The organism is Nocardioides immobilis, assembly GCF_003515065.1.
GTDB lineage: Bacteria > Actinomycetota > Actinomycetes > Propionibacteriales > Nocardioidaceae > Nocardioides > Nocardioides immobilis.
In genome coordinates, this window is record NZ_QXGH01000037.1 from 1 (window position 1) to 57,393 (window position 57,393).

The window sequence follows — 57,393 nt, forward strand, 5'->3', positions numbered from 1 at the left end:
GCCGCTGGCGCCCTGGCGGATCAGCTCGAAGTAGCGGCTCTTGGTGTCGGCCGGTGCCTTGTTCCATGCACGATGCGGCATTGCGATACCTCCCGGTCAGGATTCGCAACGCTCGTTAGAAGTCGCCACGTCTACAACCCGCTCCGCTTCCACGCCATGGCGACGGAGTGGGCCAGGATCGCTGTCGCCCACGGGCGGGCCGACGCCGACGTGCTCGCCTTCCTGGATCGGTTCGGCGGGTGACGGCGAACCCGGCTAAGGCAGGATGAGCCCATGGCCGGTGCGGCGAAGCGGGTCCTGCTCGAGGTGGTCGGCTGGGTGCTGCTGGTCGCCGGCATCGCGGCGCTGGTCCTGCCCGGGCCCGGGCTGCTGCTGATGTTCGCGGGCCTGGCGGTGCTGTCGCAGCAGTACGAGTGGGCGGAGCGGTGGGTCGAGCCGGTCCGCCTCCGGGCGCTGCGGGGCGCCGCCGAGAGCGTGGAGACCTGGCCGCGGATCGTGGCGTCCACGGTCTTCTCGCTCGGGCTGGCCGCCTGCGGCGTGCTGTGGATCGTCCAGCCGGACGTCCCGTCCTGGTGGCCGGTGTCGGACGGGTGGTGGTTGCCGGGCGGGGTCTGGACCGGCGTCACCCAGATCATCTCGGGCATCCTCGCCCTGGCGCTCATCGTCTACTCGTTCCGCCGTTTCTACGGGAAGCCGGATGCCGTCGCGATCCTCGAGGGCAAGATCGACGACGCCGACGAGGACGTCCGGGAGCACCGGCACCACCACGGGGAGGACGCGAGCGGGGGGTGACCCGTCGTGTCGGGCGTCAGGGCTAACCTCGGCGCGCAATGACCCTCCACCTCCACCGCGCGCCGCGCACCGACCAGCTCGCCGACCGGCTCGGCGAGCTGCTGGCGACCCCGCTGGCGGACCCGTTCGCGACCGAGGTGGTCGTGGTGCCGGCGAAGGGGGTCGAGCGCTGGCTGTCCCAGCGGCTCTCGCACCGGCTCGGCCACGGGCCCGGGCGCGACGACGGCGTCTGTGCGGGAGTCGACTTCCGGAGCCCGCGCTCGCTGTTCGCGGTGGTCTCCGGCCGGCCCGACGACGACCCCTGGGCCGCCGATGCGCTGACCTGGCCGCTCCTCCAGGTCATCGACGGCGCCCTCGACGAGCCGTGGGCCGCCACGCTCGCCCGGCACCTCGGCCACGGCGTCGCCGGCGACGACGGCGAGGTGCGCAGGGGACGGCGCTTCGCCACCGCGCGGAGGCTGGCGGGCCTGTTCGCGTCGTACTCCTCGCAGCGGCCCGCGCTCATCGCCGACTGGGCCGCCGGCCTCGACCGCGACGGCGCCGGCGAGCCGATCCCCGGCGACCTGACCTGGCAGCCCGAGCTGTGGCGCCGGCTCGCGGCGGTGGTCGACGGGCCCGATCCCGTGGGTCGTCAGGCCGAGGCGATCGCGCGGCTGCGCGCCGAGCCCGGGTCGGTGGACCTGCCGTCGCGGGTCAGCCTCTTCGGCCACACCCGGCTCGCGGCCAGTGATCTCGCCCTGCTCGACGCGCTGGCCGCCGACCGCGACGTCCACCTCTGGCTCCCGCACCCGTCGGCCGCGCTGTGGACGAGGCTCAGCGACCTGACCGGCGTGGTGCCGCGCGCTGCCGACCGCTCCCACCTCCAGGTCGGCCACCCGCTGCTCGCGACGCTCGGGCGCGACACCCGTGAGCTGCAGCGGACCCTGGGCACGGTGACGTACGTCGACGAGCCGGCGCCGCACCTCGAGGCCCCCGACGTTGGCGAGACGCTGCTCGGCTGGCTCCAGGCCGACGTCCGCGCCAACGCGCCGAGCCGGCCCGAGGCGCGCGCCCTCCGGCCGGACGACCGCTCGGTCCAGCTGCACGCGTGTCACGGACGGGCCCGGCAGGTCGAGGTCCTGCGCGAGGTCCTGCTCGGCCTGCTCGCCGACGACCCGTCGCTCGAACCCCGCGACGTGCTGGTGATGTGCCCCGACATCGAGAGCTACGCGCCGCTGCTGTCGGCGGCGTTCGGCCTCGCCGACGTGGTCGGACCCGACGGACATCCGGCCCACCGGCTCCGGGTGAGCCTGGCCGACCGGGCCCTCGACCAGACCAACCCGCTGCTGGCGGTGGTCGCCCGGCTGCTCGACCTCGCGGGCGGTCGCGCCGGGGTGGGAGCGGTGCTCGACTTCGCCCACGCGGACCCGGTCCGGCGCCGGTTCGGCTTCCGCGACGACGACCTCGACCTGCTGGCGACCTGGGTCCAGCAGGCGGGGGTGAAGTGGGGATTCGACGCCCCGCACCGCGCCGACTTCGGCCTGGCGGCGTACGACGACAACACCTGGCGGGCCGGCCTCGACCGGCTGCTCGCCGGCGTCGCCCTGTCCGACGACAGCGACCTGCTGCTCGGTGGCGTGCTGCCGCTCGACGACGTCGGCAGCGGCGACGTCGACCTGATCGGCCGGCTGGCGGAGCTCGTGTCCCGGCTGGCGGCGGTCACCGACCGGCTGGTCGGCACCCACCCGCTCGACCACTGGCTGGCGGCGATCGAGGACGGCGTCGGTGCCCTGACCTCGGTGCGCCCCGGCGACGCGTGGCAGCTCGGCCAGGTGCAGCGCGAGCTCGACGGGCTGCGCGCCGGGGCCGGTTCGACCGTGGAGCTGCGGCTGCCGGACGTGCGGGCGATGTTCTCCGACCGGCTCGCCGGCCGCCCGACCCGGGCCAACTTCCGCACCGGCGTGCTGACGGTGTCGACGCTGGTCCCGATGCGCTCGGTTCCGCACCGGGTGGTGTGCCTGCTCGGCCTCGACGACGGGATCTTCCCCCGGGTCGGGGTGACCGACGGTGACGACGTGCTCGCCCGACGACCGCTGACGGGGGAGCGCGACCCGCGCAGCGAGGACCGGCAGCTGCTGCTCGACGCGGTGCTGGCCGCGACCGACACCCTCGTCATCACCTACACCGGCGCCAACGAGTTCACCGGCCAGCCGCGGCCGCCGGCCGTGCCGGTGGGCGAGCTGCTCGACGCGCTCGACCTCACCGCGACCGCCGCCGCCGGGCCCGTCCGCGACCAGGTCACCGTGGCCCACCCGCTCCAGCCCTTCGACCGGCGCAACCTGGTGGCGGGCGAGCTGGTGCCGGGCCGGTCGTTCGCGTTCGACCGGTTCGCGCTGGCCGGCGCCCATGCCGTCGCCCGCGAACGACAGGAGCGGCCGCCGTTCCTCTCCGGGCCGCTGCCCCCGCCGGAGCCCGGCGACGTCGCCCTCGACGACCTCGTGGAGTTCTTCGGCGGCCCGGTCAAGGGCTTCCTCAAGCAGCGGCTGGGCATCGCGCTGCCGCGTGAGGACGAGCCGGTCGACGACCGCATCCCGATCACGCTCGACCCGCTGGAGGAGTGGGCCGTCGGCGACCGGATCCTCGGCGACCTGATCCGCGGCCACCACCCCGACACTGCGGTGGCACGCGAGCGGCGGCGCGGCGTCGTACCTCCGGGTGAGCTCGGCGACCGGATCGTGCAACGGGTCATCGGCCGCGTCGTACCGGTCGCCCGTGAGGCGCTCGCCCACACCGGGCCGGAGCCGCGGGCGGTCGACGTCGACGTCGATCTCGGCGGAGGGCGGCGCCTCCGCGGCACCGTGCCGGAGCTGTACGGCGACCTGCTGGTGCGGGTCAGCTACTCCCGGCTCGGCCCCAAGCACCGGCTCCACTCGTGGGTCAAGCTGCTCGCGCTCACCGCGAGCGACGAGGACAGGGCCTGGCGCAGCCTGGCGATCGGCCGCCCCGAGCGGGCGCGCACCGACGTCGAGGTGTCCCGGCTCGCGCCGCTCGACCACCGGGCGCTGGGCTGGCTGCGTGACCTGGTCGCGATCCGCGACGAGGGTCTGCTCGCGCCGCTCCCGCTGCCGCTCAAGACGTCGCTCAAGTACGCCCGCGCCCGCCGTACCCACACCGACGCCAGCGTCGCGATCGACCGGGTGGACTTCCAGTCGTGGCGCTACGACGGGAAGTTCGACGGCGAGCGCACCGACGCCGAGCACGTCCTGGTGTGGGGGGACAAGGCGCCGCTGCCGGGCACCGGCGAGCCCGGTGAGGACTCCGAGCCCACCCGGTTCGGCGCGCTCGCGATGCGGGTGTGGAGCCCGCTGCTCGAGAGCGAGGTGGGGAGCTGGTGACCGCCACCCACGCCGCCACCGACGCCGCCGAGCTGCCGACCTTCGACCTGGTCGGTCCGCTGCCGACCGGCACGACGCTGCTCGAGGCCAGCGCCGGCACCGGCAAGACGTTCACGGTCGGCGCGCTGGTCACCCGCTACGTCGCCGAGGGCGAGGCGACGCTCGACGAGATGCTCGTCATCACCTTCAGCCGGTCGGCCACCCAGGAGCTGCGGGCGCGGGTCCGGGAGCAGCTCACCAGCGCCGAGCGGGCCGTGTCCCGGCAGCTGGCCACCGGCGACGCCGATGCCCACAACGAGCTGCTGGTCCACCTGCTCGACGCCGACCCGGCCGAGCTGGCTCGGCGGCAGGAGCGGCTCCGCGATGCGCTCGCGGCCTTCGACAGCGCGACGATCGCGACCACCCACCAGTTCTGCCACGTCGTCCTCCGGTCGCTCGGCGTCGCCAGCGAGAGCGACACGTCCGCCACCCTCGTCGAGTCCCTCGACGAGCTGGTGCTCGAGGTGGTCGACGACCTCTACCTGGCCGACCACGGTCGCCGTACCTCCGCGCCCTTGATCGACCGCGCGACCGCCGCGGCGATCGGCCGCGAGGCGGTGACCCACCAGAACGTCGAGCTCGCTCCGGCCGACCTCGGGCACCCGGTGGCGGCGGCGCGCGCGGACTTCGCGCAGCGGGTCCGCGACGAGGTCGAGCGGCGCAAGCTCCGGCTCGGCATCCAGTCGTACGACGACCTGCTCGCCCGGCTCGCCAGGGCCCTCGAGGACGACGCCGCCCCGGCCCGGTCGCGGATGCGCAACCGGTGGCGGATCGTGCTGGTCGACGAGTTCCAAGACACCGACCCGGTGCAGTGGCAGGTGCTGGAGCGGGCCTTCCACGGTCACGGGACGTTGATCCTCATCGGCGACCCCAAGCAGGCGATCTACGGGTTCCGAGGCGGTGACGTCGACACCTACCTCAAGGCGGCCGCGCAGGCCGGCACCCGGGCGACGCTCGGCACCAACCGGCGTTCCGATGCGGCTCTGGTCGCGAAGTTCAACGCGACCCTCGGCAACGCCGGGCTCGGGTCGTCGGACATCGTGGTCCGCCCGGTCGAGTCGGCGCACGAGGCCTCCCGGCTGGCCGGAGCGCCCCACCCGGCGTCGTTCCGGGTCCGTCAGCTGACCCGGGACGACTTCAAGCTCAAGAACGGCCTGATCCCGTGGTGGAACGCCCGTCAGCGGATCGCCATCGACCTCGCCGGGGACGTCGTGGCGCTGCTCGACTCCGGTGCGACCTGGGACGGCGCGCAGGTCGAGGCCCATCACGTCGCGGTCCTGGTCGCCGATCGCTACCAGGGCGGGATGGTCGAGGCCGCCCTGCAGAGGCGCGGCGTCCCGGTCGTGCTCAACGGCGGCGGCGACGTGTTCCTCACGCCGGCGGCCGACGACTGGCTGGCGCTGCTCAAGGCGCTCGACGCCCCGCACCGGGCGCCGCTGGTGCGGTCGGCCGCGCTCACCTGCTTCTTCGGGCACGACGTGGCGTCGATCGTGGCGGGCGGCGACGCGCTCACCGGCGAGGTCGCCGACGAGCTGCGCGACGGCGCGATCCTGGTCCGCACCCGCGGCGTCGCGGCGCTGGTCGAGTCGCTCGAGGAGCGCGGCCTGAGCAGCCGGATCCTCGGCCAGGTCGGGGGCGAGCGGCTGCTGACCGACCTGCGCCACCTCGGCCAGCTGCTGCACCAGCAGGCCGTCAGCCAGCGGCTGGGCCTCACGGCGCTGCTCGAGTGGTTCCGCGACGAGCGGCTCCGGGTGGCCGCCGGTGAGCGCCCGCGGCGGCTCGACTCCGACGCCCGGGCGGTCCAGATCGTCACCATCCACGGCAGCAAGGGCCTGGAGTACCCGATCGTCTACCTGCCCTACGTCTACGCCGGCTACGAGCGGGACCTGCAGACGGCGCTCTTCCACGACCGCTCAGACCCCGCCCGGTTGCGCCGGCTGATCGACGTCGCCGGCAGCGGTCGGCAGTGGGCCGCCAGCGTCGACGCGCACCGGGCCGAGGATGCCGGCGAGGAGCTGCGCAAGCTCTACGTCGCGCTCACCCGCGCCCAGTCGCAGGTCGTCACCTGGTGGGCTCCCGACGAGGGCACCGAGAAGGGCGCCCTGCACCGGATGCTCTTCGGGCGCCGGCCCGGCACCCGCGACGTGCTGCGGGTCGCTCCCGTGCAGACCGACGAGCGGGCGCGGGAGATCCTGCAGACCATCGAGCGCGACTACGGCGGGCCGGCTGCCGAGCTGGCCACCACCAGTCGGGTGGAGCTGTCCGTGCCCGACCGCGACGACCAGCCACTGGCTGCGCGGGTCTTCGACCGGCACGTCGACACCGAGTGGCGGCGTACGTCGTACTCCGGGCTGATCCGGGTCGAGGAGCAGGCGATCGCCTCCAGTGAGCCGGAGCTGCCGGGCAAGGACGACGAGTCGGGGGAGGACGACGCCCCGCCGGTGGTCGAGCTCGTCGAGACCCCGGCACCGGTCGGCGGCGTCGACGAGGCTGCCGACCTGGCGTCGCCGATGGCGGACCTGCCGGCCGGCGCCGGCTTCGGCTCGCTCGTCCACGCGATCCTCGAGCACGCCGACCCCGACGCGTCCGACCTCCGCCTCGAGCTGCGGGCGCGGGCCGAGGAGCAGCTGCGGTGGTGGCCGGCGGAGGCCACGGCCGACGAGCTGGCCGACGCGCTGCTGCCCTTGCACGCGACCTCCCTCGGGCCGCTGGCCGACGGGCTGACGCTCGGACAGATCCCGCTGCGCGACCGGCTGCGCGAGCTCGACTTCGAGATCCCCCTCGCGGGGGGCGACCTGGCGCGGGACCGACGGGCGGGTGACGCCGAGGTGCGGTTGCGCGACCTCGCCCCGGCGCTGCGGACCCATCTTCCTGCCGACGACCCGATGGTCGCCTACGCCGACCGGCTCGCGCAGCCGCCGCTGGCCGACCAGACGCTGCGCGGCTACCTCTCCGGCAGCATCGACGCCGTCCTCCGGCTGCCCACCTCGACAGGCTCGGCGCAAGACGGACGGTTCCTCGTGGTCGACTACAAGACCAATCGGCTGGGCGAGATCGGCCGGCCGATGACCGCCGCCGACTATGCGCCCGTGCGGCTCGCGGAGGCGATGCTGCACTCGCACTACCCGCTGCAGGCGCTGCTCTACTCGGTGGTGGTGCATCGCTACCTGCGGTGGCGGCTCCCCGGCTACGACCCCGCCACCCACCTCGGTGGTGTGCTCTACCTCTACGTCCGCGGCATGTGCGGCCCCGACACCCCGGAGGTCGACGGGGTGCCGTGCGGGGTGTTCAGCTGGCAGCCGCCCGCGGCGCTGGTGCTGGCGCTGTCCGACCTGCTGGACGGGGAGGTGCGATGACCGAGCTGTTCGAGGTCGAGGACCGCCACGACCACCGGATCGCGGTCGGCGCGACCGGCCTGCTCGCGACGTTCAACCAGGGTGGCCTGCTGAGCGCAGCTGACGTGCACGCCGCATCGCGGATCTGCGCGCTGTCGGGCGAGAGCGACCCGGAGGTCGCGCTCGCGGTGGCGGTCACCGTCCGCGCTGCCCGCCACGGCTCGGTGTGTGTCGACCTAGCCGGGCTGGCCGGGCTGGCGGGCGCCGAGGACCTGCCCTGGCCCGAGACCGCCGACTGGGAGGACCGCATCGCGGCGAGCCCGCTGATGACCGCCGGAGTGCTGCGCCGCGAGGGCGGGCTGCTCTACCTCGACCGGTTCTGGCGCGAGGAGGGGCAGGTGCGCGACGACCTGCTGGCCCGGATCGGCGCACCGGCGCCGCCCGTCGACGAGGCCGCGCTGGCGGCGACGGTCGACCGGCTCTTCCCGGAGGGGTACGACGAGCAGCGCGCGGCCGCGCTCGCCGCCGCCCGCCAGTGGACCACCGTGCTCACCGGCGGGCCCGGCACCGGCAAGACCACCACCGTGGCGGGCCTGCTCGCGCTGCTCACCCAGCAGGCCGACCGACCGCTCCGGATCGCGCTCACCGCGCCGACCGGCAAGGCGTCCGCGCGTCTGCAGCAGGCGGTCGAGGAGGCGCAGGCCGAGGACCGCTTCAGCGACGCCGACCGCGCCCGGCTGTCCGGGCTCGCCGCGTCCACGTTGCACCGGCTGCTGGGCTGGTCGCCGGGCTCGCGCAACCGGTTCCGCCACCACCGCCGCAACAAGCTGCCGCACGACGTCGTCGTGGTCGACGAGACCTCGATGGTGTCGCTCACGATGATGGCGCGGCTGCTCGAGGCGGTGCGTCCCGACGCCCGGCTGGTGCTCGTGGGCGACGCCGATCAGCTAGCCAGCGTCGAGGCCGGTGCCGTGCTCGCCGACCTGGTGCAGGGGCTCGCCGGCCGGGCGCCGAGCGCCGTGACCGGGCTGCGCACGACCCACCGCTTCGGCGAGAGCATCGGCGCGCTGGCCGAGTCACTGCGTCAGGGCGACGCCGACCGGGCTCTCGACCTGCTGACCGGCGGCGACGAGCGGATCAGCCTCGTCGACCCCGCCGAGCACGCCGAGGTGCTCCGCGCCCGGCTGCTCGAGCACGCGCTCGCCGTACGCTCCGCGGCGCTGGCGGGTGACGCCGACGGCGCCCTCGCCGCCATGGACGCGCACCGCCTGCTCTGCGCGCACCGCGACGGCCCCTACGGCGTCGCGCACTGGAACCGGCTCACCGAGCGGCTCCTGTCCGACAGTGTTCTCGGGGACCAGTCGGTCTGGCAGGAGTGGTACGCCGGGCGCCCGCTCCTCGTCACCGCCAACGACTACGGGCTCGGCCTCTTCAACGGCGACACCGGCGTGGTCGTGCGCGAGGGCGACCGGCTGCGCGGCGTGATCGCCGGGGCGGGCACCCACCAGCGGCTGGCGACCGCCCGGCTCGGCGCGGTCGACACGCTGCACGCGATGACGATCCACAAGAGCCAGGGCAGCCAGGTGGGCGAGGTGACCCTGCTGCTCCCGCCGGAGGACTCGCCGCTGCTCACCCGCGAGCTCTTCTACACCGCCGTCACCCGCGCCAAGGAGCGGGTGCACGTGGTCGGCACCCCGGAGTCGGTGATCGCTGCGGTCGAGCGCCGCGCGCAACGCGCGACCGGTCTCGCCCAGCGCCTGACCAGCGACTGAGACGCCGCACCGGCCCGGAAACGACCGCGCAACCTGGGGCGGCTAGCCTCGCAGTCATGCCGTTCCTCCTGCGCGTTGAGCTGCCCGACGTCCCTGGGTCGTTGGGCAGGGTCGCGACCGCGATCGGTATGGCGGGCGGCGACATCGAGGCGATCGAGATCGTCGAGAAGCGTGCCGACGGCACCGCGCTCGACGATGTGCTGCTCGAGGCCGTCGATGGCACCATGCCCGACTCGATCGTGTCGGCGTGCAACACCATCGACGGCGTGCGCGTCCTCTGGATCAGCCGGTACCCGGCGGGCGGCAACCTGACCCTCGACCTCGAGGCGGTCGAGGAGCTGACTGCTGCGCCGGAGAAGGCGCTCGACCAGCTGATCGAGCTGCTGCCCCGAACCTTCCGGACCGACTGGGCGGCCAGGGTCCACCGCGCGAAGGGCGTCGTGCACGGCACCAGTGCGGCGCCGGCCGAGTTCGAGTTCGTCGACATCGAGGGGCCGAGCCGGCTCGAGGCGGAGTCCGACGGCGACTCCACCCTCTACGCCGCGGCCCGGCTCGACGGCAACCAGATCGTCGTGATCGGGCGCTGGGGCGGGCCGGAGTTCGTCGACTCCGAGATCGCCCGGCTCGGGCACCTCGCCGCGCTCGCGGTCACCATCGCCGGCGCCTGAAGGCGGCGGGGAGACCCCGGTCGACCGGCCAGGGAATGCCCGCCCGGCATCGGGCATTGCCACAGGCATGACTGATCTCATCGAAGGCGAGTACGAGCCCAGCCCGACCCAGTGGGTGCGGGACCAGGTCGCGACGTACGAGGCGACCGGCGGCCGTGAGGCCAACGTCCTCCGCGACAACCCGGACTGGCCGATCGTCGTCATCACGTCGCGCGGCGCCAAGTCGGGCAAGCTCCGCAAGAACCCGGTGATGCGGGTCGAGAAGGACGGGAAGTACGTCGCCATCGCGTCCAAGGGCGGCGCGCCGGACAACCCGACCTGGTACGCCAACTTCCTGGCCGACCCCGTCGTCCAGCTCCAGGACGGGCCGGAGCCCGCGCTCTACCGTGCGCGCCTGGTCGAGGGCGACGAGCGGCAGGAGTGGTGGGACCTCGCGGTCGCCACCTGGCCGACCTACGCGTCGTACCAGGAGAAGACGGACCGCCAGATCCCGGTGTTCGTGCTGGAGCCCCTCGCCTGAACTGAGTTGGGCGGGTGAGAGCGACCTCCAGATCACTCTCACCCACCCAACTCGATAGCCTCGCCGCCATGAGTGCGATCGAGGGTGTGTCGGAGACGTTCGACCCGGAGGCGTGGGACGAGGTGCCCGGCTTCGAGGACCTGACCGACCTCACCTACCACCGGGCCAAGGCGCACGGCACGGTGCGGATCGCGTTCGACCGGCCGGACGTGCTCAACGCGTTCCGGCCGCACACGGTCGACGAGCTGCTCCGCACCCTGGAGCACGCGCGCACGTCGGCCGACGTCGGCTGCGTGATCCTCACCGGCAACGGGCCCTCGCCGAAGAACGGCAAGCGCAGCTTCTGCACCGGCGGAGACCAGCGGATCCGGGGCAAGGCGGGCTACCAGTACGAGGCGGTCGACGCCGGCAGCGGCGACACCGGCGCCGAGGAGCCGAGCCCGATCGACAAGGCCAAGCTCGCGCGGCTGCACATCCTCGAGTGCCAGCGGCTGATCCGGTTCATGCCGAAGGTCGTCCTGTGCGTCGTCCCCGGCTGGACGGCCGGCGGCGGCCACTCGCTGCACGTGGTCGCCGACCTGACCCTCGCGAGCGCCGAGCACGCGCGCTTCAAGCAGACCGATGCCGACGTCGGCTCGTTCGACGGCGGCTACGGATCGGCGTACCTCGCCCGCCAGGTCGGCCAGAAGTACGCCCGCGAGATCTTCTTCCTCGCCGAGGAGTACGACGCCGCCGACGGCATGCGGATGGGCACGGTCAACCGCGCGGTCCCGCACGCCGACCTCGAGGCCACCGCGCTCGAGTGGGGCCGGATCATCAACGGCAAGAGCCCCACCGCGATGCGGATGCTCAAGTACGCGTTCAACCTCCCCGACGACGGCCTCGTGGGCCAGCAGCTCTTCGCCGGCGAGACCACCCGCCTCGCCTACATGACCGACGAGGCGCAGGAGGGTCGCGACCAGTTCCTCGAGAAGCGCGAGCCGGACTGGTCGCCCTACCCCTGGTACTACTGAATCAACCTGTTTCCGCAGGTCAGAGGCCTGCTGGGCCCCCATGCGTGGCAGATGCGTGGCAAGAATCGCGATCGACGCGTGGCTGCAGGCGCATCGGAGCTTCGCTCGGCACCGTCGTCGGCAGCCCGTAGACTGCTGTCATGACGTTGAGCCCATCGGAGTTCTACGAGGCGGGGCTCGCCCTGCCTCCTTCGGTGCGCAAGGACGTCGCCCTACGGCTCCTGGAGTCGATCGAGGTCGCCGATCAGGAGTCGGTCGACGAAGCGTGGACCGACGAGATTTCCACGCGAGTGGACGACATCCTCAGCGGCAAGGTCGAGACCATCCCGGGTGAGCAGGTCTTCGCTGAGCTGGCAGCTCGGCGGGCTGCTCGACAGGCCGCGCGCAACGCATGACACTCGGCTTCGACTTCCATCCGGAAGCCAGAGCCGAGCTGGTGGCCGACGTTGACTGGCACGACGACCGCGAGGTCGGCGTCGGCCTGCGGTTCGAGGTCGCCGTGCGGGCCGCGATCGGCGCGGCGGTCGATGCGCCGGAGTCGTGGGCGGTCTGGCCCGGGTGGGATCGTCAGCCGGTCGTGCGCTCCAAGGGTGTCAGTGACTTCCCCTACCGCGTCGTCTACTTCGTCCAGGGTGACGTGCTGATGATCGTGGCAGTGGCTCATGCAAAGCGTCGACCGGGCTATTGGCGCGACCGGGTGACCTCGACCTGAGCTGGCAGACGCGCGGCTAGCACGGCGGCTGCCATCTCGGCGGCTGCTGCGCGGGTCTTGTCCTCGGCCGTCGGCCAGAGATGGGCGTAGGTGCTCAGCGTCGTTGTCGCCGACGCGTGGCCCATCGCGCGTTGCACGGTGACCACGTCGCACCCTGAGGCGATCAAGCCGCTCGCGAAGTAGTGCCGAAGGTCGTGCAGCTTGGCCGTGAGCCCGGCGTCGGTGCGGGTCGAGCGCCAGCGGTAGTCGACGAGATTGTCGTGCCAGGGCTTACCTCCCTCGTCGAACAGCCACCGGGACGGCTCGCCGTCCGGCGTGTGCTGGCGAACGTGCTCGGACAGGACCGCGACGAGCTCGTCGGGCAGGTAGATGGTGCGCTCGGACTCGTACTTCGGCGGGCGGACGACAACGGCGATGTCACCTGCGGCTTTGACGAGGTTCTTCCCGGCCTCGACGTCGGCTGGCTTGGCGCGCTGCAGCTGACGGGTGACGCGGAGCGTCCGGCCCAGGAAGTCGATGTCGCCGACCTGCACCCCAAGCGCTTCGCCGCGGCGCAGGCCGGCGAACGCGCACAGGGCGACGTACGCCGTGAACCCCGGCCGCGACATCGGCCGGTCGGGTGGTTCGGCCGCGTCGAGGAGCGTGGCCACGTCGGAGTTGGTGGGGATGCTCATCGCCGCCTCGGCCTTGCGCTTGCGAGGCAGTACGACGCCGACCGTCGGGTCGCTGGCGATCAGTCGGTCCGCGACAGCGGCGCGGAAGACGCCGCGCACGATCGTGAAACGGGTGTCGATCGTCGTTGGCGCGAGCCTCGCCGCCATGTTCTTGACCCACGTCTCGATGTGAGAACGCCGGATCGACCGCAGCTGCATGTCGCCGAACACCACCCCCGCTGTGGCCAGGTCGGCGTTCTCCCGGGTGGACGACAGCCAGACCTGGCGTGGCGCCCAGTCGGCGTAGAAGGCCGCGAAGGTCACCTTCCCGGCGGCGGGGTCGATCCAGTCGCCGCGGACGACCTTCGACTCTTCGGTGGCGACCCATCGTTTGGCGTCGACCTGCCTCTTGAACGACTTGGTGTGCTGCTTCCCGGCTTCGTCGCGGTACGACCCGCGCCAGGATTGGCGTTCCTTCCATACCCAGCCCATGGCTGTCACCCCTTCCGAGATGTCTTCATCATGCGCCCGCGCGCCGACAGGCTCGTCGATCTCAGCGGTGCTGCGGTCGGTTGGTCTGTTCGGTGAGCCAGAGGATGAGGTCGGTGCGCCAGTAGCGGACGTGGCGGCCGACCTTGAAGCTGCGGGGTCCGCAGCCGAGGTGGCGCCAGTAGCGCAGGGTGCCTTCGGGGACCCGGAGGAAGGCGCAGGCCTCGTGGAGGGTGAGCATTTCGTCACCGGGGTTGCGGCGCGGGCTCGGGTTCGCGGGTTGTGCGGTCATCGGGTGACTCCTATCGGTGGTTGCGAGAGGTGTGGTGCGGAAGCGGGAAGTCCCTGCCTCGGGAGGCAGGTGCGCAAGGCTTGCCAGGGACGTGACGGAATATCGCTGACTGGCGATAATCGGGATGTGGAGCGACCGACGATCATCGAGCTGGCACGGCGCGGGGCTGGTTTGACGCAGGCCGAGTTGGCGCGCCGCGCGGGGACGACGCAGTCGGCGGTGTCGATGTACGAGCGGCGTCGGAAGGTCCCGATGCTCGATGTCGCGGAAAGGCTGATGCAGGCCGCCGGTGCTGACTTGGGGATGGTGACGACGGTGGTGTGGGAGGTCGACTTCCGGCCGGGGTTGAAGACGTTCTGGTATCCGAACCGGCTGTGGCGGGTCGAGGTGCCGGGGTGCTTCGACACCGTGCGGATGCCGGACCTGGTCGGCCACAGCGAGCAGGACGAGTGGGATCTGCGGGACCGGACGGATCGTCGGCGCCTGTATGAGAACCTGCTGACCGAGGGCGACCAGCACATGATCATGCGCTGGGTCGACGGCGCCCTGTTGGTGGATGCCTGGTCCGAGCTCGTGCTGCCGGAGAAGATCCGCGCGGCCTGGGAGCCCGCAGTCGCGGCGGCATCGACCGGCCGGAGCCATGGCGTGTTCGACGCTTGAGAACGCGCGGTCCACGGTCAGTACCGGATCGTGGCGACCGGCACCCGCAGCTGGGCGGCGGAGTTCTCGATGCGGGCCCTCTCATCGTCGCCGCGGTTGCAGTCGTGGCTGTTGTTGTCGTCGTCGTGATTTGGTGCGGTGCTCATCTGCTTCTCCTTGCTGGTTGTGGGTGAACCTTTAAGCCCGACTGCGGTGCCGAAGGGACAGTGCCTGTTGTTGACCTAAGGGCGTGAGGGGGCTCACCTGGCGATTACCGGCGCCCACAAAGCTGCGCCGGGTGTGCGGTTGTCCATGACTTGAAAGGCAACGGCGTGCGGACCGGATCGGACATCGTTTGAGGGCGCTGGTCGGTGAGGGGAGTTTCAGCGGCCGATGCCCCACCCGCGGTCGGGCGTGCTCCGGGTCGGAGGAGGCGGTTCGATCCACCGTCTCTCCTGCCGGTTCTGCCGACGCTGCCGTGCCTCACGTGCAGCCGTTTCGTGTCGAGCCACGCGGTCGGCCGCCCACCGCCGCCGTTCGACGACGAGTTCTCCGTCCGGGAGCGTCCGAACGCTCGGCTCGCTCTCGAGGGCGTTGAGGCGGGTGGAGACGGTGCGCAGCTCACGTTCAACGCCTGCCAGTTCGTCGGCGACGGCGGCGAGCCGACCGGCGGCATCGCGGGCAAATCCTGCGCGCCCGTATGGGCGCAGCGCTGCGTACCTCGCCTCATCGAGCTGGTTTCGCGCCCGCTCGGCCCGCTCGTACGCCGCGGAGGCGTCGCGCTCGGCCAGACGGATCTGGTCCGCGTCCGAGTGGGCGTCGGAAACCTGACGGGCGACGTAGGCGTTGATCGGGTCTTCGACGTGGCGGCCGTGCAGCCACCTGACCTGCTCTGCGAGCTCTGCAGGGTCGGTGGGCAGGTCGGGCACGGCGGGGCGCCAGCGTTGGGCGAAGGCGGTCAGGTCGGCCTGGGCGTCGCGGACCTGCCGGCGGCGTTGGCCGAGTCGCCCGGGTCCGTCGCGGACGATCTCGGCGGCGTCCCGCGCCTGTGCGAGGTCCTGGCGCCACGTGGCCCAGACCCGCGTCTGGAGGTCCTCGATCTCGGCCTTTTGGGCGGCGTCGAGGTCGTCGACGTGTTGGCGGGCCTGGAGCCAGCTGCGTCTCGCGTCGACCTCGACGCCCTTCAGGCGGTCTCGGTCGGGTGTGTAGCGGGCATGGATCGCGACCACCTGCTGCAGGGCGTCGCGTTCGCCGGCCAGCCGCTGGTGGTGGTCGTGGAGGTCGGCCTGCTGGGTCCAGGCGGTCCATAGGTTGCCGAGCACTTGGTTGAGGGGTCGGGTGGGTTGCTGGGTTCCGTAGCGCTCGATGTCCTCGGCGGCCTGCGCGGCTGCGACGGTGGGGCCGAGGTCGGCGCGGTCGCGGGCGAAGGCCTGCTCCCATTGGCGGCGGGCGTCGGTCTCGTTCTCGGCGACGAGGTGGGCGATGTTGTTGTGCCGGCCGCGGGTCATCGCGACGTAGGCGGAGGCTGCTGAGGTGTGCTCACCCAACGCGAGGTGTCCGGTTTGGGTGGTTTCGCCTTGGGCGCCGTAGACGGTGGTGGCGTAGGCGAGCTCGGTGTGCTTGCGGGCGTAGGTGGCGGGGAGGGTGCGCAGGTCGGTGGCCTTTCGGCCTCTGAGGGCGAGGCTGCCGTCGGGGCCGATGGCGGTGATGGTCCAGGTGTCGCGGTTGGTCACGCCGAGGTCGCGGTCGTTGCGGCGGGTCGCGATCCGGTCCCCGACGCCGAGCCGTTCGCCGGCGTCGGTGGCGACCGCGTGGGTGTCGTCGACTCGGCCGGCGGCGACGAGCCGGTCGCGGATCGCGCCGTTGAGAGCGGCAGCCTGTTCGCGGGTGTCGGCCAGCATCAACATCTGGCGCGCGCGCCGATCTCTGCTCACGATGCCGTCGGCGGCAAGCTGGGCGAGCGCCTGGGTGCGTTCGGTCTCGCTGGGGTAGATCCGGACCTGGTCGCGGCGCCACAGCGCTGCCCACACCTGCCGGGTCGGCTCACCAACCGGCTCACCAACCGGCTCACTGTCTGCTTGGCATGGGGCTGGCGGTGGGAGGGTGTAGGTGGAGGACCCGGTGCGCAGGGCGAGGCTGATCGCGGCGTACTCGGGGTCGGCGAACCGGTGGGCGATGTCGAGGTCGACGTGTGCTTGGTGTGGGACCCAGCGGGCGCCGAGGTCGAGGACGCCGCCGCGGCCGACGGCGGGGAGTTGATGCCGGTCACCGACGAGGGCGAGGCGGGCGCCCATCTCGTCGGCGAGGGTGAGGAGCGCGCGGGCGGTGTCTTGGTCGAGCATCCCGGCTTCGTCGACCAGCAGCAGGTCACCTTGACCCAGTACTGCCTCGGACGCTGGCTCAGCGGGGACGCGGGTCCACCGGCCGTCGGTGTCCCACCGGTAGCCGTGTTGGTGGACCAGCCAGGCGACCGAGCCCGCGGTGCCGACCTCGCGGGCTGCGACCTGGGCTGCTTTCCGGGTCGGGGTGACCACGAGCATCCGACGGCCCTGCTCACCGAGCAGGGTCTGGGTGGCGGCGAGGGTGGTGGTCTTCCCCGCCCCGGCCGCGCCCTCGATGACCACCAGCTCCGCGGTCCCGGACAGAACCCCGACTGCGGTGCGTTGGGGCTCATCCAGTCCGGTCCCCGCGGCGGGCGACAGCACCGTCGGCGTCACGGCGACGCTGGCGCGGTCGGCGAGCCGGGCCACGATGTCGGCCTCGACATCCAGCACGTGGCGTGAGGACAGCGACCGGATGTGCTCGGGCACACCCGGGTGGCGCAGCAGCGGCACGCACGCCTCGATGGCGCGGGCGGTGATGTCCTCGGCCAGCTCGATGCGCACACCTGGGTCGAGGACGAGCCCGGCTCCGGCGATCGCTTTCTCGGCGTGGCCGCGGATGTCGGCGGCGTTCCACGCCGACCGCCGGGCACCGAGCCGGACCAGGATGGTCTCCACGGCCGCGTCGCGGTCGAACTCACCCATCCGCGGTGCCTCGACGATGATCGGCAGCCCGGGCTGCGGCGCGGGGTCCTGGTAGCCGAGGTCGGTCAGCTGCTGGTTCCAGGCCGCCACCAGTTCGGCGCCGTCTTTGGGTGCGACCTTGTCGGGGCGTGCGTCCTTCCATGCCCGTCGGTCCCAGGACCGACGGATCGCCGGGCCGGGCTCCTGACCAGGGTTCGCCCTGCGCCATTCGGCCTCGTAGCGGTCGATGTTCCGGCCGATCTGCGCGGCCCGCTCACTGAACGCCCCGACGTAGGGCGCCAGCTCGGCGACCTCCCCAGACGCGGGGTCGAGGGTGAACCCGGCGCCGGCCAGTGCGGCGCGGAAGTCGGGGTCGCACATGACCGCGGCGTGGCCGATGCCGTTGAGGGCCTCGATGTAGTCCCGGAACCCGACCGTGTGCAGTCCCCGCCACTGTCCGACGGCGAACACCCGCGCGTTGACCTGGAGGTGCAGATGGCGGTGCGGATCACCGGCGCGAGAGGTGTAGTGCCGCACCGTCACCGCCTCCAGGTTCTCGACCGGCACCTGCACCTGACGGTCGCGCGGCCCGGCCCGGGTGGTGGCGTGCTCGGCCACCCAGCCGATGACCTGCTCCGCGGCCCGGTCCTGCGCGGCGTCGTAGGCGGCCGAGACCTCCGGGTTCAGTGCCGCGGCCAGGGACCAGGTCTTCGGCCCGTTGACCGTGATCTCCACGAACCGCACCGGATTGCCGTTCTCGCGGCGCCGATCCCGCGCCTGACCGGACACCGGATCGAAGCCGGCAACCCACTGCTCATACCCTTCGCCGTCCAGCACCCCCAGATCGATCACACCCTCGCCGTCGGGCATGGCGCCGAACCGTCGGGCGATACCGGTGCCCTCGGCTAGGTAGTAGTCATCGACCCGGGACCGGTCGGCCTCGACGTACGCGCGCGCAGCGGCGGGTGATCGGTTGTAGATCTTGACGCCACCATGCATGACCAATCACGTCCAACATGTCGCCCGAAAATGACTCGTGGGCCACCCGAGTCGGGCGGCCCATCTACGAACCTTCGTAGCATGCGTGCCGACGGTTTGAAGGGTGTGTGAACGGGGTGTCAGGGGTGGCTGGGACGAAAGTTGAGCAGTCAGTAGTAGTCAACGGTGTCCAGTGATTCGGGAAGGGCAGGCGGCGCTGGGGAGGCTCGGGGAGTGAGACGGAGTAGGACCTTCGATATTTCGATACGCCCCAGCCGCCGCTGGGCGCTGGCTCCTCTTGCTGCCCTGCGCGCAGTGCGACCCGCGCCAGCGGCTCCCGGTATGTCCTGCCAGTCCCCGCGAGCCGACACAGCAGCGGGAGCCGTAGAGGTTCGCGTTCGAACACCTACTGGCCGGCAGATGTGACCTATGGCGGTCAGCGACACCACAGCGGTCGAAGCACCCGGTCAGCGCCCGCCAGGCGGGTGCACCTCGGTCAACGCCGGGCCGCCGGGGACTAGGGCCAGGCCTGCGTTCTGTGCGTCCTCGAGTGGGTCGTGGGTCGGCTGGTCGCGGACGTCGGGCATGAAGGCGGCGGCCGCCGCGGCCAACGTCATCGCCGCAGCGAGAACCGCGAAGCCGACGACGTAACCGCTCTCGGCGGGAGCGCCGGTCGGACCCAAGCGTGCCGTGACCACGCCCGCCATCACCGCCGAGCCGACCGAGCCGCCGATGGTCCGGATGTTCGCGTTCATCCCGCTTGCCACACCGGTCTGGTCCGACGGTACGGCCGCGATCACCGCGCCCGCGAGACTGGAAAAGACCAGGCCGGTACCGATGCCCTGGAAGGTGGTCGCCACGAACAGCTGCCAGGTTGCGTCGTGCCAGACGGCGATCGAGGCGAAGGCGGCGGCGCTGGCCAGCGTCCCGGACATGATGACGACGCGGGTGCCGAGCCGCTTCACCAGCCTCGCCGTCAGGAATCCCATCAGGAAGCTGGCCACGGCAGAGGGCAGCAGCAGGTGACCCGATTCGGTCAGCGTGGCATCGAAGCCGTAGCCGGCCTCGGCCGGAGTCTGCAGGAACTGCGGCAGGAAGCCGAAGGAGGCGTAGACACCGAAGCCCACGAAGCCGGCAACCGCGTTGGCGGTCCACACGCCCCGGCGGCGCATCATCCTCATGTCGATCAGCGGGACCGGCACCCGGGTCTCGACGACGATCCACGCCGCGGCGAGGATCGCGGCGCCGACGAGCAGCGCCACTACGCGGCTGGACTCCCATCCCCATCGATTCCCCTGGCTGACCCCGATGAGCAGGACGAGCAGCCAAGCCGAGAGCAGCAACGCCGGCACGAGCGGAATGCGCCCTGGCGTGCGCACCGGTGACTCGGGCACGAGGGTCGCCGCCGCGAGAGCGGTGAGAGCGGTGGTGACCATCGGGATCCAGAAGAGCCAGTGGTAGCTCAGCAGCTCCACGATCGGTCCCGCGGCCACGATCCCGATCCCGAACCCGACGGCAGCCAGGGAGGCGACCACACTCAGCCCGTTGTTGACCTTGTCGTGCGGGAACTCGTCTCGGATGATGCCGAACGACAGGGGGATGACGCCGCCACCGACCCCTTGGACCGTGCGAGCGACGATCAACCACCCGATGCTCTCGGAGAGAGCCGCCATGAGCGAGCCCACCGAGAGCGCCGCCAGCGTGAGGACCAGCATCCGCTTCTTGCCGACGACGTCCCCGAGCCGGCCCAACAGCGGGGTGGACACGGACGCGGAGAGCAGGTACGCCGTGAGCACCCAGGTCACCGTGGTCTGGTTGGTGTCGAGCTCCCGCTCCAGCTGTCCCAGGACGGGCACCACGAGCGACTGCAGGAGCGCGAACGACCCGACGGCGACCATCAGCACCGCGAACGTGATTTGGTGACGCCCTCGGGTGATCAGCACGGAACGGCTCGGATCAGGCCGTCGGCCGGGTCGAACCGTTTGCATCCACGCGCTCGCCGGCTGCGGGCCGGGACCGGAGGTCCCGGATGTCGGCGAGATGCGCCGCGTGGCTGTGGGAGCCCCCGTCGACGTTGATGATCTGTCCCGTGATGAAGCCGGCGTCGGGCGAGCAGAGGAACGTCACCATCGCCGCGATGTCGGCGGGAGTGCCCAACCTCGGGGTGAGGTGGTGGCGGAGCATCATCTCGCCGAGGGGCCCGGCGTAGTTGTCGGCCGACGCCGGCGTGACGACGAGACCGGGGGCGACGGCATTGCACCGGACCCCCGCCTTGCCGTACTGCGCCGCCGTGTTGAGGGTGAGCGCGTTGATCGCGGCCTTCGACACGGCGTACGCCGTGTGGCCGAGGTCGCCCGCAAGGCTGGCGCCACTTGACGTATTCACGATGCTGCCTCCACCGCCGGCAATCAGGTGCGGCAGTGCGAACTTGGTCGCCAGCATCGTGCCCTTCAGGTTGATGCGCATCGTCTCGTCCCAGACGTCGGGGTCCATGTCGCCGACGTCGAGGTCGCGCGTGGCAGCCAGGTGGGTGGCAGCTGCGTTGTTGTGCAGGATGTCCAGCCGGCCGAACCGGTCGACGGTCTGCTGGACCATCGCTTCCACCGACTCCGCGTCCCCGAGATCGACTCGCACGCCGTGGGCCAGCCCGCCGCGTTCGGCGGTCTCGTCCGCGACCTTCACCGCTCCGTCCGCGGAGAGGTCGGCAACAACGACGGATGCTCCTTCGGTCCCGAGGGCGATGGCGCACGCGCGCCCGATGCCCGATGCCGACCCGGTCACTATCGCGACCATTCCTTGCAGGCGACCAGCCATGGTTCCTCCCTGAGCGAGCTTCGGAATCCGATGTTACAGTACAATCATCTAGATCATTCGGCTGTCCCTGACCCACGAATGGAGTCGCGAACGTGCGCGTCGGACTGTACTTCGACCTCCGGAACCCGCAGCGCTGGCGCCAGGACCCGGCCCGCCTGCACGCGTTCACCCTCGAGCTGTGCGAGGAGGCCGACCGCCTCGGCATCGACTCGTTGTGGTTCACCGAGCACCACCAGTTCGACGACGGCTACCTCACCCAGCCCCTTACCTTCGCAGCGGCGGTCGCCGCACGCACGACCCGGGCGCGCCTCGGCACTGCTGTGCTGGTCGCCCCTCTCCATCACCCGGTCCGTCTCGCAGAGGAGGCGACCCTGGTCGACCTGATCTCGAACGGCAGGCTTGACCTCGGCCTGGGCGCCGGCTACCGCAAGCCCGAGTACGACCTGTACGGCGTACCCCAGGAGAGGCGGTACGGACGGACCGATGCCCAGGTCGGGGCGCTCCGCGCGCTGTGGGCGGCGGGCGGAGTGACGCCGCGGCCGGTGCAGGACCCCGTCCCGTTGTGGCTGGGCTACCTCGGCCCGCAGGGCGCCGGGCGTGCCGGCCGCCTCGGGACCGGCTTGCTGACCGCCAACGCGGAGATGTGGCCGCACTACCGCGACGCGCTGGTCGGCGCCGGGTACGACGCCTCCGCGGGCAGGATGGCCGGCGGCATCCAGGGGTTCGTCTCCGACGATCCGGAGCGGGACTGGGCGTGGGTCTCCGAGCACCTGGAGTACCAGGTCGACTCCTACCGGAGGCACATGGTCGAGGGGACCGACCAGCCGGTTCCGCGGCCCGTGGACGCCGCCAAGCTGCGTAGTCGTGAGCCGCGCACGAGCATCGACTACTTCTTCCTCGAGCCGCCCGACCGGATGGCCGAGCGGGTGCGCGCGTACACCGCCGGCGCACCCGTCGAGACGGTCTACTTCTGGGCCTCTATCGGCGGGATGTCCGAGGAGCGAGCCAGGGACCACGTGCAGCTGGTGTGCAACAACCTCGCGCCGCTCCTCGCGGAGCAGCGCCCAGGATCGGAGGACGAGAAGTGACGGGTCGTCTGGAGGGCCGGGTGGCGCTCGTGACCGGAGCGGGTCAGGGCATCGGCCGAGGGACCGCGCTGGCGCTCGCGAAGGAGGGCGCGTCGGTCGCGCTCGTCGGTCGCACGCTCTCGAAGTGCGAGGCCGTCGCCGCGGAGATCGCCGACCTCGGCGGGACGGCCGTGGCCTTCGCCTGTGACGTCGGCGTGCGCGAACAGGTCGACGCGGCCGTCGACGCCACCGTGCGCGCGCTCGGTGGGATCGACATCCTGGTCAACAACGCCCAGTCCTCGGTGCAGGCCAAGCTGGAGGACACGACCGACGAGGACGTCGAGCTGGCCTGGCGGTCCGGCGCCCTGGCGACGCTCTACGCGATGCAGGCCGCCCTGCCGCACCTCAAGGCCAGTGGTCGCGGATCGATCGTGAACTTCGGGTCGAGCACCGCCATCGAGGGCAACGTGGCGTTCGGCGCCTACGCGATGGCGAAGGAGGCGATCCGCGGACTCTCGCGGGTGGCGTCCAGGGAGTGGGGAAGGTTCGGCATCAGGGTCAACGTGATCGTCCCGAACGCCCTGTCGCCTTCCTCGCAGGACTTCCGCGAGGCCCATCCCGACCGCTTCGCCAGGATGGAGGCCCGGGTCCCGCTCGGCCGTGTGGGAGACCCCGAGGCGGACATCGGCCGGGCAGTGGTGGCACTCGCGGCCGACGACCTCACCTACCTCTCCGGCCAGACCCTGATGCTCACTGGTGGCTCGTGATGGTGGACCACGCTCTTGCCGGGAGGATCGTTCGGATCGAGGACCGATTGGACATCGAGCAGCTGCCGATCCGCTACGCCATCGCAGTCGACGAGCGCGACGTCGACGCGTGGGTGGCGCTGTTCACCCCGGACATCCGGCTCGGCCGGCACGGACAGGGACGCGAGGAGCTGCGCCGCCAGATCACCCCGCAGCTGCGCTGGTTCTACCGCTCCGTGCACCAGATCGTCGGACACCGGGTCGAGCTCCTCGGACCGGAGACCGCGCGCGGGCAGGTGTACTGCCGCGCCGAGCACGAGGTGGGCGACCGCTGGATCGTGATGGCGATCCGTTACGACGACGAGTACCAGAAGGTCGACGGCGAGTGGCTGTTCTCGCGGCGCCGGGAACGCCACTGGTACGCCGCCGACGTGACCGAGCGGCCCCAGGCGGTGGGCTTCGACAGCTGGGGTACGACGCCGGGCGGCCCCGGGCTGCCGCACGGCTTCCCGACCTGGGTCGACTTCTGGGCGCCGTACGACGCCTGCGACGTGACCTCGCAGCCCGTGGGAGCGACGCCATGACGAACCTGGTCCCACCTCTCGTCCAGCTCGACGCGGACAGCAAGAGCCTCCGGGACGACGTACGCAGCTTCCTGGCTGCGGAGCTGGCGGCCGGCCGGTTCGTCCCGCGCGTGGACTCGTGGATCTCGGGCTGGGACGAGGAGTTCAGCCGCCGGCTCGGCGCATGCGGTTGGCTCGGCATGACCATCCCCAAGGAGTACGGCGGGCACGGCCGGTCCCACCTCGACCGCTACGTCGTGACCGAGGAGCTCCTGGCGTCGGGGGCTCCGGTGGCGGCGCACTGGGTCGCCGACCGCCAGGTCGGCCCCGCCCTGATGCGTCACGGGACCGACCACCAGCGGCGGCGGTACCTCCCGGGGATCGCCCGCGGCGAGACCTACTTCGCCATCGGCATGAGCGAGCCCGAGTCGGGGTCGGACCTGGCGAGCGTCCGGACCCGAGCGGTCAAGGTGCCCGGAGGCTGGGAGCTCACCGGCACCAAGGTGTGGACCTCGGGAGCGCAGCACTGCCGGGCGTTCTTCGTGCTCGCACGCAGTGAGCCCCTGGACCCGGACCACCGCCACGACGGGCTGAGCCAGTTCATCGTCGAGCTCGACTCGCCGGGCATCGAGATCCGCCCGATCCTGCTGCTGACCGGGCAGCACCACTTCAACGAGGTCGTGCTCGAGAAGGTCTTCGTACCTGACGAGCTGGTGCTCGGCCGGCCGGGCGACGGTTGGGCACAGGTCACCTCCGAGCTTGCCGTCGAGCGCAGCGGCCCGGAGCGCATCCTGTCGTCGTTGCCGCTCCTGACGTCGTACGTCGAGAAGCTCGTGGAGCAACCCGGTGCCGAGGAGGTCCGGATGGTCGGCGGCCTCGTCGCCCGCCTGCTCACGTTGCGCCAGCTGTCGCTGTCGATCGCAGGCGGTCTGACCGACGACACCTCCGTCGACGTGCCAGCGGCCGTGGTCAAGGATCTCGGCACCCGGTTCGAGCGGCAGGTGGTGGAGACCGTCGCGGAGCACACCGCGACGGCCCCGGACCCCGACGCCGTCGACAACCTCTCCCGCCTGCTCGCCGAAGGCGTCCTGCACGCACCGGGATTCACACTGCGCGGCGGGACCTCAGAGATCCTGCGCGGCGTCATGGCGAGAGGACTGGGACTGCGATGACAGTGGACCAAGCAACGGCGATGCCCGATGCGGAAGACCTCCGGGACCTGCGGCAGCTCGCGTGCTCGATCCTCGACAAGTACGCCGCTGACGCCCTGACCGCGCCCCGGCAGGCGCTCCCGTTCGACGACTCGTTGTGGCAGACCCTGGCCGCCTCCGGCCTCACCCTCCTCAGCACCCCGATGCCGGCGGGCGGGAGCGGCGCGGGCATCGCCGAGGCGGCTGCGCTGATCTCGGCGACGGCGGAGTACGCCGCACCGGGCCCGATCGCCGAGACTGACCTGCTGGCGGCATGGCTGCTGACAGTCGCGCAGCTCGCCGTACCGGACGGCCCGCTGACCTCGGGGACGTGCGAGGTGGCTGTCTCAGAGGCCGACGGGGGAATGGTGCGGGTCGCGGGCACGGCGGACCGGGTGCCCTGGGCGAGGGACTGCGACACCTTCGTGGTGCTCGGCTCGACCGTCGCCGGAGAGGTCGTCATCCGGCTCCCTGCGGACCGCTGCAGCATCGTGCCGGGTCACAACGTGGCGCACGAACCTCGCGACGCCGTCCGGTTCGACCTCGATCTGCCCCGCGAGTCCGTCGTACCGGTGAACAGCGGCCTCGCCCGCGAGTGGTTGCTGCGCGGGGCGCTGGCCAGATCGGTGCAGACCTGCGGAGCAATGGAGAGTGCCCTGGGGCTGACGATCGAGCACGCGTCGCAACGCATCCAGTTCGGGCGGCCGCTCGGCAGGTTCCAGGCGGTGCAGCACCTGGTCGCGGAGGCTGCCGGCGAAGTCACCGCCGCGCGGGCCGCGTGCGAGGTGGCCGTGCGGACCGCCGTACAGGACGGCATCGCGAGCCCTGCCGGTGAGCTTGCCGTGGCCGTCGCCAAGTCCCAGTCCGCCCGCGCGGCGGACGTGGTCAGCCGCGTGTCGCACCAGGTCCACGGTGCCATCGGCTTCACCCTTGACCACCGGCTGCGTCACTTCACCCTGCGGATGCTGGCGTGGCGCGGCGAGTTCGGCGGCGCCAGGGACTGGGAGCGACGCGTCGGTGCCTTCGCGCTGGCCGCGGGAGGGGACCTCTGGCCTCTCGTCACCTCGGGTCGGCCCGACCCGGCGTCGTAGAGCGGCGTCAGCCGCGACCGACGCCGACGCCCTTGATCATCAGGAACTCGTCCAGCCCGGCCTTGCCGCCTTCGCGTCCGAAGCCGCTCAGCCCGATCCCGCCGAACGGCCGGCCCGGCTGAGTGATGGGGTTCGGACCCTGGTTGACGAACACGGTGCCGGCGCGCAGCCGCGGGACCAGCCGGTTGACCCGGCGTACGTCGCGGGTCTGGACGTATGCCGAGAGCCCGTACGCCGTGTCGTTGGCAAGCTCGACAGCGTGCTCCTCGTCCCGGAAGCGCGTGATCGCGAGCACGGGTCCGAACACCTCCTGCTGTGCGAGATCGTTGTCGTTGTCGACGTCGGCGAACACGGTGGGTTCGACGAAGAACCCGGCGGTGTCCATGGCCGAACCGCCGGTGCGAAGCTCGCCGGCTCCTCCGGCCACGGCGGCGTCGATCATGCCGACCACCCGCTCGCGGGCGGCTGCGTTGACCAGTGGCCCGAAGTACGACGCCGGGTCCATCGGGTCACCCACCGGCAGCGCCTCGATCGTGGCAACCACCGACTCGACGACCTGGTCGTAGATGCTCTCCTCGACCAGCAGCCGCGTGGGCAGCGCGCAGCCCTGGCCGACGCAGGACATCGCGAACGCAGCCGAGTAGGGGACGGAGGCGTCGAGGTCGGCGTCGGCGAACAGCAGGTTCGGCGACTTGCCGCCGAGCTCGAACAGGACCGGCTTGAGCGACTCGGCCGCCGTGGCCATGATCCGCTTCGCCGTGCCCGGACCGCCGGTGAAGGACACCTTCCCGACCCCGGGGTGGCGCACCAGCGCCTCGCCCGCGGACCCGTCTCCCTGGACCACGTTGACCACGCCGTCCGGGAGCCCCGCCTCGCGAGCGAGCTCGGCGAAGAGCAGGGCGGTGAACGGGGTGAACTCGGCCGGCTTGATGACGACGGTGTTCCCCGCGGCGAGCGACGGAGGCACCTTCATCCCCAGCGAGAGCAGCGGAGCGTTCCACGTGATGATGTGGCCGACCACGCCGTACGGCTCGGCCAAGGTGTAGGCGAGCTCGTCCGCCGGGCTGAACCCGGATGCGACGATGCCCTCGATCTTGTCCGCCCATCCGGCGTAGTAGTGGGTCCACTCGATCGCCGCGTCGATCTGCGCCGACATCGAGGCACACAGCCCCATCTCGAGCGTGGCGATTGTCGCGAAGTCGTCGCGCCTGGTCGCGAGGAGGTCGGCGAACCGGGTCAGCAGCCTGCGGCGGTCTGCCGGCTTCATCGGCCCCCAGGTGGTCTCGTACGCACTGCGCGCGGCCGCGACTGCCTGGTCGACCTCGAGTGCGCCGCCGAGGGGTACGTCGGCCTGCGCCAGCCCGGTCGCCGGGTTGACGTGGACGTGGACGCCGCCACTGCCGGCGAGGAGGTCCTCCCCGCCGATGACCAGTCGCGGGACCGGCAGCAGCTTGGCCGCGTTCTCGTGACGAGCGAGGTCTACGGCGGGGGTGGGACGGCTCACTGCAGCTCCTGGGAGGTTGACGACGATCCAGAAATAGGTATAAATAGTTAACTCATTCATATGATGACCCGGTCGGGCCCCGAGCGCAAGGAGTGCGTGTGAGCGACCTAATGAAGCTTCCGGTTGCCGAAGGACTCTTCACGTGGCCGCCTGACGGGCGGCCGCAGCTGATCGCTTCCCGGCATCGTGGCACCGGTGCGGTCACTTTCCCCGCGGATCCCGCCCAGGACGACGTCGACGAGATCCTGCTGTCGCGAACGGGGACGCTCTTCACCTGGACCACCCAGCAGTTCGTCCCGCCCTCCCCGCCGTACACGGGGGAGACCGATCCGGCGTCCTTCGAGGCGTACGCCGTCGGCTACGTGGAGCTGCCGGAGGGGATCCTGGTCGAGGGCCGGCTCACCGAGTCGGACCCCGAGCTGCTCACGATCGGCCAGCAGATGGAGCTCGTGCTCGTCCCGTTCGTAGAGCGGCCTGGTGCGGACGGAGGACCCTCGAGGGAAATCCTGACGTTCGCCTTCGCGCCCGTCGCGCCCGTCGCGCCCGTCGCGTCCCAGGGGGTCGAAGCATGAGCGGCGTCTCGATCATCGGCGTGGGCATGCACCCCTTCGGCCGGTTCCCCGGCAAGCAGGCCATGGACATGGGCGCCGAGGCGATCCGCCTCGCCCTGAAGGACGCCGGCGTGGGCTGGGAGCAGGTCCAGCGCGCGTACGCCGGAAGCCTGGTCGTGTCGAACCCGGACGCGGTGGTGGGGAAGCTCGGGCTCACCGGGATCCCGGTCTTCGGCGTCTTCAACGGGTGTGCGACCGCGCACATCGCCGTCTCGCTGGCGGCAGAGGCGATCGAGCACGGGAAAGCCGACATCGCGCTCGCGGTCGGCTTCGACAAGCATCCACGCGGTGCCTTCTCCGGCGAACCCGCGGTGCTCGGCCTCCCCGAGTGGTACGGCGAGACCGGGATGTTCCTCACGACGCACTTCTTCGGTATGAAGATCAACCGGTACATGGCGATGCACGGGATCACGCCCGGCACCCTGGCGAAGGTTGCTGCCAAGAACTTCCGCAACGGCGCGCTCAACGAGCTGGCGTGGCGGCGGGAGCCGATGAGCGAGGAGGCGATCCTCGCGGCGCCCTACCTGAACTACCCGCTGACCAAGTTCATGTACTGCGCACCGGACGAGGGTGCCGCAGCCGTGGTGCTCTGCCGCCGCGACCTTGCGTCGCGGTACTCCGACAGCCCGGTCCACCTGGCAGCCGCGGAGCTGAGGACCCGTCGGTCCGGCGCGTTCGAGGTCTCGAGCCCGTCGCTGCCCGCTGCATCCGTGCCGAGTCCGACCGTCTACGCCTCCGCCGCGGCGTACGAGAAGGCGGGCATTGGTCCTGAGGACGTTCACGTCGCCCAGCTGCAGGACACCGATGCCGGGTCCGAGGTCATCCACCTTGCCGAGAACGGCTTCTGCGCCGACGGCGACCAGGAGAAGCTGATCGCCGACGGCCACACCGAGATCGGCGGACGGCTTCCGGTGAACACCGACGGTGGGCTGATGGCCAACGGCGAGCCCATCGGCGCCTCCGGCCTGCGGCAGATCCACGAGATCGTGCTGCAGCTGCGTGGACGCGCGGGGGCCAGGCAGGTCCCCGGCCCGCACTCCGTCGGCTACACCCACCTCTACGGCTCACCGGGGACGGGTGCGGTCACCATCCTCACGACGTGAGCCGCATCGACATGGGTAGAACCGCACTGGTGACCGGCGGCACCGGCGGACTGGGCTGTGCCGTCACGGAACGGCTGCTCCGTGATGGCTGGCGGGTCGTGGTCCCGTGGATCGTGGAGGCCGAGCTGGCGCGGGTCGCCTCCCATCCGCGGCTCGAGCTCGTGGAGGCGGACCTCTTCGACGCCGAGGCTGTCGCCGGTGTGGTCAGGACCGCCGCCGCTGACCCCGACGCCCCGCTGACCGCCGTTGCCAACCTTGTCGGTGGCTTCGCGATGGGTGGTCGACTCCACGAGACGCCCGTGGACGACTTCGAGCGGCTGCTTCGGCTGAACCTGCGGCCGACCTACCTGGTGACGCAGGCGGTCCTGCCGCACCTGCTGAGTGCCGGCGGTGGTTCGATCGTCGCCGTCTCGGCCCGGTCGGCGTTCAGCCCCTTCGCGGGCGCATCGGCGTACGTCACTGCGAAGGCCGCGGTCTGGGCCCTGGTCAGCAGCCTGGCCGTCGAGTACCGGGAGGACGGGGTGCGTGCGAACGCGCTCCTGCCGTCGGTCATCGACACCCCTGGCAACCGGCAGGACCAGCCGACGTCGACGCGCGCGGGATGGGCCTCTCCGGAGAGCATCGCCGACGCCGTCGCCTTCCTGCTCAGTGACGACGCCCGCTCGATCACGGGGGCGCAGGTCCCGGTGCCCGGCGTGAGTTGAACGCGCCGTAAAGGCAAATGTTGCGCCTCAGGCTATGGACACAATGAGATTAATCAGGTAGATATATGCACCTGATCGTGACCGCGATCACACCTGGAGGACACCGTGACTGACGTGTTGCCGTTCATCATCGCCGGGCTGACGGTGGGATCCGTCTACGCGCTCGCCGGGTCCGGGCTCGTGCTCACGTTCAAGACCTCGGGGATCTTCAACTTCGGGCACGGCGCCCTCGCGACCGTGGGCGTCTACGTCTTCTACTTCATGTACGTCGAGGAGCAGCTCCCGCTCGCTCTCTGTCTGTCGGTCAGCGTCCTCGGGGTCGGCGTGGTGCTGGGGCTGCTGATGGAACGACTGGCGAGAAGCCTGGCGACGGTCCCGGTCGGGCTGCAGGTCGCGGCGACCGTCGGCCTGGTCCTGGTCGTCCAGGCGGGAGCGCGACTCACGTTCGGGTCGGCGCCGCTGTTCTTCCCGAGGTACCTGCCGGTCGGCACCGTGGAGGTCGCCGGCGTGCTGGTGACCTATGAACAGCTCGTGCCGATGGCGGTGGCGTTGCTCGCCACGTTGGCGCTCGCGGTGTTCTTCCGATGGTCCCGCCTCGGCGTGGCGATGCGCGGCGTGGTCGACGACCCCACCCTCCTGGCGATGACGGGCACCTCGCCGATCGCCGTACGACGCGTCGCCTGGATCGTCGGCTCGATCTTCGTCTGCCTGTCCGGGGTGCTGCTCGCACCCACCGTCAACCTCGACTCGATGGTGCTGACGCTCCTTGTCATGCAGTCGTTCGGTGCGGCGGCCATCGGCCGCTTCTCCAACATCCCGCTCACCTACGCCGGCGGACTCGGGATCGGGGTGGTCGCCGCCCTGATCACCCGGTACGTGAGTGGGACCAGCGACTACTTCGCCGGTCTGAGCCAGAGCTTCCCGTTCATCGTGCTGCTGCTCGCCCTCATGGTGACGCCGAGGTCGAAGCTGGTGGACCGCCGGATGACCCTGGCTCGTCCGCTCCAGGTCTGGAGGGCCCCTGGTCGGGTGCAGGCGGTCGGAGCTGCGGCGGTGCTCGTCGTCCTCGCCACCGGGCCGCTGTGGTTCGGGGCACGGCTGTCGTCGTTCACGGTGGCATTGAGCTACGTCGTGCTCTTCCTGTCCCTCGGGATGCTGGTCAAGAGCTCGAACCAGGTCTCGCTGGCGCACGTGGGGTTCGCCGCGACCGGGTGCGTCGCGTTCTCGGTGGTGCGCGTCGAGTGGGGGCTTCCCTGGATCGTCTCCCTCGTCCTGGCTGCGCTGATCACGATTCCCATCGGGGCGCTGATCGCGCTCCCCGCCATCCGGCTCTCGGGCATCCACCTCGCGCTCGCCACGTTCGCCTTCGGCCTGATCCTCGAGGTCATGTTCTACAACAGCGAGCTGATGTTCGGCCCGAGCACCGCGGGTCTGCCGATGCCCCGGCCCGAGGCCTTCGGCCTCGACACCGACCTCGGGTACTACTACCTGGTCCTCGCCGTCGTCGCCGCGTGCACGCTGTTCCTGGTCCTGCTGCAGCGCACCCGGCTCGGGCGGCTCCTGCGCGGTCTGGGCGAGTCGCCGGTCGCACTGGAGACCAGCGGCGCCTCCGTGCGGATCACAAAGCTCATCGTCTTCTGTCTCTCGTCCGGCATGGCGGCGGTGGCGGGTGCGTTGTACGGCAGCACCTTCACCAACGTGGGAGGACTCTCCTTCCAGTCGTTCAGCTCGCTGATCCTGCTCGTGCTGCTGCTGCTCATGCCGGGTTCGGCGCCGTGGTACGCCGTCATCGGCGCGTTCGCGCTGGTGGTCCTGCCCACCTACCTCCCTGGGGGCGAGACCGCCCACCACGTGCTCACGCTGGTGTTCGGGCTCTCCATCGTCGCGTCCGCCCTCCAGCAGGGGCGCCACCCGAGGCTCCCGTCGTGGCTCACGGGTTTCCTCGACCGGCTCGGTGGACGGTCCGTGCAGCCGTGGTCGGAGTTCGACGCCATCGAGGCCGCCACGTCCCCGGACGAGAACGCCTCGCCGGCTCGGAGCCGGGGCGTCGCAGAACCCGGAGGGATCGGCCTCGAGGTCCGTGGGCTGAAGGTCCGCTTCGGCGGGCACCTCGCCGTGGACGACGTCAGCCTCGAGGCGCCGACCGGCCGGATCACCGGTTTGATCGGGCCCAACGGAGCGGGCAAGACCACGACCTTCAACGCGTGCTCCGGGCTGCTGCGACCGACGGCCGGCCAGATCCGGTTGAAGGGCGCCGACGTCAGCTCCCGGCCGCCGGCAGCACGGGCGCGTCTCGGTCTCGGCCGGACGTTCCAGCGCATGCAGCTCTTCGACAGCATGACCGTCGCCGAGAACGTCTCGCTCGGGCGCGAGGCGGAACTGGCCGGGGGCAACTTCCTGTCCCAGTTGTTCAGCAAACCCGGTGACCGGGCGCTGCTCGAGGAGGCGACACGCGACGCGATGCGGCTCTGCGGGGTCAACCAGCTCGCGCACGCGAAGGCAGGGGACCTCTCGACCGGTCAGCGGCGTCTGGTGGAGCTCGCTCGAGCACTCGCGGGCTCGTTCGACGTACTGCTGCTCGACGAACCGTCGTCGGGCCTGGACCGGGTGGAGACGGAGACCTTCGGCCGGGTGCTGCAGCGGGTGGTGCGTGAGCGCGGTACGGCGATCCTGCTGGTCGAGCACGACATGAGTCTGGTCATGGACATCTGCGAGTACATCTACGTGCTCGACTTCGGAGAGCTGGTCTTCGAGGGCACACCCGCCGAGGTGTCGGCGAGCGCCGTCGTCCGCGCGGCGTACCTCGGTGCCGACGAGATCGAGTCGACGAGCCCCCCAGCACCGGCGGTCGAAGGAGCTCGGTCATGAGCGATCTCGCTCTCCGCCTGGAGTCGGTCACCGGAGGCTACGGAGACACGACCGTCATCCGCGACGTCTCGCTCGAGGTGCCCAGGGGCGCGGTCATCGCGCTGCTCGGACCGAACGGCGCGGGCAAGACGACCCTGCTCAAGATGGTCTCGGGCGTCCTCACTCCGGCGAGCGGCAGGATCTTCCGCGGCGACGAGGACATCACCGCGGCCAGGATCCATCGACGCTCCGCCCGCGGCCTGTGCCACATCCCCGACGGTCACGGCATCTTCCCGTCGCTCACCGTCAAGGAGAACCTGGTCCTCTCGAGCCCGAAGGGGCAGGAGCGGGCGAGCATCGAGAAGGCGACCAGTGCTTTCCCGGCACTCGGGCAACGACTCGGGCAGACGGCCGGAAGCATGAGCGGCGGTCAGCAGCAGATGCTCGCCGTGGTTCGGTCGTACCTCAAGTCCCCCGACCTGATCCTGATCGACGAGGTCTCGATGGGCCTGGCGCCGGTCGTGGTCGACGAGATCTTCGCCTTCATCAGCGACCTGTCCGCACAGGGCACGAGCATGCTCCTCGTCGAGCAGTACGTCGCGCGGGTGCTCGCCATCGCGTCTCACGTCTACATGCTCAACCAGGGCTCGATCACCCTGAGCTGCTCCGCCGAGGAGCTGCGCCGGAGCGATCTCTTCGACCACTACCTGTCCACCGGCGGCGCGCCCGCCGACGTGCCTGCCAGGACGGGGGACCGCTGACCCGTCCTCATGCTCGCTCCGCGACCCACCACAACGAGTTCAAACCGCACCATCCAGAGGAGAACACCATGCTGAACTTCCGTCACGCGATCGCACGGAAGGGGGTGGGAATTGCGTTGACCGGCCTCGTGCTCGCCTCGGTGTCGGCCTGCGGCGAGGACCAGCCTCCGCTCACGGAGTCCACGGCAACCGGCACGCCCATCAAGATCGGCGTCGTCGCGAGCCTCTCGGGGAAGTCGCTTCCCGCCACGGCAGGCCCCGAGGGACTCAAGGCCTGGGCGACGACGATCAACGGCCAGGGCGGCCTGGCAGGCCATGAGGTCGAGATCATCGTCCGGGACGACGGCAACGACCCGACCAAGTCCCTCACCGCCGTCAAGCAGCTCGTCGAGGAGGACGGGGTGGTCGCCATCACCTCGTGGACGAGCTTGGAGACGAGCTGGGCCGACTACGTCGAGGACCAGAACATCCCCGTCATCGGTGGGCAGAGCTACGCACCGATCTGGATGGAGAGCCCTTCCTTCTTCCCTGTGCAGGCGACGCTCGGCACGGCGATGACCTCGCAACCGTTGATGGCGTTGAACGCCGGTGCGGAGACCATCGGCTCCTACTACACCGCCGACGTGGCGAGCGCCGTCGAGGCGGTCGAGGCGAAGAACGGCATCGCGGCATCCCTCGGCCTGGAGGCGGTCTTCGACGCCGCGATCAGCTCGAGCCAACCGGACTTCACCGCGCCCTGCCTGGCCGGGAAGGACGCCGGTGCTGAGGCGATGATGCTCTCCGGCGTCCCTGTCGAGCGGATCACCCCGAGCTGCGCGCAGCAGGGATTCACGCCGTTGTGGATCCTGCCCGGTGAGAACGTGACCGCGGAGGTGCTGAGGACCCCGGAGCTCGGGGACGTGCTCGCGCCGCAGATGGCCTTCCCGTTCTTCGTCGAGGACGCGGCCACCGAGGACTACCGGAACGCGATGGAGACCGACTACCGAGGCCCTGAGGAGGAGATGTTCAGCCCCCTGACCTCGTCCGCCTGGATGACCGGTCTGGTCTACGAGGAGGTCGCCAACGCCCTGGCCGAGGAAGGCACGGTGACGTCGGACGACATGTTCACCGGGCTCTACCAGGTCAAGGACCTTAGTCACGACGGTCTGCTCGCCGGCATCTCGTACGCCAAGAACGACAAGGCGCGGAGCGTCGACTGCTTCTGGGAGACGACGGTGGAGGACGGCAAGTGGGAGGCCCCCAACGGACTGGAGCCCACCTGCCTCTGACGTGCGGTCAGGTCGGGTCCGGCGGCAGCGCCGCCGGACCCGGCCCGACGCGCGGTTGTGGCACCACGCGAAGGGACTGACGAATGTCGACGGTGATCCTGCCGCCGGAACCCGATGTGCCGGACCTCCTCGCGGCCGCCCAGGCGGCCGCCGGGCTCTACGAGTTCGGCACCGACTGGGTGCGTGCGTCACTGGACAACGTGGTGAGGCTGCTCAACGAGGACACCTCCCTGTCACCCGAGCACCGCGCGGCAGCGCACAGGCAGCTGGTCGACGTCCTCGCCGGCCGGCTCCGGCTCGTCGCCGACCGGGGTCGCCACCCCGGGATCGACCGGGAGAAGATCGAGGCACCCATCATCGTGATGGGGTTCGGCCGGTCCGGCACCACGTTCCTGCACTCGCTGATCGCCGAGGACCCGCAGAACCGCGCTCCCCGGTACTGGGAGGTGGCGCGTCCGTCGCCCCCACCGGCAACCGCCGGTCCTGACGATCCCCGGATCGGGGCGGGCCACCGCGACGTCGAGGACTGGCTGGCCGGTCTGCCGGGGTTCATCACCCAGCACCCCTACTGGGATCAGGGCGGCCTTGCGCTCATGGAGTGCGAGAGCTTCTTCGTCTACAACCTGAGCCATCACTATCCCGTCCAGCAGTCGAAGATCCCCTTCGGGACGCGGTGGGCGGTCGATGTCGACGAGACGACCCGGTACGAGTTCCACCGCTCCTTCTTGCAGCACCTCCAGTACGGCGGTCCGCCGCGCCGGTGGGCGCTCAAGGGGGTCGACCACCAGTACCACCTGACGGGACTTCGAGCGGTCTATCCCGACGCCCGGCTGGTGTGGGCGCACCGGGATCCGGTGCAAGTGATGGGATCCCTGCTCGAGGTCACCCTCCAACTGACCCGCGGCACCGGCGGCGACAGCGCCGATCGGACCGCGCTTGCCCGGGCGTGGGTCGACCGGTACCGCTCCCGGCTCGATCGCGCCCTGGCCAACCCGCTCGCCGCCGACCCGCGGATCTGTCACGTGCGCTACCCGGACCTGACGGCGGACCCGGTCGGCACCGTTCACGGCATCTACCGGCACTTCGGCCTCGAGGTGTCCAACGACCACGAGACCCGCATGAGCCACTGGCTGGCGGATCCCGCGAACCGTTCCGACCGGCACGGCAAGTGGACCTACGCGCTCGCCGAGCACGGCGTCGACCCGGCGTGGATCTCGGCCCTGTTCGCCGACTATCGCGCGCGTTTCGATGTCTGAGCTGAGCAACCAGAGGCCGATCGCCGAGCCGGTGGTCGACTGGTCGTTCTTCAGCATGGCGCGCTACCTGATGACCGCGCAGCCGGCGGACGAGCGCGTCCTGGACGGGTCGGAGTGGGATGGCTTCCTCGACCTTCTCCGTACTGCGGGAACACTCGCGACGGAGCTCTCGCCGGCCGGTCTGGTGGACCGGGTGAGCGCCTCCCGGGGCCTGCTCCAGATGCTGCACTTCGGCCTGGAGCGCACCCTGGGGGCAGCGGACCCCTCCCGGCCGGTGCTGTCGCGTCCGTGGCCGGTCCACTTGTTCGACTACGGCGCGGGCAACCCGGACGCGGTCTACCGGACTGTCGTGCTGCGCGACGACCTCACCTACCGGGTGAGCGGGGACCTCGGCAATGCCCCGTTCCTGAGCTTCGAGTTCTTCGACGGCACGCGACAGACGGGCTCGCTGCTCCGTTCCGACCTCAGAGCCGACGCCGACGGACGGTTCGAGGTCACCTTCGGCCCCGAGGAGCGTCCCGGGAACTGGCTCGCGGTGGTTCCGGGCACGAGCTACCTGCTGACCCGCGAGTTCTTCGACGACTGGTCGCACGCCCAGCCCTCCCTGCTCGAGATCGAGTGCCTCGACGCCCCCGCGTCGAGCTGGCCCGTGATGACGGCCGACCGGGTGAGCAAGGAGCTCGAGGCCGTCGGTCAGTGGCTGATCGAGACGGTGCGCGTCTTCGGGAACGCTCACGTCCGCGGCGTGGCCGACTTCGCCAACGCGTTCGAGCCCACCGCCCTCCGGGCGGACTCCGACCTGCCGACGATCTACCACGGCTTCTGGGACCTGGCGGCCCACGAGTGCCTCCTCATCGAGACCCCGGAGCCTGAGGGTGACTACTGGGGCTTCCAGCTCTCCAACGCGTTGTGGAACACCCTCGACTTCGCCAACCGCCAAACCAGTCTCAACCGGACGCAGGCACACGTCGACCGGGACGGGCAGCTGAGACTCGTGCTGGCACACGAGGACCCGGGTGTCCCCAACTGGCTCGACACGCTCGGCCACGAGCAGGGAGCCGTTCACGTCCGATTGAGTCCGGCACGTCGCGCGGCGCCCCTCCGGTCGCACCGGGACCTGGCCGAGACCGTGAACGACTGGATGTCAGGGTGGGGAACAGAAACGCAGGACGGTTCGGGTCCCGGTCAGCATCCCGTGCCCCAGGCCCGCGTCGTCAAGCTCGCCGGCCTCCGGGCCGAGCTGCCGCCGGCCACGCCTACGGTCCACCCGGCTGAGCGTGCCCGGATCCTGGCGGAGCGACTGCGCCAGGTCACCCGGATGCAGCGGAGCTGACCGGCCGCTGTCGCCCACCCGACGGGACGAGGGCGGAGAGCGCATCCCGGAGAGACCCCGGGATCGCCGTCGGCCTGCGCGACAGCCGGTCGACGTACACGTGGACGAAGTGGCCCGAGGCCGCAGGCTGGTCGGAACCGGCCGCATGGAGGACGATCTCGTAGCGCACGCTCGTGCGTCCGACGTGCCCGACGCGCAGTCCGGCGAGCACCTCTCCCGGGAAGCTGAGCGGTGCGGAGTACGTGCACTGCGACTCGACACAGAGCCCGATGACCTCACCGTTCGCCGGGTCGAGGCCGCCATGGCGAACGAGCCAGGCGGTCACCACGGTGTCGAAGAACGAGTAGTACTGGACGTTGTTGACGTGTCCGTACATGTCGTTGTCCATCCACCGGGTGGTGATGGTGTCCCAGTGCGGGTAGTCCGGGTTCGGGTGCTGGATCATCGGCTGGCTCAACCGGCGCTGTGCAACGCGACGGTCTTGGTCCTCCGGTAGAAGTCCAGACCCTCCAGGCCCTGCTCCTTGTGGCCCGAGCCGGACGTCTTGAAGCCGCCGAAGGGCATGTGGACGTCCCAGCCGGAGGTCGGGAGGTTGACGGCCACCTGGCCGACGTCGGCCTTCTCCGCGAACGCGTGAGCGGCGCCCAGGTCCGAGGTGTAGATGGCGGCCGCAAGGCCGAACTGTGACGCGTTGACCAGCTCCAGCGCCTCGTCGAGGGTGTCGAACGCGACCAGTGCCACCACTGGACCGAAGACCTCGTCGGTCCAGATCTCCATGGCCGGGTCGACGTCGGTCAGGACGGTCGGGGCCACGTAGCAGCCGTGCTCGCCGGGAAGTGCAGGGTCCGGTGAGGTCGCCCGGGTCGCGCCCTTCGCCAAAGCCCGCTCGACGAACCCCTGCACAGAGTCGCGCTGCGCCGGCGACACGAGGGGACCCATGGAGACGTCGGGGTCGACGCCTGCGCCGAGGACATGAGCACCGGCCGCCTGCACCAGTCCGTCCCGTACTGCATCGACGACGTCGCGCTGCACGAGCACCCGGCTCGTGGCGGTGCAGCGCTGCCCGGCTTGCGCGAACGCCGCGGCCGCGATGCTCGCCACCGTTCGCTCGACGTCTGCGTCGGCGAGGACGACTGCGGCGTTCTTGCCGCCGAGCTCCGCCAGCAGGCGGACGTCGCGGCCGGCGAGACCTGACCTCAGGGTGTCGCCCACGTCGTTGGAGCCGGTGAAGCTCACCGCCTTCAGCGCCGGGTGGTCGAGGAGGGCCCCACCGATCCGGCGGCCGGCGCCGGTGACCGTGTTCAGCACGCCGGGGGGCAGACCGGCGTCGTGCAGCACCCGCGCCAGCTCGATGGCGATCACTGGCGTGTCGGAGGCCGGCTTGAGCACCACGGTGTTGCCGGCGACGAGCGCGGGCGCGAGCTTGCGGGCCGGGGTGAGCAGCGGATCGTTCCATGGCGTGATGGCGAGCACCACGCCAAGCGGCTCGTGCACGGTCCACGCCATCACGGCCGGGTTCTCGTGGGCGAGGAGCTCTCCACGCTCAGCGCGTCCGAGGCCGCCGTAGTACTCGAAGAAGTCGGCGGCCTTGCCCACCTCGCCCCTGGCTTCGGCGAGGGTCTTGCCCATCTCGAGGGTGAGGGTCCGGCTGAGGTCGTCCTGGCGGTCGCGGATCAGTTGCGCGGCACGGAGGAGGATCCGTCCGCGGTCCACCTGGCTCACCCGCCGCCAGGTCGCCGCGGCGCGCTGGGCGGCGTCGAACGCGGCATGCACGCCCGCGGCGTCCATGCTCGGCACCGTGGCCACCAACTCCCGGGTGTCGGCGGGGTTGCGCACCTCCAGCTGCTCGGGGGCGGGATGCCACTCGCCGCCGACCAGGTTGAGGAAGGGTCGGTGCAGGGATGTCGTCACGCGTGGGCCTCGCTGTCAGTGGGACGGAAGAAGTCGTGCCAGGCTTCTAAGGGTTCGCCTGCATGCATGCGTTCGAGCAGCGCGAGGACGCCGGGCTGGTCGATCGGCGTCGGGTGGTTCGGGCGCGGGTAGCTCTCCACGCAGTCCGCTGCCATTGCCGGAAGCGCCTCGAGCGGGATGCCGAGCTCCTTCAACGAGCCGGGGATCGCCATCCGGTGGCTGTGCTCGACGATCCAGCGGAGGAAAAGCTCGGGGTCTGCCTTCCCGCACACGATCTCGGCCATGTCGGCGATCTGGTGCTCACTTGCCGGCCTCGCGTGGGCAAGGCAGTAGGGAAGTGCCATCGCCACGGTCACGCCGTGCGGCAGGCCGGTGCGCGACGCGATCGCGTAGGCGAGCGAATGGCCGAGCACGACGGAGGCGTTGAGCGCGAGCCCGGCCTGGTATGCCCCCAGCGCCGTGCCGTAACGCGCGTCGAGGTCACCCTTGTCGTACGCGGCGGGAAGCGACCGGGCCAGCAGCGCGAGGGCCTCGCGCGCGGCGGCAGCCGTGACCGGTGTCCGGAACGTCGAGAGCATCGACTCCACGGCATGGCCGACGGCGTCGAAGCCACCGGACGCGGTCACGGTTGCCGGCAGCCCGAGCAGCAGCTCGGGATCGATGATCACGCCGCGTGGGACGAGATAGGGATGGACGAACATTCGTTTCCCGCCGTCGTGCCAGAGCATGGCGACCGCTGTCGCCTCGGCGCCGGTCCCGGCCGTTGTCGGCACCGCGAGGATCGGCGGACCCTGCCGGATGTCGGCCGTAGGGGACAGCCCCGCAGTGAGGTCGAGGGCGTTCGAGAGCGCGACCGAGACCAGCTTGGCAGCGTCGAGCGCGCTCCCTCCGCCGATGGCGACGACTGCTGCCACGCCAGCGCCGTCCGTCGGAAGCAGCGACCGGACGACCTCCGGCGTCGGCTCCGCCGAGATCCCTGGCCCGCGCCGGACCTCGTGACCGGCGGCCTCGAGGACGGACACCGCCGAGCGGTGCAACCCCAGGTCGAGCACGGCGCTGTCCGCGACCAGCAGGACCGGGCCGTCGGCGGGCAGCACCCCCAGAGCGCGTAGCTCGTCAGCGCATCCAGCGGATCCGCCGGCGCCGGCGAGCAGTCGGCCCGGGCCGACGAACGGCCTGGTGGGAGTCGAGCACAGCGTGCACATCAGCCGGCTTCCTTTCGTGATCCGCGGCGAGAAAATTGTGACCGGGGTCTCGCCACTGGCGCGGATATGCGCTTGAATACGTAGTCATCGGATCGATGAATACGTAACCATAGGCGTCGCCGAGGCGTGCAGCAAGTGCCCGACGACGAGAAGGAGCCGGACCAGATGGACCACCGGACACAGCTGCTGGACCTGGTCGTCGACCCGGAGACGGCGTACAACCAGACGGCCGGGGACCTGGCGCCCGCGCGGCTCCAGGCCGCCGACGAGCTGTTCCAGGAGCGGCGACAGCAGATCCCGCTCCTGGCGAAGCGGGCGGAGGACGCCGGCATCGACCGGATCGACGATTTCAGCGACCTGGTGCCGCTCCTGTTCGCGCACACCGTCTACAAGTCCTACCCGCAGTCGTTCTACGACAAGGGCCGCTGGGACCGGATGCTGCAGTGGCTCGACACGCTCTCCGTCGAGGACGTGACCGACGTCGACGTCGAAGGCGTGACCGACGTCGACGCGTGGCTCGAGCGACTCTGGGACGCCGGGCACGCGGTGATCGCGACGAGCGGGTCGAGCGGCAAGTGCTCGTTCCTCAACCACACGATGGGTGACCGCGCCCGGAAGACGCGCCACTTCAAGTACTCCTCCGGCTGGCCCTTCGCCCAGGCAGACGGCGACCACACCTACTTCTGGCTGGGCCCGTCCGCCGGGCGGACAAGCGCGGTGGAGGCGTTCCTCGCCAACGCCGAGAACTGGGGACGTCCCGGCGAGGTGTTCGCCCTCTCCGACGAGCCGCTGCTGATCTCGGAGATCAGCGAGCTGGCGGCCTTCCGGACCCGGATGGCGAACGGGACGGCCACGCCGGACGAGATCGCCGGGGTGCAGCAACGGTCCCAGGCCAAGTCGGAGCGCATGCAAGTGGACCTCGCGAAGTTCACCGAGAAGATCCTCGAGTACCGCGACCGTCCGATCTTCCTCAGCGGCATGTGGGGCCAGCACATGATGATCATCGAGCGGGCACGGGAGCTGGGCGTCCGCGACGGCGAGTTCCACCCGGCGAGCGTCATCGGAGCTGGGGGCGGGGTGAAGGGGGTGTCGCTGCCGCCGGACTACAAGGAGCAGGTCGACCGCTTCTACGGCGACGTCGTCAGACCTGCCGTCTACGGCATGACCGAGCTCGCGCAGCCGTTGCCACGTTGCGAGGCCGGCAGGTACCACGCCGCACCCGGCCTGGTCATGCTGCCGCTGGACGAGAGCGGCGAGCGCCTGCTGACGGGTGCGGACGCCTCGGACGGCTTGGTCGAGGCCCGGTTCGGGTTCCTCGACCTCGCCTACGACGGTCGGTGGGGCGGACTCATCACCGGCGACCGGGTCACCGTCGACTTCGCCGAGCGCTGCGCCTGCGGCAGGGCCGGGCCGACGCTCCTCGACGACATCGGGCGATTCGTGCGACCCGGTGAGGACGACCACATCGGCTGCGCGGGCACCATCGACGCCTACATCAGGGGAGCTGTGGAGGCATGACGGCCACGCAGGAGAGCACCGCGGTCCAGGTTCCCCACGTCGTCAAGGGAGAACTCCTCACCGGAGCCGATTGCGAGTACGGACGCGCTGGTGAACGGTTCAGCACGCCCGCCCTGGACCTCAACGCGCTGGTGTGGCCACGGAACGTGCCCGGGCCCGCCTTCGACGTACCCGTCGCCGAGATCATCGACCTGCTGGTGGAGGTGGGCGACTGGCTGCGCGGCGATCCTGAGGGTCTCCTCGAGCAAGCCCTGGCCGCCGCCCGTCGTACCAGCCCGCTCCCGGCCGAGGTCGTCGACCGGTCCTACGAGCACCTGCCGAAGGTGTTCGGTCGCGCGAGCATGGAGTTCCAGATCAGGGCGGAGCTCGGCGGCCCCGACGTGCTGGACGGGTGGCGCGAGGTCGTCGACGCCCCGACGGGGCGGGTCCACCGGATCCGCGCGTTCCCGCCGCGACTCCTTCACGTCATCGCCGGCAACTCGCCCGGAGTCGCCGCCGTCTCGATCGTGCGCGGAGCGCTGATCAAGGGGCTGAACCTGATCAAGATCCCGTCGAACGACCTCTTCACCGCGCCCGCGATCCTGCAGGCGATGGCGCACGTCGCCCCCGGGCATCCGGTGACCCGATCGTTCTCAGCGGCGTACTGGCGCGGCGGCGACGAGCGGGTGGAGGGGACCCTGTTCCGCCCGCAGTTCTTCGACAAGCTCGTCGCGTGGGGTGGCGGCGAGACCATCGTGAACGCGCAGAAGTACGTCGGGCCCGGCTTTGAGCTGGTCGCGTTCGACCCGAAGACGTCCATCTCGCTGGTGGGCCGTGAGGCCTTCGAGTCCGACGCGATGCTCGCAGCAGTGGCCGACCTCGCGGCCGCCGACGCGACTCTCGTCGAGCAGCAGGCCTGCGCGTCCTCGCGGTTCCAGTTCGTCGAGGGTTCCGTCGAGGACGTGGACCGCTACTGCGCGCTGCTCCACTCGCGGATGGGGACGGAGCGGCCGACGACGAGCGTCGCCGGCCGGCCGCTCCCCGCCGAGCTCCGTGAGGAGATCGAAGGACTTCGGGGCATGGAGGACTTCTATCGCGTCTGGGGGGACTACGCCGGGTCCGGCGTCGTGATCCGCTCGGAGGACCCCGTGGACTTCCATCCCGACTTCCGCACGGTCAACGTCGTCCCGGTCGCAGACCTCGCCGAAGGAGTGGCATTCGCCAACGTGGCCACCCAGACGGTCGGCGTCTACCCGCCCGAGCGGAAGGCGGCGCTGAGGGATCCGCTCGCCGCGATGGGCGTCCAGCGCGTGGTGAGGCTCGGCTCGGCCGGCGGCGTGGAGACCGGCCTGCCCCACGACGGCTTCATGCCCCTGGCGCGGTTCGTGCGCTGGGTCAACGACGAAGGCTGAGGAGATGTCGACCATGTCTGCACGGACGGAGCAGCGCCGGTGGCTCATCACGGGCGTCTCGAGCGGTCTGGGGCGTGCGCTCGCACAGCATCTCCTCGGCCGCGGGGACACCGTCCTCGGCACGTTGCGCAAGCAGGACCAGGCGCGTGAGTTCGAGGACCTCGCGCCCGGGCGGTCCATCGCGCTGCTGCTCGACCTATCGGACCACAGCGCGATCTCGGTCCAGGTCCCGGAGGCGGTGGACCGCGTGGGTGGGCTGGACGTGCTGGTCAACAACGCCGGCTACTCGCTGATCGGGGCCATCGAGGAGACGTCGGACGCCGAGGCTGACGAGATCATGGCGGTCAACTTCTTCGGCGCGGTCCGGCTGACCCGGGCGGTGCTGCCGTACTTCCGTAAGCAGCACGCCGGACACGTCGTCAACGTCTCGTCGTTGGCGGGCACGATCGGGTTCCCCTGGACGGCGATGTACTCGGCTTCCAAGAGCGCGCTCGCGACCTGGTCCGACGCACTTGCTGCGGAGACGGCGTCCTTCGGCGTCAAGGTCACCTGCCTCGAGCCGGGCGGGCTCCGCACGAGCTTCGCCTCGTCGAGCCTGCAGTCGACCCGCGCCTCCCTTCCGGAGTACGCCGAGCCGGTCGCCGCCGTCAAGCAGCGGTACGCCGCGGCGGCGGACCAGATGCCCAACGACCCCGACAGGGCCGCGGCTGTGATCGCCGGGCTTGTCGCAATGGAGGACCCGCCCTTGCGCGCCGCGCTGGGAGCGGACGGACACGCCTACCTCGGCCAGGCACTGCAGCAGCGGCTGGCCACCTATGCGGAGCACCGAGCCAGCACCGCGGCAATCGCGTTCGAGGCGGCCGCCACCAGCTGAGTCCACCCGCTCGACAACAACCCCGAAGGAGCAGCACCATGCCCACCCAGACAATCATCCGGACCCCGCTGTCCGACCACGTCGGTCTCGAGCTGGCAGGGATCGACCTCGACCAGCCGCTCAGCGAGTCCACGAAGCAGGAGTTCCGGGACGCGTGGATCGACTCCGGCCTCCTGCTTCTCCGCGGCGCGCTGCACTCGCCCGAGGCGCACATGCGCCTGAGCGAGGTGTTCGGCGAGATGGAGCCGTCCGCCACGTCGTTCCTCAACTCGGTGGAGAACCCGTTCCTGATGGAGCTCCGCCAGCGGCCGGACAACCCCAGGTCACGTCGCTACGTGATCGACGGGGAGACGAGAGTGGGCTACATCGGCTGGCACTGGGACCAGTCCTTCATGCCGACCATCGTGCGCGGCGCGGTGCTTCGGATGGTCGAGCCTGCGGCTGCCGGTGGACTGACCGGGTTCATCGACGCGATCGCGGCGTACGACCGGCTGACCGAGGAGACCAAGGCCCGGATCGACGGTCTCGAGGTCGTCTACGAGTTCAACCCCGCGATGGAGGAGAACCTCGGGTTCCCGCGCGGCGTGGTGTCGTTGAACCAGTCGTCCGCGCCGCGCAACTTCCCGCCCGTGGTCCACCCGCTGGTCATCACCCAGCCCGAGACAGGTCGCAAGGTCCTCAAGTTGTCGCCGACGCACTACAAGACCGTGCTCGGGATGGACCAGGCCGAGGCCGACGCGCTCGTCGCCGAGCTCGCCGACGTCCTGACCGAGGACACCTACGCCTACTACCACCGCTGGGACACCGATGACGTGATCATCTGGGACAACTGGCGCGTCATCCACTCCGTCACCGGCGTTCCTGAAGGAGTCTCGCGCCTGGGGATCCGGACGACGATCTCCGGCGACTACAACGTCGGTCGCTACCTCGACCCCACGCTCGACAAGAACAACCCGCCCGACCGGTTCGACGACTGAAGCCGGGCGCCGACGTGACGACGACGACCAGGGCTGCCGTGATGTGGCAGCCCGGACAGTGGTGGGACATCGTCGAGCTCGAGCTCGACGACCCCAAGGCACACGAGGTGATGGTGCGGTTCGAGGCATCCGGCCTGTGCCACTCCGACGACCACGTGCGCACCGGCGACGTACCCGTGCGCTACCCGATGGTGGGTGGGCACGAAGGCGCCGGCGTGGTGGAGAAGATCGGGTCGTCGGTCGACCGGGTCAAGGTCGGTGACCGGGTGGTCTGCTCCTTCATCCCGGTCTGCGGCACCTGCCGGCCGTGCGCTGTGGGTATGCAGAACCTGTGCGAGAGCGGGCGCAACGCCGGCACCGGGGCGCTGCTCGACGACACATTCCGCTTCCACAAGGGCGGGCATGACCTCGGCGGCATGTGCGCCGTCGGGTCCTTCTCCGAGCGGGCGGTCGTCAACGAGTCGGCCTGCGTCCCGTTGCCCGATGACATCCCGTTCGAGCTCGGAGCCCTCGTCGGGTGCGGCGTCCCGACCGGATGGGGGACCGCGGTGAACGCGGCAGGTGTGCGGCCCGGGCAGACCGTTGTGGTGTACGGCGCCGGAGGGATCGGCATCAACGCGGTGCAGGGAGCCGCCTACGCGGGTGCCCGCACCCTCGTCGTCGTCGACCCCGTTGAGTTCAAGCGCGAGAAGGCGCTGGAGTTCGGCGCCACCCATGCCTTCGCGTCGGCGGAGGAGGCGCTCGAGCTCGTGACTGCCGACACGTGGGGTCGGCTCGCCGACCACGCCCTGGTCACCATGGGTGTGTTGTCGAGTGAGACCGTCAAGCACGCCGTCAACGTCGTCGGCAAGAACGGCACCGTGACCGTCACCGCGGTCGGGAACGTGCAGGAGTTCGCGGTCCAGGCGCATGCTGGGGCGCTCGTCGGCTACCAGAAGAAGATCCAAGGCACCCTGTTCGGCGGCGGCAGCCCCCTCGCCGAGATCCCGCGGATGTTCGACCTCTACCGGTCAGGGCACCTGAGGCTGGACGAGCTGATCACCACGCGCTACAAGCTCGAGCAGATCAGCCAGGGCTACCAGGACATGCTGGACGGCAAGAACCTGCGCGGCATGATCATCCACGAACACCTGTGAGGTCGACGATGAAGGAAGCTCCCGCCCTGATCTCCCCGCTCCTGGAGGAGAACACCATGCTGGTCGGCGGGAAGTGGCTGGCCGCCACGTCCACCGAGACGATCGACGTGCTCAACCCGGCAACCGCAGAGCTGTTGACCCGGATCCCGCGCGGAAGAGCGGACGATGTCGGCGCCGCGATCGACGCGGCCGCTCTGGCCCTCCCCGCGTGGCGTAGTGCCAGTCCGGCAGTGCGAGCCGCGCTGCTGCGGCGCTGGGCGGACGTCATCGACCAGCACGCGGCGGAGATCGAGGCTCTGGAGTCGATCGACGTCGGCCGCCCCTCCGCGGGCCCGCGGCCGCTGGGTGGGATGCTGCAGTTCGTCGCGGGACAGGTCGACAAGCTGCACGGCGAGTCACTGCCGACGCACACCCCCACGAACCTCGGACTCACCGTCCGGGAGCCGTACGGCGTCGTGGGCGCGATCATCCCGTGGAACGCGCCCGCGCCGATGTTCGTGCTGGACGTGGCGCCGGCCATCGGCGCTGGAAACACCATCGTCGTCAAGCCGGCCGAGGACGCCCCGTTGGCGTCGCTCGCGCTGGCTCGCCTCGCTGAGGAGGCGGGCATTCCCCCCGGCGTGATCAATGTCGTGACCGGCTACGGCCACGAGGCCGGAGCGGCCCTGGCCGGGGATCCGCGGATCCGCCGGCTCAGCTTCACGGGTTCCCCCGCCGCCGGTGCGGCCGTCATGGCGGCCTGCGCGAAGAACCTCACGCCCCTCCACCTCGAGCTCGGCGGCAAGTCGCCGCACCTCGTGTTCGCGGACGCCGACCTGGACAAGGCGGTGCCGGCGATCGTTCGCGGCATCACCATGAACAGTGGCCAGATCTGCATGGCCGGATCGCGGGTGGTCGTCGAGCGGTCCGTCCACGCCGAGCTGGTCGAGCGGCTCGCCCACGGTCTGGCTCAGGTGAGTGTCGGTCGGTGGGACCAGCCCGTCCAGATGGGACCACTGGTCAGCTCCCGGCAGCGGGAGCGGGTCCTGGACTACATCAAGGCCGGCCAGGAGGACGGTGCCCGCCTGGTCGCAGGGGGCGGTACGCCGAGCGGCGAGACCTACGACGACGGGTACTTCGTCGAGCCGACCCTGTTCGACGACGTCGATCCTCAGTCGCGGATCGCGCAGGAGGAGATCTTCGGCCCCGTCCTGTCGGTGATCCCGGTCGACGACGAGGAGAGCGCGATCGCGGTCGCCAACGGCACCGTCTACGGGCTCGCCGCCTACGTGTGGACCCGCGACGTGGCTCGTGCGGTCCGGGTCGCCAAGGCCATCGAGGCCGGACAGGTGTCGGTCAACGCCGGCGGAGCCTGGGACGCCATCGGCGCACCCTTCGGCGGCTACAAGAACAGCGGGTTCGGCCGGACCCAGGGCGCGGACGCCGTGCTCGAGCACACCCAGGTCAAGACCATCACCATCGACGGCACGCCCTGAGCCTGGATCCACGCTGAGAATTGCCCGTGTGAGCTGCGGGCCGACGAGACCGTCGGCCCGCGACCTGCCTACAGGCTGAGCCGCTTGGCGATCAGCTCGCGGTGGTGGGCGGGTGAGCCGAGCAGCTGCTCGGACCCCTTGGCCCGCTTGAAGTACAGGTGCGCCGGGTGCTCCCAGGTGAAGCCGATCCCGCCGTGCAGCTGGATGCTCTCCGCCGCGATGTGGTAGTACGCGGTCGAGCAGTACGTCTTCGCGATCGAGGCCGCGAGCGGCAGCTCCGGCGAGCTCGACTCGACCGCCGAGGACGCGTGGTAGGCAGCGGAGCGAGCGGACTCTAGCTCGACGAGCATGTCGGCGAGCTTGTGCTTGACGGCCTGGAAGGAGCCGACAGGCCTGCCGAACTGCTCCCTGACCTTGACGTAGTCGACGGTCGTCTCGAGCACCCGGGCCGCGCCGCCCACCTGCTCGCAGGCCAGGGCGGCGGCCGCGATGTCGAGGACGCGGCTCAGCACGTCCCAGCCCCGGCCCTCGACGCCGAGAAGGTTCGCCGGCGTCTCGTCGAACGTGAGCGTGGCCAGGCGGCGGGTCTGGTCCAGCGTCGGGAGCGAGGTCACCGTCACCCCGCGCTCCTTGGCGTCCACGGTGAAGAGGGAGGTGCCCGCCGCTGTCTGCGCGGCGACGACGACGAGGTCAGCCTGCGCGCCGTCGAGGACGTAGGACTTGGCACCGCTGATGATGAAGCCCTCGCCGTCGGGCACGGCGGTGGCCTCGATGCCGTCCTCTGTCCATCGGCCGTTCGCCTCGACCAGGGCGAGCGTGGCCACCGTGCGGCCTTCGGCGATCCCTGGCAGGTGCAGGCGGGCTGCCTCGGTGTCACCCGACTCCAGGATGGTCGTGGCGGCGAGCACCACGGTCGAGAACAGCGGTGAGCAGAGCAGGGCGCGGCCGGCCTCCTCCAGCACGACGGAGAGCTCGCCGAAGCCGAACCCGGCTCCGCCGTACTCCTCCGGGATGGCGATGGACTGGATGCCGAGCTGGTCCGCCATCAGCTTCCACACGCTCGTGTCGTAGCCGAGGTCGGTGTCCAGCAGGGCGCGGACCTGCGCCTCGTCGGAGTAGGAGGCGAGGAACTTCCGCACCACGGCGCGCAGCTCCTCCTGCTCGGGGGTGAAGATGAGGGGCACGGCTCTCCTCGAGGCTGCGGGAATGGATAGAATGAGTATAATCCATTAACTGATTGGCGCAACGTGAGGAGCTGAAGTGGACACGTCCGAGGGACAGCAGGAATTCGAGGCGCTGCAGGTGACGAAGGACGGGCCGGTCCGGATCGTCACCATGAACCGCCCGGAGAGCCTCAACGCCGCGGACGCGGTGATGCACCGCGAGCTCGCCGCCGTGTGGGGGCTGCTGGCCGCCGATCCCGGGTGTCGGGCGGTGGTTCTCACCGGCGCCGGGCGGGCGTTCAGTGCGGGTGGCGATCTGCCGAGGATGGTGGCGACGCAGCAGGACCAGGAGATCCAGGACGAGGTCTTCGCCGAGGCTCGCGCGACCGTGCTCGGCATGATCGAGCTGCCCCAGCCGCTGATCGCCGCGGTCAACGGGCCGGCGGTGGGACTAGGCGCCAGCCTGGTGTCGTTGTGCGACCTGGCCATCGCCTCGGAGAAGGCCTTCCTGGCGGACCCGCACCTGGGCGTGGGCCTGGTGCCGGCTGACGGGGCCGCCCTCCTGTGGCCGATGTTGATGGGCCTCATGCGAGCCAAGGAGTACGTCTTCACCGGTGAGCGGATCACCGCCCAGCAAGCGCTGGAGTGGGGTTTGGTCAACCGGGTGGTCGCGCCCGACGACGTGCTGCCGGACGCCGTGGCGCTCGCGCACCGGCTCGCCGGGCACCCCGCGCGAGCCCTGCGCGACACCAAGCGCCTGATGAACCTCCACGCCAGCCGGGTGCTGGTCGGGATGCTGGACCAGGCCTTGGCCTGTGAGCGGGCGAGCGTGAACTCCGCCGATCACGCCGAGCTGTCGATGCAGCTGATCGCTGCGAGCGAGGCGCGGGTCAGAAGCCGAGGTTCCGCCCGACCAGGTCGAGCATGATCTCGTTGGTGCCGCCGTAGATCCGCTGCACCCGCGAGTCGCGCCAGAGACGCGCGATCTCATACTCGTTCATGTAGCCGTAGCCGCCGTGGAGCTGGAGGCAGCGGTCGATGATCCGCCACTGGGTCTCGGTCGTCCACCACTTGGCGCCCGCGGCCTCGTCGGCGGTGAGCTCGCCGGAGTTGACGCCGAGGATGCACGTGTCGACGTACGTCTGCATCACGTCCAGCTCGATCTGCATCTGGGCAAGGGCGTGCCGGTTGACCTGGAAGGTCCCGATGGGACTGCCGAACGCCTTGCGCTCGCGGGCGTACTCGGTGGTGAGCTCGATGGCCCGCCTGGCCTGCGCGACCGCATGGATCGCGATCCCGAGCCGCTCAGCCGGAAGATTGCTCATCAGGTGGTAGAAGCCGCGGTTCTCCTCGCCGATGAGGTTCTCGACGGGCACGCGGACATTGTCGAAGAACAGCTCGGCGGTGTCGGCGGCCCGCTGGCCGATCTTGTCCAGCTTGCGACCGCGGGTGAACCCCTCCGTGCCCGTCTCGACGACGATCAGGCTGATCCCCTGGTGGGCCTTCTCCGCGGTCGGGTCGGTCCGCGCCGCGACCACTACGAGGTCGGCTAGCAGCCCGTTGCTGATGAAGGTCTTCGAGCCGTTGATGACGTAGTGGTCACCGTCCCGACGTGCGGTGGCCTTCAGGTTCGCCAGGTCGGAGCCGGCGCCCGGCTCTGACATCGCGATGGCGGTGATGTACTCGCCGGAGACGAACTTCGGGAGCCACCGCTTCTTCTGCTCCTCGGTGGTGAGCTTGCGGAAGTAACCGGAGAGGATGTCGTTCTGCACGCCGAGGCCGATGCCGACCGTCCCGGTCGCCCAGTACTCCTCGTTCAGGATGGCGTTGAAACGGAAGTCCTCGAGATCGGCGCCGCCGTACTCCTCCGGCATCTCCCAGCCGATCAGGCCCAGCGCGCCCGCCTTGAGCCAGACCTCACGGTCGACGTACCCCTGGGCCTCCCACTCCTCGGAGTGCGGAGCGCACTCCTTCTCGAAGAAGGTCCGAGCGGTCTGCCGGAAGTCTTCGTGCTCCGGCTCGAAAATGGTGCGGCGCATGCTGCGGGGCCCTTCTGTCAAGGCGGATTTCGGGAATCTAATGCGTTAAACAGTTTAACTAATAAGCCCCAATGGGTCAATCTCGGGTAAGGTAGGGACGACCTGGCCCTCTGGCCGGCCGGACGCGACGGGAAGGGCACATGACCATCGACCGATCCTCCGTGGTGCGGGTCCCGAAGGCGGGCGAGCTGGTCGCCGCTGACCTGCGGCGGCAGATCATCACCGGCGCGCTCCAGCCGGGAGAGCCGCTGCCGACCGAATCGGTGCTCATGGCGCGGTTCGGCGTTTCGAGGCCGACCCTGCGAGAGGCGTTCCGGATCCTGGAGTCGGAGTCGATCATCAAGGTCCTCCGGGGTGCCCGGGGCGGTGCTCGCGTCATGGCGCCGGATGCCGACGTAACGGCGCGCTACACGGGTCTGCTGCTGCAGTACCGAGGCGTACCCCTGGCCGACGTCTACCAGGCGCGCACGGCGATCGAGGTCTCGGCCGTCGGAGCCCTGGCCGGCGCGCCGGTCAGGACGATCGCCAAGCTGGCCGAGCTCGTGGACCGGGGCGGCGACCTGCTCGATGACGCTTACGGCTTCGCCAAGCACGACACCGCCGTCCACCAGGCCATCGTCGACCTGGCCGGCAACCAGACGCTCGCCGTGCTGGCGTCGATGCTGCTCAGCATCATGGACGCGCACAACGAGCACTTCATGTCGATCCACGGCGAGGAACACGAGAAGCAGGCCGACCAGCTCGCGTTCCGCGCTCAGAAGAAGCTCGTCAAGCTCCTTCAGGACGGCGACGCCCCCGCGGCTCAGGCCCACTGGCGCAAGCACCTCAACAACGTCGAGAAGTACATGGTCGGCGACTCCAAGACCACTCTGGTCGAGGTCCTCTCCTAGTCCTTCTCTAGATCGCGCCTGCACGCGCGAGCCGGGCGATCTCGTCCTGCCGCAGCCCCAGCACGTCCGTGAGGACCTCGTCCGTGTGCTCGCCCAGCGTCGGGGGCGTCCGGTAGTCCTCGATGGGCGTGCTGGAAAACCGGATCGGGTTGCGGAGGACGTCGACCCGGCCCGACGCCGGGTGGGCGATCGCCGTGCGCAGGCCGCGGTGCCGTACTTGCGGGTTCGCGAAGACGCCGTCGAGGTCGTTCACCGGGCTGACCGGTACATCGACCGCCTCGAGCTCGGCGATCCACTGGCTCGAGGGCCTGGTGCGGAACACCTCGTCCAGGGTGCGCAGCACGAGCTCCCTGTGGGCGATCCGAGCCGACACGGTGGCGAACCGTTCGTCGTGCGCGAGCTCGGGACGGCCGATGACCTTGGCCACGCCCTCCCACTGCCGGGGCGTGCTGGCGACGAGGAAGATCTCCGCGCCGTCGGCGCACACGAAGGTCTGCGACGGGATGCCGCCGAACCCGCCGTTGCCGCGCCGCGGCGCAGCCGCGCCCGAGACCAGGTAGTTCTGCGCGAAGTGGGAGAGCGACGCGACGCCACAGTCCAGCAGCGACAGGTCGATGTGCTGTCCGGCCCCGCCTGCGACCTCGCGGTGACGAAGAGCGGCGAGGATCGCGTTGCCGGCGTACAGCCCGGTCAGGATGTCGATCATCGAGATGCCGACCTTCATCGGGCCGGCCCCGGGCTCCCCGTCGGGGATCCCGGACACGCTCATCATCCCGCTCATGGCCTGGAACACGCCGTCGTACCCGGGGCGGTCGGCGTACGGCCCGTCCTGCCCGTAACCGGTGATCGAGCAGTAGACGAGGCCCGGGTTGAGCTGGTGGAGGGTCTCGTAGTCGAGGCCGTACTTCGCCAGCACTCCTGCCCGGAAGTTCTCGATCAGCACGTCGGAACGCTGCGCGAGCGCGCGGATCACGTCGGCACCCTCGGGAACGGCGTGGTCGACAGTGATCGACCTCTTGTTCCGGTTGGCACTGAGGTAGAAGCCGGCCTCGGTGGTGGGGTCGCCGTCCCTGTCGTGCAGGAACGGCGGCCCGTAGGTGCGCGAGTCGTCCCCGCTTCCGGGCCGCTCGACCTTGATGACGTCGGCGCCGAGATCGCCGAGCAGCTGGGCGGTCAGGGGTGCCGCGAGGATCCGGCTGAGGTCCAGCACCCGCACCCCGGACAGCGGCGTGTCGCGGTTCATCCCGGCTTCATCGCCTTCCGGCGGCCGGCTCGCGGGGAAGCCCGAGGACCCGCTCGCTGATGATGTTCTTCTGGATCTCGCTCGTCCCCGCGTAGATCGTCTCGGCCCTGGCTCGCACGAAGGCACGGCGCAACGACTCGGCTGCCCGGTCCGGGCCGGATCCCCACTCGGTGCCGAGCCAGCCGTCCTGGTTCAGGACGTCCATCGCGAGCTCGGTGAACCGCACGTGCCACTTCGACCAGTAGTACTTCCCCATCGAGGCCTCCGGTCCGAACTCGCCGTTCTGCAAGGCCGACCCGAGGGTGCGCAGGTTGTTGCAGCCCATGATCTCCAGGCCGATGAAGGAGTCGACCAGACGGTCCCGGAGGACCGGGTCCTTGGTGGCGCCCTTGCGGCGGGCGAGCTCCTGCAGCGTTGCCATCTCGCGCCGGAACGAGAACTGGTAGTTGAGAACCGAGGTGGCGCGTTCGTGACCGAGGGTGGTCATCGCCGCCTTCCACCCCTCGCCCGGAGCGCCGAGCACATTGTCCGCGCTGGTCCGCGCGCCGTCGAAGAAGACCTCGTTGAAGCCGCTGTCGCCCAGCATCGTGCGGATCGGGACGACCTCGACGCCAGGCTGGTCCAAAGGGATCAGCATGTAGGACAGACCCGCGTGGCGGATGGATCCGGGCTCGGTCCGCACGATCGCGAAGACCCAGTCGGCGCGATGGGCGAACGTGGTCCAGATCTTCTGTCCGTCGACCACCCACTCGCCGTCGTCGAGGCGGGCTTTGGTGGACATGTTGGCGAGATCGGAGCCCGCGCCAGGCTCGGAGTAGCCCTGGCACCAGACGACCTCGCCGCGGGCCATCGGCGGCAGCAGGCGGGCCTTCTGCTCCTCGGTGCCGTAGTGCAGAGCGGTGGGGGCCATCAGGGTCTCGCCGTGGAAGCCGGCCCGCGGAGGTGCGCCGGCCGCGGCGCACTCCATGGCGAAGAGGATCTCCTGCGTGAGGGTCGCCTCGCGTCCGCCGTACTGCTTCGGCCACGACAGCCCCAGCCAGTTGCCCTCTCCCAGCCTCTGCTCCCAGGCCCGGCGGAGCTCCCAGTTGTCGTCGTCGTCCGGGCCCCCGCGATCGGACTGCCCGACGAAGTCCCCGACGAGGTTGTCGGCGAGCCAGGTGCGGAGCTCGTCGCGGAACTCGCGGTCGGCGGCGTCCAGCGGCAGTTCGGTCCCGTGCTTGTCCATGTCTCCTCATCGGCGCTTGGCAAATCCGGTACAACTATAGTACAAAGATCTAACTGATTACACCGATATCTGAGGAGGTGCCGTGCCCGACCTCGAGTGGAGCGTCGACAACCTGGTCGGCACCATCCGGCTCAACCGCCCCGAGCGGCGCAACGCGTTCACGTTCGGCATGGTCCGGGAATGGGCCCAGATCCTGCGGGACGTGCGTACCGATGACTCCGTCCGCGTCGTGGTGCTCACCGGCGCCGGCGACCGGGCGTTCTGCTCCGGGATCGACCTCGGCAGCATCTCCAACGCCAACCCGGACCTCACGCCGCTCGAGCGGAAGTCACACCTGCACGACGAGATCCACCAGGTGGCGCTGGCCCTCGAGGCCTTGGACAAGCCGGTCATCGCCTCGATCAACGGGGCGGCCGTCGGGGCCGGGCTCGACATGGCCCTGATGTGCGACCTGCGGGTCGCCGCCCGGTCGGCGAGGCTGTCCGAGGGCTACATCAAGGTGGGCCTCACTCCCGGTGACGGCGGCGCCTACTACCTGCCCCGTCTCGTGGGCACCGCCAAGGCGCTCGAGCTGCTGCTCACCGGCGACTTCGTCTCGGCCGACGAGGCCCACCGCATCGGCATGGTCAACCGCGTCGTCGACGACGACGACCTGGGAGCCGAGACCAAGGCACTCGCGGAGCAGGTCGCGGCGGCACCGCCGGTGACCGTCCGGATGATCAAGCGCGCGACCTACCAGTCCGCGCGGGCCGACCTCCGCACCTCGCTCGACCTCATCTCGTCCCACTTCGCCGTGGTGGCGGCGACCGACGACGCCGCAGAAGCCCTGTCCGCCCTGCAGGAGAAGCGCGTGCCGACCTTCCAAGGCAAGTAGATCTCCGACCCAACCGACTAAGGACCCACCATGACCGTGACGACCGAATCCGCCGACCAGGCCGCAGCCCCGGCCACCGAACCGCGGGTCTTCGACTCGTGGATCAACATCCCCTACCTGCCGGGCGAGGTGACTCCGGACCCCTCCGTCGTGCAGCGGTTCAAGCGCGGCAACAGTGCCTACGAGGGCGGGCAGACCATGGCGGACGTCATCGCCGAGATGGATCGCCTCGACATCTCTGGCGGCGTGCTCACCAAGGTGCCGAGGGACATCACCCCGCCGTACGTTCACGGCATCCGGTCCGGGGAAGAGGTGCTGCGCGAGGCGTGTGAGCGGCTCGCGACCATCCAGGCGGAGCACCCGGGCCGCTTCGTCACCTCGGTCGGCGTGGACCCGAGGCTCGGCTACGAGGCCGCCAAGCACGTGCGCATCGCGGTCCGCGAGTACGGCGTCAAGGCGATCCGGATCTGCCCGATGTTCACCGGCATCGCGATCGACGACAAGCTGGCCTACCCGCTCTACACCGCGGCCTGTGACGAAGGCGCCGTCGTCACCATCAACGTCGGCGTCCCCGGACCGATGAAGCCCGCGAAGCTGCAGCGGACGATCCTGATCGACGAGGTCGCCCTGGCCTTCCCCGACCTCAAGCTCGTGATGACCCACCTCGGCGACCCCTGGATCAGCGAGACGGTCGCGATGCTGATTAAGCACCCGAACGTCTTCGCGATGACCGCCGGCTGGGCGCCCAAGTACGTGCCGGAGGCGATCCTCGACGTGCTGCGACGCCGCAAGAAGACCAAGCTCATGTGGTCGTCTGACTACCCGATCCTGCCGTTCGACCGCACCATCGACGAGGGCCGGGCGATCGAGCTGCCGGAGGACTCGCGCGCCAACTTCCTCGGCGCCAACGCGCTGGCTGTGTTCGGCGACCCCGCGCAGCCCTGATTCCACCGAAGGCCGAGAGAAGGAGCAACGAAATGGGACTTCACGACGGACGGGTCGTCATCGTCACCGGCGCCGGCGGGGGAATCGGACGTGAGCACGCGCTCGAGTTCGCGCGGCAGGGAGCCAGTGTCGTGGTCAATGACGTCGGGCCCGTGGACGACGTCCTGGCGGAGATCAAGGAGCTCGGCGGTCAGGCCGTCGGCAACGGGGACGATGTCTCCGACTGGGACGGCGCCGGTCGCCTGGTCCAGACCGCCCTCGACACCTTCGGCGAGCTGCACGTGCTGGTCAACAACGCCGGCATCCTCCGCGACAAGATGTTCGTGAACATGGACGTCGGCATGTGGGACGACGTCGTGCGGGTCCACCTGCGCGGCACCTTCTGCCCGACCCGCCACGCGGTCGACCACTGGCGGGCGCAGCACAAGGCGGGCACGCCCGTCCCGCACCCCCGGATCATCAACACGTCCTCGCCGTCGGGCCTCTATGGCAACGTGGGACAGACCAACTACGGCGCGGCGAAGTCCGCACTCGCGGGGTTGACGGTGATCCTCGCTGACGAGCTGGCCCGGCTGGGCATCACGGTCAACGCGATCGCACCGAGTGCGCTCACCCAGATGACCGAGGGTCTCGACGACTACGTCGCGAAGATGGCCGAGATCAAGGAGCGCACCGGGTTCGACGCGGGCTCGCCCGCCAACATCGCCCCGATCGTGGTCTGGCTCGCGAGTGCGGAGGCACAGGAGGTCACCGGCCGGGTGTTCAACGTCAAGGGTGGCGTGATCGGTGTCGCCGAGACCTGGGTCGCCGGACCATCCGCCGAGAAGCTGGACCGGTGGGACCCCGTGGAGCTCGGCGCGGTGGTTCCCGCGCTGGTCGCGAAGGCGCGTCCGAACTCCGACGGCTCGGGCACGCCCCGGAGCCGGCCGTGATCACTGACGGGATCACCGACGGCATCAGCGTCGAACGCGACGGCCACGTCGCCACGGTCTGGCTCGACCGCCCCGAACGGGGCAACGGGTTCATCTCCGCGATGCAGGTCGAGCTGCACCGCCGTCTCGAGGAGCTGGATGCCGACGCGGACGTGCGCGCGATCGTCGTCACCGGGCGCGGGCGGTTCTTCTCCACCGGTGCGGACCTCGAGCCCGGCGGCGCGAACTTCGCCTTCGACGAGGAGCAGACCGCCCTGGCCCGGAAGATGATGGCCGACCGGCCACGTCCGTGGCAGATGCGCACGCCGATCATCGCGGCGATGAACGGGTCGGCCGTGGGCATCGGGCTCACCTTCCCCCTGCAGTGGGACATCCGGATCGTCAACGAGTCTGCGAAGTACGGGTTCGTGTTCACCCGGCGCGGGCTGATACCCGAGCAGAACTCCCTGTGGCTGC

Annotated in this window: 49 protein-coding genes (1 of these 49 only partly in view); 35 read left to right on the forward strand and 14 right to left on the reverse strand. The window is 70.5% G+C overall.

What is annotated here, in order from left to right:
* The first annotated feature begins 273 nt into the window (after positions 1–273).
* The 9 genes from D0Z08_RS26560 (at position 274) to D0Z08_RS26600 (ending at position 12,225) form a co-directional block, all read left to right on the forward strand.
* Complete coding sequence (locus D0Z08_RS26560; protein ID WP_118928314.1) at positions 274–792, forward strand: PGPGW domain-containing protein; 519 nt, start codon at positions 274–276, stop codon at positions 790–792.
* Between the two features lie 38 nt (positions 793–830).
* A complete protein-coding gene (recC, locus tag D0Z08_RS26565) occupies positions 831–4,166 on the forward strand; it encodes an exodeoxyribonuclease V subunit gamma (protein ID WP_118928315.1) in 3,336 nt (1,111 codons plus the stop codon).
* A complete protein-coding gene (locus D0Z08_RS26570) occupies positions 4,163–7,561 on the forward strand; it encodes a UvrD-helicase domain-containing protein (protein ID WP_245994533.1) in 3,399 nt (1,132 codons plus the stop codon). Before recC ends, D0Z08_RS26570 begins: the two co-directional genes overlap by 4 nt.
* Complete coding sequence (gene recD / locus D0Z08_RS26575; protein WP_118928316.1) at positions 7,558–9,312, forward strand: exodeoxyribonuclease V subunit alpha; 1,755 nt, start codon at positions 7,558–7,560, stop codon at positions 9,310–9,312. Before D0Z08_RS26570 ends, recD begins: the two co-directional genes overlap by 4 nt.
* A gap of 56 nt (positions 9,313–9,368) precedes the next feature.
* Positions 9,369–9,980 carry an ACT domain-containing protein gene (locus D0Z08_RS26580; protein ID WP_118928317.1) on the forward strand — a complete coding sequence of 204 codons (612 nt, stop codon included), beginning with the start codon at positions 9,369–9,371 and terminating at the stop codon, positions 9,978–9,980.
* Positions 9,981–10,047: 67 nt separating this feature from the next.
* The gene (locus D0Z08_RS26585) at positions 10,048–10,500 is read left to right on the forward strand and encodes a nitroreductase family deazaflavin-dependent oxidoreductase (RefSeq protein ID WP_118928318.1); all 453 of its coding nucleotides are present in this window, start codon (positions 10,048–10,050) and stop codon (positions 10,498–10,500) included.
* Positions 10,501–10,568: 68 nt separating this feature from the next.
* Positions 10,569–11,513, forward strand: coding sequence for a 1,4-dihydroxy-2-naphthoyl-CoA synthase (locus tag D0Z08_RS26590; RefSeq protein WP_118928319.1), 945 nt, complete (start codon positions 10,569–10,571; stop codon positions 11,511–11,513).
* Positions 11,514–11,653: 140 nt separating this feature from the next.
* Entirely contained in the window at positions 11,654–11,908 is a 255-nt protein-coding gene (locus D0Z08_RS26595) for an addiction module protein (protein ID WP_118928320.1), read from the forward strand.
* A complete protein-coding gene (locus tag D0Z08_RS26600; protein ID WP_118928321.1) occupies positions 11,905–12,225 on the forward strand; it encodes a type II toxin-antitoxin system RelE/ParE family toxin in 321 nt (106 codons plus the stop codon). The genes D0Z08_RS26595 and D0Z08_RS26600 overlap by 4 nt, the downstream gene beginning before the upstream one ends.
* On the opposite strand, the gene D0Z08_RS26605 is transcribed toward D0Z08_RS26600, so the two are convergent.
* Together D0Z08_RS26605 and D0Z08_RS26610 are read right to left on the reverse strand one after the other, a co-directional pair.
* The gene (locus D0Z08_RS26605) at positions 12,195–13,370 is read right to left on the reverse strand and encodes a tyrosine-type recombinase/integrase (RefSeq protein WP_118928322.1); all 1,176 of its coding nucleotides are present in this window, start codon (positions 13,368–13,370) and stop codon (positions 12,195–12,197) included. The two genes, D0Z08_RS26600 and D0Z08_RS26605, sit on opposite strands and share 31 nt — an antisense overlap.
* 61 nt (positions 13,371–13,431) lie before the next feature.
* Positions 13,432–13,659 carry a helix-turn-helix transcriptional regulator gene (locus D0Z08_RS26610; protein WP_118928323.1) on the reverse strand — a complete coding sequence of 76 codons (228 nt, stop codon included), beginning with the start codon at positions 13,657–13,659 and terminating at the stop codon, positions 13,432–13,434.
* 126 nt (positions 13,660–13,785) lie between these two features.
* On the opposite strand from D0Z08_RS26610, the gene D0Z08_RS26615 reads away from it, so the two are divergent.
* Positions 13,786–14,319, forward strand: coding sequence for a helix-turn-helix domain-containing protein (locus D0Z08_RS26615; protein WP_220454364.1), 534 nt, complete (start codon positions 13,786–13,788; stop codon positions 14,317–14,319).
* A 17-nt stretch (positions 14,320–14,336) separates the two neighbouring features.
* Here the strand turns inward: D0Z08_RS26615 and D0Z08_RS33510 are convergent, their stop codons facing one another.
* The 4 genes from D0Z08_RS33510 to D0Z08_RS26630 form a co-directional block, all read right to left on the reverse strand.
* Positions 14,337–14,465, reverse strand: coding sequence for a hypothetical protein (locus tag D0Z08_RS33510; RefSeq protein WP_281271778.1), 129 nt, complete (start codon positions 14,463–14,465; stop codon positions 14,337–14,339).
* A 216-nt stretch (positions 14,466–14,681) separates the two neighbouring features.
* Positions 14,682–18,302, reverse strand: a complete 3,621-nt coding sequence (mobF, locus tag D0Z08_RS26620) for a MobF family relaxase (RefSeq protein WP_118928324.1) — start codon at positions 18,300–18,302, stop codon at positions 14,682–14,684.
* A gap of 446 nt (positions 18,303–18,748) precedes the next feature.
* Positions 18,749–20,224, reverse strand: coding sequence for an MFS transporter (locus D0Z08_RS26625; RefSeq protein ID WP_245994535.1), 1,476 nt, complete (start codon positions 20,222–20,224; stop codon positions 18,749–18,751).
* Positions 20,225–20,237: 13 nt separating this feature from the next.
* Positions 20,238–21,095 (reverse strand): SDR family NAD(P)-dependent oxidoreductase, encoded by an 858-nt coding sequence (locus D0Z08_RS26630; RefSeq protein ID WP_118928326.1) that lies wholly within the window; start codon positions 21,093–21,095, stop codon positions 20,238–20,240.
* A gap of 92 nt (positions 21,096–21,187) precedes the next feature.
* Between D0Z08_RS26630 and D0Z08_RS26635 the strand changes: the two genes are divergently transcribed.
* Genes D0Z08_RS26635 through D0Z08_RS26655 form a run of 5 tightly spaced genes read left to right on the forward strand, consistent with a single transcriptional unit; the run spans position 21,188 to position 25,752 of the window.
* Positions 21,188–22,183, forward strand: coding sequence for an LLM class flavin-dependent oxidoreductase (locus D0Z08_RS26635; RefSeq protein ID WP_118928327.1), 996 nt, complete (start codon positions 21,188–21,190; stop codon positions 22,181–22,183).
* On the forward strand, positions 22,180–22,929 hold the full coding sequence (locus D0Z08_RS26640) for an SDR family NAD(P)-dependent oxidoreductase (RefSeq protein ID WP_118928328.1): 750 nt from the start codon (positions 22,180–22,182) through the stop codon (positions 22,927–22,929). Before D0Z08_RS26635 ends, D0Z08_RS26640 begins: the two co-directional genes overlap by 4 nt.
* Positions 22,929–23,492 carry a nuclear transport factor 2 family protein gene (locus D0Z08_RS26645; protein WP_118928329.1) on the forward strand — a complete coding sequence of 188 codons (564 nt, stop codon included), beginning with the start codon at positions 22,929–22,931 and terminating at the stop codon, positions 23,490–23,492. Before D0Z08_RS26640 ends, D0Z08_RS26645 begins: the two co-directional genes overlap by 1 nt.
* Positions 23,489–24,643 (forward strand): acyl-CoA dehydrogenase family protein, encoded by a 1,155-nt coding sequence (locus D0Z08_RS26650; protein WP_118928330.1) that lies wholly within the window; start codon positions 23,489–23,491, stop codon positions 24,641–24,643. The genes D0Z08_RS26645 and D0Z08_RS26650 overlap by 4 nt, the downstream gene beginning before the upstream one ends.
* Complete coding sequence (locus D0Z08_RS26655; protein ID WP_118928331.1) at positions 24,640–25,752, forward strand: acyl-CoA dehydrogenase family protein; 1,113 nt, start codon at positions 24,640–24,642, stop codon at positions 25,750–25,752. Before D0Z08_RS26650 ends, D0Z08_RS26655 begins: the two co-directional genes overlap by 4 nt.
* Before the next feature lie 7 nt (positions 25,753–25,759).
* Here D0Z08_RS26655 and D0Z08_RS26660 read toward each other — a convergent pair whose 3' ends face one another.
* The gene (locus D0Z08_RS26660) at positions 25,760–27,256 is read right to left on the reverse strand and encodes an aldehyde dehydrogenase family protein (RefSeq protein WP_245994539.1); all 1,497 of its coding nucleotides are present in this window, start codon (positions 27,254–27,256) and stop codon (positions 25,760–25,762) included.
* Between the two features lie 98 nt (positions 27,257–27,354).
* Here D0Z08_RS26660 and D0Z08_RS26665 point away from each other — a divergent pair, with 98 nt between their 5' ends.
* The 8 genes from D0Z08_RS26665 (at position 27,355) to D0Z08_RS26700 (ending at position 37,139) form a co-directional block, all read left to right on the forward strand.
* Positions 27,355–27,828, forward strand: coding sequence for a Zn-ribbon domain-containing OB-fold protein (locus D0Z08_RS26665; RefSeq protein WP_220454365.1), 474 nt, complete (start codon positions 27,355–27,357; stop codon positions 27,826–27,828).
* A complete protein-coding gene (locus D0Z08_RS26670) occupies positions 27,825–28,970 on the forward strand; it encodes a thiolase family protein (RefSeq protein WP_118928334.1) in 1,146 nt (381 codons plus the stop codon). The genes D0Z08_RS26665 and D0Z08_RS26670 overlap by 4 nt, the downstream gene beginning before the upstream one ends.
* Positions 28,967–29,674: an SDR family NAD(P)-dependent oxidoreductase gene (locus D0Z08_RS26675; RefSeq protein ID WP_245994542.1), complete on the forward strand. Its 708-nt coding sequence runs from the start codon at positions 28,967–28,969 to the stop codon at positions 29,672–29,674. Before D0Z08_RS26670 ends, D0Z08_RS26675 begins: the two co-directional genes overlap by 4 nt.
* Positions 29,675–29,779: 105 nt before the next feature.
* Complete coding sequence (locus D0Z08_RS26680) at positions 29,780–32,542, forward strand: branched-chain amino acid ABC transporter permease/ATP-binding protein (protein WP_118928335.1); 2,763 nt, start codon at positions 29,780–29,782, stop codon at positions 32,540–32,542.
* Entirely contained in the window at positions 32,539–33,282 is a 744-nt protein-coding gene (locus D0Z08_RS26685) for an ABC transporter ATP-binding protein (RefSeq protein WP_118928336.1), read from the forward strand. Before D0Z08_RS26680 ends, D0Z08_RS26685 begins: the two co-directional genes overlap by 4 nt.
* A gap of 68 nt (positions 33,283–33,350) precedes the next feature.
* On the forward strand, positions 33,351–34,550 hold the full coding sequence (locus tag D0Z08_RS26690; protein ID WP_118928337.1) for an ABC transporter substrate-binding protein: 1,200 nt from the start codon (positions 33,351–33,353) through the stop codon (positions 34,548–34,550).
* An 83-nt stretch (positions 34,551–34,633) separates the two neighbouring features.
* A complete protein-coding gene (locus D0Z08_RS26695) occupies positions 34,634–35,806 on the forward strand; it encodes a sulfotransferase family protein (RefSeq protein WP_118928338.1) in 1,173 nt (390 codons plus the stop codon).
* Entirely contained in the window at positions 35,799–37,139 is a 1,341-nt protein-coding gene (locus D0Z08_RS26700) for a DUF1214 domain-containing protein (RefSeq protein ID WP_118928339.1), read from the forward strand. Before D0Z08_RS26695 ends, D0Z08_RS26700 begins: the two co-directional genes overlap by 8 nt.
* Here the strand turns inward: D0Z08_RS26700 and D0Z08_RS26705 are convergent.
* From D0Z08_RS26705 to D0Z08_RS26715, 3 genes are read right to left on the reverse strand one after another with little or no spacing between them, the layout of a single operon-like run.
* The gene (locus D0Z08_RS26705; RefSeq protein ID WP_118928340.1) at positions 37,117–37,584 is read right to left on the reverse strand and encodes an acyl-CoA thioesterase; all 468 of its coding nucleotides are present in this window, start codon (positions 37,582–37,584) and stop codon (positions 37,117–37,119) included. The two genes, D0Z08_RS26700 and D0Z08_RS26705, sit on opposite strands and share 23 nt — an antisense overlap.
* 8 nt (positions 37,585–37,592) lie before the next feature.
* The gene (locus D0Z08_RS26710; protein WP_220454366.1) at positions 37,593–39,050 is read right to left on the reverse strand and encodes an aldehyde dehydrogenase family protein; all 1,458 of its coding nucleotides are present in this window, start codon (positions 39,048–39,050) and stop codon (positions 37,593–37,595) included.
* Positions 39,047–40,255: an iron-containing alcohol dehydrogenase family protein gene (locus D0Z08_RS26715; RefSeq protein ID WP_118928341.1), complete on the reverse strand. Its 1,209-nt coding sequence runs from the start codon at positions 40,253–40,255 to the stop codon at positions 39,047–39,049. The genes D0Z08_RS26710 and D0Z08_RS26715 overlap by 4 nt, the downstream gene beginning before the upstream one ends.
* A 135-nt stretch (positions 40,256–40,390) precedes the next feature.
* Between D0Z08_RS26715 and D0Z08_RS26720 the strand changes: the two genes are divergently transcribed.
* Genes D0Z08_RS26720 through D0Z08_RS26745 form a run of 6 tightly spaced genes read left to right on the forward strand, consistent with a single transcriptional unit; the run spans position 40,391 to position 47,626 of the window.
* The gene (locus D0Z08_RS26720) at positions 40,391–41,773 is read left to right on the forward strand and encodes a hypothetical protein (RefSeq protein ID WP_220454367.1); all 1,383 of its coding nucleotides are present in this window, start codon (positions 40,391–40,393) and stop codon (positions 41,771–41,773) included.
* Positions 41,770–43,164: an acyl-CoA reductase gene (locus D0Z08_RS26725; protein ID WP_118928342.1), complete on the forward strand. Its 1,395-nt coding sequence runs from the start codon at positions 41,770–41,772 to the stop codon at positions 43,162–43,164. Before D0Z08_RS26720 ends, D0Z08_RS26725 begins: the two co-directional genes overlap by 4 nt.
* Before the next feature lie 13 nt (positions 43,165–43,177).
* Positions 43,178–44,038 (forward strand): SDR family NAD(P)-dependent oxidoreductase, encoded by an 861-nt coding sequence (locus D0Z08_RS26730; protein ID WP_182481509.1) that lies wholly within the window; start codon positions 43,178–43,180, stop codon positions 44,036–44,038.
* Between the two features lie 38 nt (positions 44,039–44,076).
* Positions 44,077–45,015 (forward strand): TauD/TfdA dioxygenase family protein, encoded by a 939-nt coding sequence (locus D0Z08_RS26735; protein WP_118928344.1) that lies wholly within the window; start codon positions 44,077–44,079, stop codon positions 45,013–45,015.
* A gap of 14 nt (positions 45,016–45,029) precedes the next feature.
* Positions 45,030–46,151, forward strand: coding sequence for an NDMA-dependent alcohol dehydrogenase (locus D0Z08_RS26740; RefSeq protein WP_118928345.1), 1,122 nt, complete (start codon positions 45,030–45,032; stop codon positions 46,149–46,151).
* 8 nt (positions 46,152–46,159) lie between these two features.
* A complete protein-coding gene (locus D0Z08_RS26745) occupies positions 46,160–47,626 on the forward strand; it encodes an aldehyde dehydrogenase family protein (protein ID WP_118928346.1) in 1,467 nt (488 codons plus the stop codon).
* A 68-nt stretch (positions 47,627–47,694) separates the two neighbouring features.
* Here D0Z08_RS26745 and D0Z08_RS26750 read toward each other — a convergent pair whose 3' ends face one another.
* Positions 47,695–48,810: an acyl-CoA dehydrogenase family protein gene (locus D0Z08_RS26750; RefSeq protein WP_118928347.1), complete on the reverse strand. Its 1,116-nt coding sequence runs from the start codon at positions 48,808–48,810 to the stop codon at positions 47,695–47,697.
* Positions 48,811–48,886: 76 nt separating this feature from the next.
* On the opposite strand from D0Z08_RS26750, the gene D0Z08_RS26755 reads away from it, so the two are divergent.
* The gene (locus tag D0Z08_RS26755) at positions 48,887–49,717 is read left to right on the forward strand and encodes an enoyl-CoA hydratase/isomerase family protein (protein WP_220454368.1); all 831 of its coding nucleotides are present in this window, start codon (positions 48,887–48,889) and stop codon (positions 49,715–49,717) included.
* Here the strand turns inward: D0Z08_RS26755 and D0Z08_RS26760 are convergent.
* Positions 49,680–50,828, reverse strand: a complete 1,149-nt coding sequence (locus tag D0Z08_RS26760) for an acyl-CoA dehydrogenase family protein (RefSeq protein ID WP_118928348.1) — start codon at positions 50,826–50,828, stop codon at positions 49,680–49,682. The genes D0Z08_RS26755 and D0Z08_RS26760 overlap by 38 nt on opposite strands.
* A gap of 140 nt (positions 50,829–50,968) precedes the next feature.
* Here D0Z08_RS26760 and D0Z08_RS26765 point away from each other — a divergent pair, with 140 nt between their 5' ends.
* A complete protein-coding gene (locus D0Z08_RS26765; protein ID WP_118928349.1) occupies positions 50,969–51,718 on the forward strand; it encodes a FadR/GntR family transcriptional regulator in 750 nt (249 codons plus the stop codon).
* 7 nt (positions 51,719–51,725) lie between these two features.
* Here D0Z08_RS26765 and D0Z08_RS26770 read toward each other — a convergent pair whose 3' ends face one another.
* Both D0Z08_RS26770 and D0Z08_RS26775 read right to left on the reverse strand, forming a co-directional pair.
* Positions 51,726–52,961, reverse strand: coding sequence for a CaiB/BaiF CoA transferase family protein (locus D0Z08_RS26770; protein ID WP_118928350.1), 1,236 nt, complete (start codon positions 52,959–52,961; stop codon positions 51,726–51,728).
* Positions 52,962–52,968: 7 nt separating this feature from the next.
* Entirely contained in the window at positions 52,969–54,186 is a 1,218-nt protein-coding gene (locus D0Z08_RS26775) for an acyl-CoA dehydrogenase family protein (protein WP_118928351.1), read from the reverse strand.
* Positions 54,187–54,268: 82 nt separating this feature from the next.
* Between D0Z08_RS26775 and D0Z08_RS26780 the strand changes: the two genes are divergently transcribed.
* The 4 genes in view from D0Z08_RS26780 to D0Z08_RS26795 are tightly spaced (at most 32 nt apart) and all read left to right on the forward strand, a layout consistent with a single transcriptional unit that may run on beyond the window.
* Positions 54,269–55,060 carry an enoyl-CoA hydratase/isomerase family protein gene (locus D0Z08_RS26780; RefSeq protein ID WP_118928352.1) on the forward strand — a complete coding sequence of 264 codons (792 nt, stop codon included), beginning with the start codon at positions 54,269–54,271 and terminating at the stop codon, positions 55,058–55,060.
* A gap of 30 nt (positions 55,061–55,090) precedes the next feature.
* A complete protein-coding gene (locus D0Z08_RS26785) occupies positions 55,091–56,005 on the forward strand; it encodes an amidohydrolase family protein (RefSeq protein WP_118928353.1) in 915 nt (304 codons plus the stop codon).
* Positions 56,006–56,037: 32 nt separating this feature from the next.
* Entirely contained in the window at positions 56,038–56,937 is a 900-nt protein-coding gene (locus D0Z08_RS26790; RefSeq protein ID WP_118928354.1) for an SDR family oxidoreductase, read from the forward strand.
* Positions 56,934–57,393, forward strand: partial view of an enoyl-CoA hydratase-related protein gene (locus tag D0Z08_RS26795; protein ID WP_220454369.1) — the 5' portion only. Its footprint extends 395 nt past the window's final position; 460 of the gene's 855 nt are visible here — the first part of the coding sequence; the start codon lies at positions 56,934–56,936; its stop codon lies off the right edge, out of view. The genes D0Z08_RS26790 and D0Z08_RS26795 overlap by 4 nt, the downstream gene beginning before the upstream one ends.

What these genes read in the sequence shown, in the direction of transcription:
- D0Z08_RS26655 (WP_118928331.1), top strand. Translation starts at nt 24,640, where the DNA reads ATGACAGTGGACCAAGCAACGGCGATGCCCGATGCGGAAGACCTCCGG.
- D0Z08_RS26765 (WP_118928349.1), top strand. Translation starts at nt 50,969, where the DNA reads ATGACCATCGACCGATCCTCCGTGGTGCGGGTCCCGAAGGCGGGCGAG.
- D0Z08_RS26705 (WP_118928340.1), bottom strand. Translation starts at nt 37,584, where the DNA reads ATGATCCAGCACCCGAACCCGGACTACCCGCACTGGGACACCATCACC.
- D0Z08_RS26690 (WP_118928337.1), top strand. Translation starts at nt 33,351, where the DNA reads ATGCTGAACTTCCGTCACGCGATCGCACGGAAGGGGGTGGGAATTGCG.
- D0Z08_RS26790 (WP_118928354.1), top strand. Translation starts at nt 56,038, where the DNA reads ATGGGACTTCACGACGGACGGGTCGTCATCGTCACCGGCGCCGGCGGG.
- D0Z08_RS26785 (WP_118928353.1), top strand. Translation starts at nt 55,091, where the DNA reads ATGACCGTGACGACCGAATCCGCCGACCAGGCCGCAGCCCCGGCCACC.
- D0Z08_RS26595 (WP_118928320.1), top strand. Translation starts at nt 11,654, where the DNA reads ATGACGTTGAGCCCATCGGAGTTCTACGAGGCGGGGCTCGCCCTGCCT.
- D0Z08_RS26745 (WP_118928346.1), top strand. Translation starts at nt 46,160, where the DNA reads ATGAAGGAAGCTCCCGCCCTGATCTCCCCGCTCCTGGAGGAGAACACC.
- recC (WP_118928315.1), top strand. Translation starts at nt 831, where the DNA reads ATGACCCTCCACCTCCACCGCGCGCCGCGCACCGACCAGCTCGCCGAC.
- D0Z08_RS26775 (WP_118928351.1), bottom strand. Translation starts at nt 54,186, where the DNA reads ATGGACAAGCACGGGACCGAACTGCCGCTGGACGCCGCCGACCGCGAG.
- D0Z08_RS26670 (WP_118928334.1), top strand. Translation starts at nt 27,825, where the DNA reads ATGAGCGGCGTCTCGATCATCGGCGTGGGCATGCACCCCTTCGGCCGG.
- D0Z08_RS26760 (WP_118928348.1), bottom strand. Translation starts at nt 50,828, where the DNA reads ATGCGCCGCACCATTTTCGAGCCGGAGCACGAAGACTTCCGGCAGACC.
- recD (WP_118928316.1), top strand. Translation starts at nt 7,558, where the DNA reads ATGACCGAGCTGTTCGAGGTCGAGGACCGCCACGACCACCGGATCGCG.
- D0Z08_RS26650 (WP_118928330.1), top strand. Translation starts at nt 23,489, where the DNA reads ATGACGAACCTGGTCCCACCTCTCGTCCAGCTCGACGCGGACAGCAAG.
- D0Z08_RS26735 (WP_118928344.1), top strand. Translation starts at nt 44,077, where the DNA reads ATGCCCACCCAGACAATCATCCGGACCCCGCTGTCCGACCACGTCGGT.
- D0Z08_RS26580 (WP_118928317.1), top strand. Translation starts at nt 9,369, where the DNA reads ATGCCGTTCCTCCTGCGCGTTGAGCTGCCCGACGTCCCTGGGTCGTTG.
- D0Z08_RS26700 (WP_118928339.1), top strand. Translation starts at nt 35,799, where the DNA reads ATGTCTGAGCTGAGCAACCAGAGGCCGATCGCCGAGCCGGTGGTCGAC.
- D0Z08_RS26560 (WP_118928314.1), top strand. Translation starts at nt 274, where the DNA reads ATGGCCGGTGCGGCGAAGCGGGTCCTGCTCGAGGTGGTCGGCTGGGTG.
- D0Z08_RS26770 (WP_118928350.1), bottom strand. Translation starts at nt 52,961, where the DNA reads ATGAACCGCGACACGCCGCTGTCCGGGGTGCGGGTGCTGGACCTCAGC.
- D0Z08_RS26730 (WP_182481509.1), top strand. Translation starts at nt 43,178, where the DNA reads ATGTCTGCACGGACGGAGCAGCGCCGGTGGCTCATCACGGGCGTCTCG.
- D0Z08_RS26645 (WP_118928329.1), top strand. Translation starts at nt 22,929, where the DNA reads ATGGTGGACCACGCTCTTGCCGGGAGGATCGTTCGGATCGAGGACCGA.
- D0Z08_RS26610 (WP_118928323.1), bottom strand. Translation starts at nt 13,659, where the DNA reads ATGACCGCACAACCCGCGAACCCGAGCCCGCGCCGCAACCCCGGTGAC.
- mobF (WP_118928324.1), bottom strand. Translation starts at nt 18,302, where the DNA reads ATGCATGGTGGCGTCAAGATCTACAACCGATCACCCGCCGCTGCGCGC.
- D0Z08_RS26605 (WP_118928322.1), bottom strand. Translation starts at nt 13,370, where the DNA reads ATGGGCTGGGTATGGAAGGAACGCCAATCCTGGCGCGGGTCGTACCGC.
- D0Z08_RS26685 (WP_118928336.1), top strand. Translation starts at nt 32,539, where the DNA reads ATGAGCGATCTCGCTCTCCGCCTGGAGTCGGTCACCGGAGGCTACGGA.
- D0Z08_RS26590 (WP_118928319.1), top strand. Translation starts at nt 10,569, where the DNA reads ATGAGTGCGATCGAGGGTGTGTCGGAGACGTTCGACCCGGAGGCGTGG.
- D0Z08_RS33510 (WP_281271778.1), bottom strand. Translation starts at nt 14,465, where the DNA reads ATGAGCACCGCACCAAATCACGACGACGACAACAACAGCCACGACTGC.
- D0Z08_RS26695 (WP_118928338.1), top strand. Translation starts at nt 34,634, where the DNA reads ATGTCGACGGTGATCCTGCCGCCGGAACCCGATGTGCCGGACCTCCTC.
- D0Z08_RS26715 (WP_118928341.1), bottom strand. Translation starts at nt 40,255, where the DNA reads ATGTGCACGCTGTGCTCGACTCCCACCAGGCCGTTCGTCGGCCCGGGC.
- D0Z08_RS26725 (WP_118928342.1), top strand. Translation starts at nt 41,770, where the DNA reads ATGACGGCCACGCAGGAGAGCACCGCGGTCCAGGTTCCCCACGTCGTC.
- D0Z08_RS26630 (WP_118928326.1), bottom strand. Translation starts at nt 21,095, where the DNA reads ATGGCTGGTCGCCTGCAAGGAATGGTCGCGATAGTGACCGGGTCGGCA.
- D0Z08_RS26585 (WP_118928318.1), top strand. Translation starts at nt 10,048, where the DNA reads ATGACTGATCTCATCGAAGGCGAGTACGAGCCCAGCCCGACCCAGTGG.
- D0Z08_RS26600 (WP_118928321.1), top strand. Translation starts at nt 11,905, where the DNA reads ATGACACTCGGCTTCGACTTCCATCCGGAAGCCAGAGCCGAGCTGGTG.